This window comes from Streptomyces sp. NPDC051364 (genome assembly GCF_040682115.1).
In the GTDB taxonomy this organism is placed as follows: Bacteria; Actinomycetota; Actinomycetes; order Streptomycetales; family Streptomycetaceae; genus Streptomyces.
The window spans coordinates 213,721-271,391 of record NZ_JBFBAH010000010.1 but is presented as its reverse complement, the minus strand read 5'-3'; the positions used below and the strand labels follow the sequence as shown (position 1 = coordinate 271,391).

33 protein-coding genes (2 of these 33 only partly in view) are annotated in these 57,671 nt (G+C 71.0%); 26 read left to right on the top strand and 7 right to left on the bottom strand.

Going from position 1 to position 57,671, the window contains the following annotated elements:
- Positions 1–284, top strand: partial view of a VOC family protein gene (locus AB0M76_RS22955; protein ID WP_365954643.1) — the final stretch only. Its footprint begins 493 nt before the window's first position; the window shows 284 of its 777 coding nt (coding positions 494–777); the start codon falls outside the window, past its left edge; it ends in the stop codon at positions 282–284.
- Positions 285–417: 133 nt separating this feature from the next.
- The gene (locus AB0M76_RS22950) at positions 418–879 is read left to right on the top strand and encodes a nuclear transport factor 2 family protein (protein ID WP_365954642.1); all 462 of its coding nucleotides are present in this window, start codon (positions 418–420) and stop codon (positions 877–879) included.
- Positions 880–1,010: 131 nt separating this feature from the next.
- On the opposite strand, the gene AB0M76_RS22945 is transcribed toward AB0M76_RS22950, so the two are convergent.
- Positions 1,011–1,343, bottom strand: a complete 333-nt coding sequence (locus tag AB0M76_RS22945; protein WP_365954641.1) for a hypothetical protein — start codon at positions 1,341–1,343, stop codon at positions 1,011–1,013.
- Positions 1,344–1,398: 55 nt separating this feature from the next.
- Positions 1,399–2,319 (bottom strand): acetylglutamate kinase, encoded by a 921-nt coding sequence (gene argB, locus AB0M76_RS22940; protein WP_365954640.1) that lies wholly within the window; start codon positions 2,317–2,319, stop codon positions 1,399–1,401.
- A gap of 431 nt (positions 2,320–2,750) precedes the next feature.
- Between argB and AB0M76_RS22935 the strand changes: the two genes are divergently transcribed.
- The gene (locus AB0M76_RS22935; RefSeq protein WP_053788244.1) at positions 2,751–2,972 is read left to right on the top strand and encodes an MbtH family protein; all 222 of its coding nucleotides are present in this window, start codon (positions 2,751–2,753) and stop codon (positions 2,970–2,972) included.
- A gap of 86 nt (positions 2,973–3,058) precedes the next feature.
- On the opposite strand, the gene AB0M76_RS22930 is transcribed toward AB0M76_RS22935, so the two are convergent.
- On the bottom strand, positions 3,059–4,414 hold the full coding sequence (locus AB0M76_RS22930) for a lysine N(6)-hydroxylase/L-ornithine N(5)-oxygenase family protein (RefSeq protein WP_266674298.1): 1,356 nt from the start codon (positions 4,412–4,414) through the stop codon (positions 3,059–3,061).
- Between the two features lie 316 nt (positions 4,415–4,730).
- Between AB0M76_RS22930 and AB0M76_RS22925 the strand changes: the two genes are divergently transcribed.
- Positions 4,731–5,375, top strand: coding sequence for an FMN-binding negative transcriptional regulator (locus AB0M76_RS22925; RefSeq protein WP_365954639.1), 645 nt, complete (start codon positions 4,731–4,733; stop codon positions 5,373–5,375).
- A gap of 27 nt (positions 5,376–5,402) precedes the next feature.
- Here AB0M76_RS22925 and AB0M76_RS22920 read toward each other — a convergent pair whose 3' ends face one another.
- On the bottom strand, positions 5,403–6,098 hold the full coding sequence (locus AB0M76_RS22920) for an LmbU family transcriptional regulator (RefSeq protein ID WP_365954669.1): 696 nt from the start codon (positions 6,096–6,098) through the stop codon (positions 5,403–5,405).
- Positions 6,099–6,446: 348 nt separating this feature from the next.
- Here AB0M76_RS22920 and AB0M76_RS22915 point away from each other — a divergent pair, with 348 nt between their 5' ends.
- From AB0M76_RS22915 to AB0M76_RS22900, 4 genes are all read left to right on the top strand, one after another.
- Entirely contained in the window at positions 6,447–7,619 is a 1,173-nt protein-coding gene (locus AB0M76_RS22915; protein WP_365954638.1) for a serine hydrolase domain-containing protein, read from the top strand.
- Between the two features lie 226 nt (positions 7,620–7,845).
- On the top strand, positions 7,846–8,874 hold the full coding sequence (gene argC / locus AB0M76_RS22910; RefSeq protein WP_365954637.1) for an N-acetyl-gamma-glutamyl-phosphate reductase: 1,029 nt from the start codon (positions 7,846–7,848) through the stop codon (positions 8,872–8,874).
- 22 nt (positions 8,875–8,896) lie between these two features.
- Entirely contained in the window at positions 8,897–10,048 is a 1,152-nt protein-coding gene (argJ, locus tag AB0M76_RS22905) for a bifunctional glutamate N-acetyltransferase/amino-acid acetyltransferase ArgJ (protein WP_365954636.1), read from the top strand.
- A gap of 70 nt (positions 10,049–10,118) precedes the next feature.
- Positions 10,119–11,348 (top strand): acetylornithine transaminase, encoded by a 1,230-nt coding sequence (locus AB0M76_RS22900; protein ID WP_365954635.1) that lies wholly within the window; start codon positions 10,119–10,121, stop codon positions 11,346–11,348.
- A 16-nt stretch (positions 11,349–11,364) separates the two neighbouring features.
- Here the strand turns inward: AB0M76_RS22900 and AB0M76_RS22895 are convergent, their stop codons facing one another.
- Together AB0M76_RS22895 and AB0M76_RS22890 are read right to left on the bottom strand one after the other, a co-directional pair.
- Entirely contained in the window at positions 11,365–12,390 is a 1,026-nt protein-coding gene (locus tag AB0M76_RS22895) for an AfsR/SARP family transcriptional regulator (protein ID WP_365954634.1), read from the bottom strand.
- Positions 12,391–12,468: 78 nt separating this feature from the next.
- Positions 12,469–13,218, bottom strand: a complete 750-nt coding sequence (locus AB0M76_RS22890; RefSeq protein WP_365954633.1) for an alpha/beta fold hydrolase — start codon at positions 13,216–13,218, stop codon at positions 12,469–12,471.
- A gap of 716 nt (positions 13,219–13,934) precedes the next feature.
- Here AB0M76_RS22890 and AB0M76_RS22885 point away from each other — a divergent pair.
- From AB0M76_RS22885 to AB0M76_RS22830, 12 genes are all read left to right on the top strand, one after another.
- The gene (locus tag AB0M76_RS22885; RefSeq protein ID WP_365954632.1) at positions 13,935–14,150 is read left to right on the top strand and encodes an MbtH family protein; all 216 of its coding nucleotides are present in this window, start codon (positions 13,935–13,937) and stop codon (positions 14,148–14,150) included.
- Positions 14,151–14,352: 202 nt separating this feature from the next.
- On the top strand, positions 14,353–14,991 hold the full coding sequence (locus tag AB0M76_RS22880; protein WP_365954631.1) for an LmbU family transcriptional regulator: 639 nt from the start codon (positions 14,353–14,355) through the stop codon (positions 14,989–14,991).
- A 92-nt stretch (positions 14,992–15,083) separates the two neighbouring features.
- On the top strand, positions 15,084–16,667 hold the full coding sequence (locus AB0M76_RS22875) for an amino acid adenylation domain-containing protein (RefSeq protein WP_365954630.1): 1,584 nt from the start codon (positions 15,084–15,086) through the stop codon (positions 16,665–16,667).
- Between the two features lie 34 nt (positions 16,668–16,701).
- A complete protein-coding gene (locus AB0M76_RS22870) occupies positions 16,702–16,932 on the top strand; it encodes an acyl carrier protein (RefSeq protein ID WP_365954629.1) in 231 nt (76 codons plus the stop codon).
- A gap of 233 nt (positions 16,933–17,165) precedes the next feature.
- Complete coding sequence (locus AB0M76_RS22865) at positions 17,166–18,353, top strand: NAD(P)/FAD-dependent oxidoreductase (RefSeq protein WP_365954628.1); 1,188 nt, start codon at positions 17,166–17,168, stop codon at positions 18,351–18,353.
- Positions 18,354–18,393: 40 nt separating this feature from the next.
- Positions 18,394–26,151 carry an amino acid adenylation domain-containing protein gene (locus tag AB0M76_RS22860; protein WP_365954627.1) on the top strand — a complete coding sequence of 2,586 codons (7,758 nt, stop codon included), beginning with the start codon at positions 18,394–18,396 and terminating at the stop codon, positions 26,149–26,151.
- Between the two features lie 10 nt (positions 26,152–26,161).
- Positions 26,162–33,943: an amino acid adenylation domain-containing protein gene (locus tag AB0M76_RS22855; RefSeq protein WP_365954626.1), complete on the top strand. Its 7,782-nt coding sequence runs from the start codon at positions 26,162–26,164 to the stop codon at positions 33,941–33,943.
- Positions 33,943–37,839: an amino acid adenylation domain-containing protein gene (locus AB0M76_RS22850; protein WP_365954625.1), complete on the top strand. Its 3,897-nt coding sequence runs from the start codon at positions 33,943–33,945 to the stop codon at positions 37,837–37,839. Before AB0M76_RS22855 ends, AB0M76_RS22850 begins: the two co-directional genes overlap by 1 nt.
- An 81-nt stretch (positions 37,840–37,920) precedes the next feature.
- On the top strand, positions 37,921–38,640 hold the full coding sequence (locus tag AB0M76_RS22845; RefSeq protein ID WP_365954624.1) for an alpha/beta fold hydrolase: 720 nt from the start codon (positions 37,921–37,923) through the stop codon (positions 38,638–38,640).
- A 112-nt stretch (positions 38,641–38,752) separates the two neighbouring features.
- Entirely contained in the window at positions 38,753–39,706 is a 954-nt protein-coding gene (locus tag AB0M76_RS22840; protein ID WP_365954622.1) for an ATP-binding cassette domain-containing protein, read from the top strand.
- Positions 39,703–40,464, top strand: coding sequence for an ABC transporter permease (locus AB0M76_RS22835; protein WP_365954621.1), 762 nt, complete (start codon positions 39,703–39,705; stop codon positions 40,462–40,464). The genes AB0M76_RS22840 and AB0M76_RS22835 overlap by 4 nt, the downstream gene beginning before the upstream one ends.
- A gap of 260 nt (positions 40,465–40,724) precedes the next feature.
- On the top strand, positions 40,725–44,543 hold the full coding sequence (locus AB0M76_RS22830; protein ID WP_365954620.1) for an amino acid adenylation domain-containing protein: 3,819 nt from the start codon (positions 40,725–40,727) through the stop codon (positions 44,541–44,543).
- Between the two features lie 68 nt (positions 44,544–44,611).
- Here the strand turns inward: AB0M76_RS22830 and AB0M76_RS22825 are convergent, their stop codons facing one another.
- Complete coding sequence (locus AB0M76_RS22825) at positions 44,612–46,126, bottom strand: FAD-dependent monooxygenase (protein WP_365954619.1); 1,515 nt, start codon at positions 46,124–46,126, stop codon at positions 44,612–44,614.
- A gap of 391 nt (positions 46,127–46,517) precedes the next feature.
- Between AB0M76_RS22825 and AB0M76_RS22820 the strand changes: the two genes are divergently transcribed.
- The 6 genes in view from AB0M76_RS22820 to AB0M76_RS22795 are tightly spaced (at most 52 nt apart) and all read left to right on the top strand, a layout consistent with a single transcriptional unit that may run on beyond the window.
- The gene (locus AB0M76_RS22820) at positions 46,518–46,754 is read left to right on the top strand and encodes a phosphopantetheine-binding protein (protein ID WP_266674336.1); all 237 of its coding nucleotides are present in this window, start codon (positions 46,518–46,520) and stop codon (positions 46,752–46,754) included.
- Positions 46,751–48,001 (top strand): cytochrome P450, encoded by a 1,251-nt coding sequence (locus AB0M76_RS22815; protein WP_266674338.1) that lies wholly within the window; start codon positions 46,751–46,753, stop codon positions 47,999–48,001. Before AB0M76_RS22820 ends, AB0M76_RS22815 begins: the two co-directional genes overlap by 4 nt.
- Positions 47,998–48,735, top strand: coding sequence for an alpha/beta fold hydrolase (locus AB0M76_RS22810; RefSeq protein ID WP_365954618.1), 738 nt, complete (start codon positions 47,998–48,000; stop codon positions 48,733–48,735). Before AB0M76_RS22815 ends, AB0M76_RS22810 begins: the two co-directional genes overlap by 4 nt.
- A 52-nt stretch (positions 48,736–48,787) precedes the next feature.
- Positions 48,788–51,931 carry a type I polyketide synthase gene (locus tag AB0M76_RS22805; RefSeq protein WP_365954617.1) on the top strand — a complete coding sequence of 1,048 codons (3,144 nt, stop codon included), beginning with the start codon at positions 48,788–48,790 and terminating at the stop codon, positions 51,929–51,931.
- Positions 51,932–51,972: 41 nt separating this feature from the next.
- The gene (locus AB0M76_RS22800; protein ID WP_365954616.1) at positions 51,973–57,510 is read left to right on the top strand and encodes an SDR family NAD(P)-dependent oxidoreductase; all 5,538 of its coding nucleotides are present in this window, start codon (positions 51,973–51,975) and stop codon (positions 57,508–57,510) included.
- A gap of 9 nt (positions 57,511–57,519) precedes the next feature.
- Positions 57,520–57,671 carry the 5' portion of a type I polyketide synthase gene (locus AB0M76_RS22795; protein WP_365954615.1) on the top strand. It continues 6,412 nt past the right edge of the window, so the window shows 152 of its 6,564 coding nt (coding positions 1–152); its start codon is at positions 57,520–57,522; its stop codon lies beyond the right edge, outside the window.

Below are 57,671 nucleotides of genomic sequence, written 5' to 3'. Positions count from 1 at the left end.
CGGAACTCAGCACCTGGACCGTCGCGATGGAGGCCGGCCGGAGCGGCCCCGAGCACTCCGTCAGCCGCGAGCAGGTCTGGACGGTGACCGCCGGCGTCCTCGAGGTCACCTGCGGAGGCCGCACCGAGAAGATCGCCGCCGGCCAGACCCTCGTCCTGCCGCCGGAAGCGCTCCGTCAGGTCCACGCCCCGCAGGCGGCCGAGGCCCACGTCGCCATGCGCGCAGACGGCGTGGTCTCCGTGCCCGGCACCGAGGGCACCCGCGTGCTGCCCTGGGCCCTGTGACAGCCCGCCGCCGGACCGGCCCCTCGTCGCACATCCGCAGCCGGCGGGAGTGCTTGAGGAGTATTTGAAGGATGCTCGATCCGCGCCTCAAAGACTGTCCGTACCGAGTACGGATTCCCTGGAGGCTTGGATCATGACCGTCGAGATGGTGTCCACTGCCGAACGTACGCTCCAGGGGCAGGAGTTCGCCGCCCTGTACGCGGAGGCGCAGCAGTTCTACGCCCTCCAGATGCAGATCCTGGACGCGCACGACACCGAGCGATGGGCGGGCACCTTCACCGAGGACGCCGTCCTCGAACTGCCTTCCCTGACCGAGCCGGTGCCTGCCCGCACCGGGCTCGCCCGCTACGAGCGCGCCGGCGCGGCCGCGCAACGGCGGTCCGGCAGCCCCCTCAGCCACTGGGTCGGCATGCTCGACGTACAGCCCGGGGCGGACGGATCGCTGCACACCCGCTGCTCGGCCCTGGTGTGCGCCACGCCGGCCGGAGGCAGCTCCAAGGTCCTGTACGTGTGCGTCATGGAGGACGTCCTGGTCCGCAGCCGTGGCGAGTGGCGCATCGCGCACCGCCGGGTGATCCGCGACGACCTGGCCTGAGCCACTGTCGTGACACGGCGTTGAGAGGCCACCGCCGACCGGTGCTCCTGGGCATCGGCCGGCGGTGGCCCTGCTGCGCTCATGCGCGGCCGGCGGGGCCGGCGGGGCCGGCAACGGTCCCCGCCCGGATCTCAGGGCAGGCTGGTGAACGCGGCGAAGACGTCGTCGAGTTCGTGCGTGTGCACGGTGAGCGACTCCGAGGTGACCGCTGCCGCGTCGAGGATCGCGAGCACGGTCCGCAGGGTCTCGATGCCGGCGTCGGCGGGGATCTGGAGGGTGAGCGTCGCCGGGTCGCTCCAGGCCTCGCCGAGGCCCGGGCCCGATCCGGCGCCGAACGCGGCGGCGGCACGTTCGAGCGCGATCGCATCGGCGAACCGCAGGCGGACGAGTCCGTCGGGCGGACCGTGCCGGGGCGGGCCGGCGGGGGGCGGGACCACCGTGAGCTCCCGAGGTGTGCGTGTCACCGGCGGTGCCCTCCCCTTCGCTCGCGTGTCGTCGTTCGCTGTCGCTGCTGATCGCTCACCGCAGGATCTCCGCCTCGTCCGGGTCCGGCACGATCACCGTGCCGACCCCGTCGTCCGTGAACATCTGGAGGAGAACCGAGTGCGGGACCCGTCCGTCGATCACCCGGGCCGCGCCCACGCCGCCCCGCACGGCCTGCAGGCAACCGGTCATCTTGGGCACCATGCCGTCGCTCAGCTCCGGCAGGAGCTTCTCCAGCTCGCAGGCCGTGAGCCGCTGGATGACCTCGTCACTGTGCGGCCAGCCCGCGTACAGACCCGCGACGTCCGTCATCATGACGAGCGCCTCGGCGCGCAGCGCGGTCGCGAGCGCTGCCGCTGCGGTGTCGGCGTTGACGTTGTAGACCAGGCCGTCCTCGGCGCTGCGGGCGAGCGGCGAGACCACCGGGATCCGGCCGTCCGCCAGCAGGCTGTCCAGGGCGCCTGTGTCCACGCGGGTGATGTCGCCGACCCGGCCGACGTCCACCGGCTCCCCGTCGATCCACGGCACGTGCCGCACCGCGGTGAGGGTGTCCGCGTCCTCGCCGGTCATACCGACGGCGAGGGGGCCGAAGCGGTTGATCAGCCCGACCAGTTCGCGCTGCACCTGGCCGGCGAGGACCATCCGTACCACGTCCATCGCGGCCGGCGAGGTGACGCGGAGCCCGGCTCTGAACTCGCGCTCCAGGCCCCGCCGCGCGAGCTCGGCATCGATCTGTGGGCCTCCTCCGTGCACCACCACGGGCCGCAGCCCGGCGTAGCGCAGGAAGACGATGTCGCGGGCGAAGGCCGCCGTGAGCTCCTCGTTGACCATGGCGTGTCCGCCCAGCTTGATGACGACCGTCCGGCCCTGGTGGCGGGCCAGCCACGGCAGGGCGTCACCGATGGACTGGGCCTTGGCCATGGCCATGGCCGGGTGCATGCTGGCGGTGGCGGTCATTGGCACGACTCCTTCTGTGGAAGACCCCGGCGACGGGCCGGGCCCCGATGGCCGGTGGACGTGCGCTCGAGAACGGCACGAAAACACTTGGCTGTGCTGCGGGCTTTTGGGATGGTGAATACATTTCGGCCCGAGCTGTGCTTGTGCCGTAATCATCGCGCGCGGACGCGGGCCGACGGAAGCCGATTCCAGTCGACTCGCTCGAAAAGGCGACCGATTCTGCCACATGAGTGTGTCCCGCTTTCGGGACACGTCCTGTCAACAGGACAGTGGACGGCAGATATCGAGGTAATGGGTCCCGCAGGCCTCCACGGGTTCCCGAAACGTGCATGATCTGGCTTGGCGGTCTCGCCAACTCCATCCCACCGATGGATGATGATTCATTTTCTGCTCGAAAGTGAATCGTGGACGGCTTGAATTGGAGTGGATTGATGAGCAGCAACCCGTTCGACGACGCCGACGGCCGGTTCTACGTTCTGGTGAACGACGAGCAGCAGCACTCGCTGTGGCCCTCGTTCACCGAGGTTCCCGCCGGCTGGCGCATCGTGTTCGGCGAGGAGAGCCGCGACAAGTGCCTCACGTACGTGGAGGACAAGTGGACCGACCTGCGGCCGCAGAGCCTGCGGGACGCGATGGTCGCCGACGCCGCGTGAGCTGACCGGGCACGGCCCGGAACCGCCGTGGGGTGTGCCCCGGTGCTGCAGCCGCAGCACCGGGGCACACCCCACGGTGTGCCGCGTCAGGCGGCCGAGGACGCTTCCGCCACGGGATGGTTGAGGTCCAGCTCCCGCTCGGTGCGCCGCAGCACGATCGAATCGGCGATCTCGCCGCTGCGTACCGCGATGTTCGACAGCAGGGACGACGACATGCCGTGGGTGTGCTCGGTGCCGCCCTGGAGATAGACGCCGCAGGTCAGTCCCGATGCGGTGACGAGGCGGTAGTCGCGTTCCACCCGGTGCCTGCCCGCCGCGTCGCGCTGGAAGTGCTGGTCGAAGTCGCCGAGCAGGCGGGCCGGGTCCAGGCCGTCGTAGCCGGTGGCGAACACCAGCGCGTCGACGGCCAGCTCCTCCGTCCGGTCGTCGAGCAGCGAGTGCAGGACCACCCGCGCCCCGCTTCCGACGCGTTCGACCTCGGCGACCCGGGTGAGGTTGCGGAAGTGCAGCCGCTGGCTGCCGCCGCGCACCTGCTCCTCGTACGAACGCTGGTACAGGGCCCGGATGACGTCGGCGTCGACCACCGAGTAGTTGGTGTTGCGGTGATAGCGCCAGAACGCGTCCCGTGCCCGCTCGGTGCCGAAGTAGTACTCGTCGACCGCGTCGGGGTCGAACACCTGGTTGGCGAACGGGGTGTCATCGGCGACGGAGTAGCCGTACGACGGGATGACCGCGGAGACCTGTGCGTGCGGCAGCGAGTCGTAGAGGAACCGGGTGATCTCGGCCGCGCTCTGGCCGGCGCCGACCACCGCCACGCTCTTGAGGTCGCCCGAGGCCTGGGCGTTGAACTTGCCCAGGAACTCCGAGCTGTGCCACACCCGCTCGTCGGACGTCACACCCTCCGGCAGGCGCGGCACCAGGCCCGTCGAGATGGTCACGTTGCGTGCGGTGACCACGCTGGTGGTGCCGTCGCCGCTGCGCACCTCGATCTCGAGGAGGTTGGGCGTCCGTGACCCGGCCTCGGTGACGGGCCGGATCGAGGTGACCTCGGCGCCGTAGGTGACCTTGTCGCGGAGGCCGGCGGCCGCCCAGTCCAGGTACTGGTGGAATTCGTGCCGGGTCGGGAAGAAGTCCTGGTTGTTCACGAACTGCACCAGCCGGTTGGAGGCGTGCAGGTACGAGATGAAGCTGAACCGGGACATCGGATTCCTGAAGGTCGCGAGGTCCTTGAGGAATGAAATCTGCATGGTCGTCGACGGCAGCAGCATGTTCCGGTGCCAGCCGAACGAGGGCTGTCGCTCGAAGAAATGGGACTTGACCGGATGCTGCGGAGCGCTCGCCCCGTGCTCCTCCAAGGCGATCGCGAGCGACATGTTGGACGGGCCGAAGCCGATGCCGACCACGTCGTAGATCTCTTGGTTGCGCCTGCCAGTTATGCCCATAGAAATTTCTCCCGCTTGCGTCTGGAAAACTCGGCCGGTGGCCCGAGAGACCGTTCTGCAGTGTTGCTCCCGAGAGTATCTCAAGGCAACTTGAAGACGGCCTGAAGGCTGTTTTGAGGACTTCTTGAGTCGCTCGATTATCCGAAGGCTTTGTCCTGTCGACGGGACGGCGATATGGTCGGCGCGGATTATCAAGATCTTCGCGTGACGCGGCCGGTGGCCGATGGCCCTTGTATCCCGTGTCCGGAGTAATGCGATCAGTCATGCCCTGAGCCAGGGTCATGCCCTGAGCCAATTGTCGAAAGGGTGTATCCGAATGTTCGTGCCCAGCTCTTACCGCGAACCGGACAGTTCGTGGATGGTGGACCTGATCCGTGGTAATCCACTGGCGCTCGCGGTGGCCAATGGCAGCCCCGAGAACGGTCCGTTCGCCACGCACCTCCCGGTCATCTTCGACCCCGAGACGTCCGGCGACTGGTCCGGCGAGCTGCCGGGTGCCACGCTGCTCGGACATATGAACCGGGCGAACCCGCACTGGTCGGCGCTGGAGACGGGCGGCGTCCTGCTGCTGACGTTCACCGGTCCGCATTCCTACGTGTCGCCCACGGTGTACGAGAAGACGCCGGCCGCCCCGACCTGGAACTTCACCGCGGTGCACGTCCGGGGCGTGGTGGAGAAGATCGACTCGATGGACGAGACGCTGAGCGTGGTGGAGTCCACCGTGCGCGCCTTCGAGGGGCGGTTCGGCAACGGCTGGGACATGACCGAGTCGCTCGGCTACTTCCGCAAGATCGCGCCCGCCGTGGGGGCCTTCCGGTTCACGGTGACCGGGGCCGAGGGCATGTTCAAGCTCAGCCAGGAGCAGCCGGACGAGGTGCGCGACCGGGTGCGGGAGTCGTTCGGGCAGAGCGCGTGCACGTACAAGCGCGAGACCGCCGGGCTGATGAGCCAGCTGTCCTGACGCACCGAAGGCCTCGGCGCCGGGGACTCAGGCGCTGACGGCCACGGGCCGGGTCTGCTCGGCGAGGTCGTCCAGGGCGCTCGCGGCCGCGCTGTCCAGCGTGGTCATCACCCACTGCTCGAAGTCGACGCCCAGCTGCTCCGCGGCCTTGTGCCACCACTGGACACGGCTGCCGGGGACCTCCAGACGGCGGCTCGGCTCGGTGGGAGTGCGGGGCAGCTGCTCGCCCTGGCGCGCGGCGCGGATGGCGCCGCGCAGCTGCTTGGTGGTCCACTGCCCCTGCTCGGCGCGGTCGAGCCAGCGGTCCTGGTCCTCGACCGGCATGGAGGCCAGCTCGGCGTGGTGCTGGAAGCTCAGGGTGGGCCGGCGCCGGGTGAAGTCGAAGCGCCGTGAGACCCATGCGTAGTTGCGCAGGGTCTGGTACGAGAGGCCGACGGCCTGTATCCCGCGCTGATACCGGTCGGTGTAGTGGTCCTTGCCGTATCTCAGCCAGTCGCCCAGCCACCAGGAGGACGAGTCGAGGACGCCGGCGAGCTGGCGCCCGGCCCGCTCCCACTCGTCGTAGGCCATCCCGGTCGGCATCTGCAGGCCCACCTTGGTCGTCAGCACCTGGCCCCGGCGCGGCGCGGCCCCCGCAATGCGCGGCTGCCGTGCCGGGGGCTGCGGGGGAGCGGCTGCCGGGCCGCCATGCGGCCCTGTGGTTAGACCGGCCTGACGTGCCATCATGCCTCCATCAGAAGGGTGTATATAACCGGCGAGAAGTTTCGCGGGGCGGGCTGGAGCGGTACCGGAGCGGCGTTCGAACGGCCGCACGGGTGTCCTGTCGACAGGACGAAGCGCGACCGCATTTCCAATCCCGACCGGAATTAATTGCCGGCCACGGCTCTGTTTCCCGCCCGAGTCCGCGGCCGCGGGACGTCAATGAGCCTGCTTGTGCACGTAATTCGGCCGCCCGAATGTCGAAAAAGAACCAGTGGGCAGGTATTTTCATGCCGTGGTTCGATTTCGCCGAAGGACCGCACAAGTACCGCATCAGCCAAATTCGGACGACCTTCAGGACGGGGAATGAAGATGACGATACGGAAGCGACCAGGGGTCGGCGTGGTCGGTCTGGCGGCACTCGCGATCATGGCCACCGCCTTCACCGCTCCCGCCCAGGCAGCGGAGGACACGGCCCCCAAGGCGGCCGACCACCAGGCGACGCAGCGCGCGATCGACGCGGCCGTAGCCGCCGGCATCCCCGGCATCACGGTCGAAGCGCGGGATGCCAACGGCATCTGGAAGTCGGCATCCGGCGTGGGCAACATGAAGACGGGTGCACCGCGCGGCAAGAACGACCGGTTCCGCGTCGGGCACGTCACCGCCACCTTCGTGGCGACGGTCCTCCTCCAGATGGAGGCGGAGAAGAAGCTCAGCCTCGACGACACCGTGGAGCGCCATCTGCCGGGCGTGGTGACGGGCAACGGCAACGACGGCCGCGCGATCACCGTACGACAGCTCCTCAACCACACCAGCGGCCTGTCCGACTACTTCGCCGACGCCGACTACGTCTCGACGTACGTCCTGGGCGACGGCTACCTCCAGCACCGGTACGAGACCATGCCGCACAACAAGCGCGTGGAGGTGGCCCTCTCCCACGCGCCGGTGTTCCAGCCCGGCGCCCGGCACGGGTTCTCCAACACCAACGACATCCTGTCCGCGATGATCGTCGAGAAGGTCGGCGGCAAGCGGTACGAGGACGAGGTGCGCAAGCGCATCATCGAGCCCCTGGGGCTCACGGCGACGTCCACCCCCGGCAACGGCGTCAACCTGCCCCAGCCGAGCAGCCGCGCCTACTCCAAGCTCTTCTTCCAGACGCAGCCGGACAAGATCGACGACGTCACCGAGGTCAACGGGTCGCAGACCTGGGGCAACCTCGACATCATCTCCAGTGCAGCCGATCTGAACCGGTTCTACAGCGCCCTGATGCGCGGGAAGCTGCTGCCGCCGAAGCAGCTGGCGGAGATGAAGACGACCGTCGTCAACCCCGACTTCCCGCTCTCGTCCTACGGCCTCGGCCTCGAGCGGCTGACGCTGGGCTGCGGCACCACCATCTGGTACCGCGACGGAGGCACGGTGGGCTGGCTCTCCCTGGTCGCCACCACCGAGGACGCCGGCCACCAGCTCACGTTCAACTACAACAGCGACTGGCGACCGGACGACCTCCTCACCATTCTCAACGCCGAGTACTGCACCGCGCCCTAGCGCGCACACCGAGGCAGGTCACGAGGGCGCCCTCCCCGACCGAGACACCCGGCGACACCAGGACGCCGGCCCGCACGACGAGCCGTTGGCGTGGTGCGGGCCGGCACCTGTGAGCCGTGCCTTCGAGCCGCAATCAATTCCGAGGCTGTCGTATGTACGGCGAACGCGATGGGTGACAGGGCCCGGATCGCGTGAGAAGGACATGTGTGTCACATCGGGAGGGTTCATGACAGTGCGAGCAGCCGTGGCGGGGGCGAGTGGATATGCGGGGGGCGAGCTCCTACGCCTGCTCCTGGCGCACCCTGAAGTGGAGATCGGTGCTCTGACCGGGCATTCCAGTGCGGGACAGCGCCTCGGCGCGCTGCAGCCGCACCTGGCTCCGCTGGCCGGGCGTGAGGTACAGCCCACCACCGCCGACGCCCTCAAGGGGCACGACGTCGTCTTCCTCGCCCTCCCGCACGGCCAGTCCGCCGCCGTCGCGGAGCAGTTGGGTGACGAAACGCTCGTCATCGACTGCGGCGCGGACTTCCGCCTCGCGGACGCGGCCGACTGGGAAACGTTCTACGGCACGCCGCACGCGGGCACCTGGCCCTACGGCCTGCCCGAGCTGCCCGGAGCCCGCGCTGCGCTGGCAGGGACCAAGCGCATCGCGGTGCCGGGCTGCTACCCGACCGCCGTCCTGCTGGCCATGTTCCCCGCGTACGCGGCGGGACTGGCCGAACCCGAGGCGGTGGTCGTCGCGGCGTCCGGCACGTCCGGCGCCGGCAAGGCGCCCAAGGCGGACCTGCTCGGCAGCGAGGTCATGGGCTCCATGCGGCCGTACGGCGTGGGCGGCGGCCACCGGCACACGCCCGAGATGGTGCAGTACCTCAGCGCCGCGGCGGGTCGCCGGGTCGCCGTCTCCTTCACCCCGACCCTGGCCCCCATGCCGCGCGGCATCCTCGCCACCTGCTCCGCCGCGGCGCGGCCCGGGGTCGGTGCGGACGACGTACGGGCCGCGTACGAGAAGGCCCTGGCCGACGAGCCGTTCGTACGGCTGCTGCCCGAGGGGCAGTGGCCCAGCACCGCGGCCGTGTACGGATCGAACGCCGCGCAGATCCAGGTGGCCCTCGACCCGGCGGTCGGCCGGATCATCGCGATCAGCGCCATCGACAACCTCACCAAGGGCACCGCGGGCGGTGCCCTCCAGAGCATGAACGCCGCCTTCGGCCTGCCCGAGGGACTGGGGCTTTCCACGATCGGAGTCGCACCGTGAGCTGGGCGAACAAGGAGATGCAGTGAGCGTCACCGCAGCACGAGGCTTCACGGCGGCGGGCATCGCCGCAGGAATCAAGCAGAACGGCAACCGAGACCTGGCTCTCGTCGTCAACAACGGGCCGCGCTGCGCCGCGGCCGGCGTCTTCACCTCCAACCGGGTGCAGGCCGCCCCCGTCCAGTGGTCCCGGCAGATACTCGCCGACGGCGAGATCCGCGCGGTCGTGCTCAACTCCGGCGGCGCCAACGCCTGCACCGGGCCGCAGGGCTTCCAGGACACGTACGCCACCGCCGAGAAGGCCGCCGAGCGGCTCGGCCTGGACGCGGCGGACGTGGCGGTCTGCTCCACCGGGCTCATCGGCGTGCCGCTTCCCATGGACCGGATCCTGGCCGGCGTCGAGAGCGCCGCCACCCGGCTGTCCGAGTCCGGCGGCGAGGACGCGGCAGTCGCCGTCATGACCACCGACACGGTGCACAAGACGGCCGCCGTCACCCGCGGCGAGTGGACCGTCGGAGGCATGGCCAAGGGCGCCGGGATGCTCGCCCCCGGGCTCGCCACCATGCTCGTCGTGCTCACCACGGACGCCGCCCTGGACAGCGGGGTCCTGGACCGGGCGCTGCGGGACGCCACCCGTTCCACCTTCGACCGGGTCGACTCCGACGGCTGCATGTCCACCAACGACACCGTGCTGCTGCTCTCCTCCGGGGCCTGCGAAGTCACCCCGGAATACGCCGAGTTCGCCGAGGCCGTCCACACGGTCTGCGCCGACCTGGCGCGGCAGCTCATCGGGGACGCCGAGGGTGCCAGCAAGGAGATCCGCATCGAGGTCGTGGGCGCCGCGAGCGAGGACGACGCCGTCGAGGTGGGCCGCTCCGTCGCCCGCAACAACCTCCTCAAGTGCGCCATTCACGGCGAGGACCCCAACTGGGGCCGCGTCCTGTCGGCCATCGGCACCACCTCCGCCGTCTTCGAGCCCGACCGCCTCAACGTCGCCATCAACGGCGTGTGGGTCTGCAAGAACGGATCGGTGGGCGAGGACCGCACGCTGGTGGACATGACCGGCCGCGAAGTCGGGATCACCGTGGACCTCGCCGCGGGCGCGGACTCCGCCGTGATCTGGGCCAACGACCTCACCGCCGAGTACGTCCACGAGAACAGCGAGTACGCCTCATGAGCGCTTCTGCGTCTCATGAGGGCCCCCTGTACGCAGTGAACAACGACGTGAGCTTCGAGGGAGCGACGGCATGAGCAACGGCGCGGACACGGCGGACCTGACCGGGGCGGGCAACGCGGCGCTGACCCGCCGCTGGCGGGGCGTCATGATGGACAACTTCGGCACCCCCCTGCTGCCCCTGGTCCGGGGCGAGGGCACCCAGGTCTGGGACGCGGAGGGCAACGAGTACCTCGACTTCGTCGGCGGCATCGCGGTCAACTCGCTCGGCCACGCGCACCCCGCGGTCGTACGGGCCGTCTCCGAGCAGATCGCCTCACTCGGACACGTCTCGAACCTCTTCATGGCCGAACCGACCGTGCGCCTCGCCGAGCGCCTGCTGCAGCTCGCCGGGCGCCAGGGCCGGGTCTACTTCTCCAACTCCGGCGCCGAGGCCAACGAGGCGGCCTTCAAGATCGGCCGGCTCACCGGCCGCACGCACATGGTGTCGGCCGTCGGCGGCTTCCACGGCCGCACCATGGGGGCCCTGGCCCTCACCGGCCAGCCGGCCAAGCAGCGCCCCTTCCAGCCGCTGCCGGGCGACGTCAGCCACGTGCCGTTCGGGGACGTGGAGGCCTTGCGCGCCGCCGTCACCCCGCACACCGCGCTGCTGATGCTGGAACCCCTGCAGGGGGAGAACGGCGTGGTCGTGCCTCCGCCCGGCTACCTGCGGGCCGCCCGCGAGATCACCGCAGCGACCGGCACCCTCCTCGTCCTGGACGAGATCCAGACCGGCATCGGGCGCACGGGCCGCTGGTTCGCGGCCGAGGCCGAAGGCGTCGAGGCGGACGTCGTCACCCTCGCCAAGGGCCTGGGCGGCGGTCTGCCCATCGGCGCGACGCTCGCTTTCGGCGCGGCCGCGGAGCTGCTCACGCCCGGCGCGCACGGCTCCACCTTCAGCGGGAACCCCGTGGTGTGCGCGGGCGCCCTCGCCGTACTGGACACCATCGAGCGGACGGGCATCCTCGACCACGTGACCTGGACGGGGGAACGGCTGCGGCGCGGCCTGGAGACCCTGGACCACCCGCTGGTGCGCGAGGTCCGCGGCGCCGGCCTGCTGCTGGGCGTCGTGCTCAACGGAACGTTCGCGGCGCAGGTGCAGCAGGCGGCCCAGGACAAGGGCCTCCTGGTGAACGCGGTGATGCCGGACGTCATCCGGCTCGCCCCGCCGCTGAACGTGTCGGACCGTGAGGTGGACACGTTCCTCGACAGCTTCCGGGCGGCCCTCTCCGAAACCCTCGGCTCGGTGCTGACGGCGGCCTGACCCCGCCCCGCGGGTCCTAGGCGAGCCCCGCGCCGGCGGTCACCCGCTGCGCGGTGCTCGCCGTCAGCTCGTTGAAGCGGCACAGCAGTTGGTTCTGCTCCTGTTGGAGCCGCTCGATGCGGCGGTGCAGGCGGGCTATCTCCTCGCAGAGGGGGAGCACCGCGTCGTCGGCCGTCGCGTCCATCACCGCGGGCGCCGGCTCGGCCCGAGACGCCCCGGCCCGAGGCGGGCCGGCCGGGCGGGTGCCCGCCGCCGCGGCGAGGGCGGGGTCGTGGTGGAGGATCGCCTCCATCAGACCGCGCAGAGCGGGGCCCGGCTCGACACCGAGTTCGTGCACCAGGCGGTTGCGCGCCCGTTCGTACACGCGGAGCGCTTCCGCCTGTCGGCCGCAGCGGTACAAGGCGACCATCAGCAGGTCGTAGAACCTCTCCCGCATGGGGTGATCGGTCGTGAGCTCCACCAGCTCGCCGGTGATCTCGCCGTGGCGCCCGGTGCTCAGATAGGCGTCGTACATCATCTCCAGAGCGGTCAGCCGGTGTTCCTCGAGCTGGGCCGCCTTGCCCGCGCAGATGTCGCCGAGCACGCTGCCCTCCAGCGCCGGGCCGCGCCACAGCGACAGCGCCTGGCGCAGCAGCTCACCGGCCTGCCCCGGGTCGCCGGGCAGGATCCGCCGGGCCTCGTCGGCCAGGTGCTGGAAGCGCGCGGCGTCCGTTTCGACGGGCGCGAGCTGCAGGGTGTAGCCGCGCGAGGTGGTCACGATCCACGGGTGCCGTGCGTGCTGTGCGTGTTGTTCGGCGCTCTGGCTCTCCGGCCCGGACAGCAGCCGGCGCAGCCGGGCCACATGGAGCTGGAGCGCGTTCGCCGCGTTGGCTGGCGGGTGCTCGCCCCACAGCTCGTCGATGAGCCGCTGCACGGAGACGTTGTGCCCGGCCTTCACCACCAGTGCGCCCAGCAGTGCACGCTGCTTGGCACCTGTGGGAACGATCCGCAGACCGGTCCGTTCGTCCTGGACTTCCACGAGACCGAGCAGGCGGAACTCCATCTCATCCCCTCACACACGCTGGCATCTCAGTCAGTTGCAGGAGTCGGGCGGCCACGCGTCGGCGGTTCACCAAAGGGTTCAGGAGGAGCGCATCGCGCCCGCCGCGGCGAGCGCAGTGGTCGCGTCCCGTTCGATCTGCCGCAGCAGCGGCCCGGGATCGTCCTGGAAGTAGAAGTGACCGCCGTCGAAGACGCGCAGGCCCAGAAAGTGCTCGGTGTGCTCTTCCCAGCCGGTCATCCGCGCCGGTGAGGCGGAGTGGTCCTCGCCGCCCGCGTAGGCGGACAGCGCCACGGGCAGCGGACCGGCGCCGGGAGCGGGGCGCCAGGTCTCCACCAGGCGCAGGTCGGCCCGGATGACCGGTTCGAACAGGGCCCACAGGTCGGGGTCGTCGAAGACCGCGTCGGGTGTGCCGCCGAGCAGCTTCAGACGGGTCCGCAGCTCGGCGTCGGGCAGCTGGTGGTACCGGTTCTTCGGTCCCGCCGGCTGTGGTGCGGTCCGTGCGGAGACACCGATCCACACCGGCAGCGGCAGGCCCCGGTCGACGGCCCGCCGGGTGATCTCGTACGTGAGGAGGGCGCCCATGCTGTGCCCGAACAGGGCGTAGGGACCGCCCGTCAGCCCGGGCTCGATGATGCGCAGCAGGTGGTCGGCGAGGCGGCCGGCGTCCGCGATCTGCGGCTGGTCGAGGAGGAGGCCGTGGCCCGGGGCGTCGAGCAGCGTCACGTCCCACGTGTCCGGCAGTTCGGTGGGCCAGTGGCGGTACAGCAGGTGCGAGCCCCCCGCGTGGTGCAGGACGAACAGGCGCAAGTCAGGTCGTGTGCCGTCCATCTCTCTCCCTCCGATCGGCCGCGCGTCCTCGGACCATAGAGCGCTGGAAGACCGACAGGGCGCGGGCACCAGCCGGACTCTGCCGCCGGTGCGGCGGCTCTCGAGCGATCCTCAGGCGGCGCGGCGCGGACGCGGGGCGGCAGACACCGGGGAGAGAGCGTGCGCCTGTCGGGGAGTGGCCTGAAATGCTGCGCGTGACTGCGGCGAGGTCCGTGCGGATCTCGAGTGGTTCGCCACCGTGAGCGGCGAAGACCGCCCCGAAGGTACTCGGAGACCTCCGTCGCCCGGCCGCTCGAGCGGACCTTGACCGGGTCTCAAAAGGGCCGTGGATACAGTGGCGGCAAGTCGGCTACCGGCAACGCGGGCAGCCAAGCCCGTACGACGACCGCGGCCCGACCCAGACGGCCGAGGTCCCGCGCCCCCGCTCGAACCGGAGCGGACAGCGGACGGGCCGATCGGCTGCCGTACGTCCTCATCCCAGGAACGTGAGGCAGCCGGTCTCCCCGGAATCCAGTGCGGTGCAGAGGACGACCGGGAGGTCGGCCGGCCTGCCGCCCTGGTACCGCTGACGGCCGAGTCCTTACGGTGACGCGGCAGAACACCGGGGTCGCCACCGATCCGGGGTGTCCTGCCGACCGGACAGGGCCGATCGGTGAACCCGCGCCCGTGCCATCTCCAACTCCGAGTCACCCCATGACAGTTAAGGACGGTGCCAGTTGAGCACGAACCCCTTCGACGACGAGAACGGCCGCTTCCAGGTTGTCGTCAACGACGAGGAGCAGCACTCCCTGTGGCCCGCGTTCGCCGAGGTGCCCGCGGGCTGGCGGGTGGTCTTCGGTGAGGCGGCCAGGTCCGAGTGCCTGCAGTACGTCGAGCAGAACTGGACCGACCTGCGCCCCAAGAGCCTGCGCGAGGCCATGGCGGCGGGCTGAGCGCCGCTCGGATGCTCGTAGGCCGGCCGCAGTGGAACGACGGTGACCGCCACCCGGGTGCTCGCTCGAGCGACCGGTGTACGCCCAGGCAAACACTCTGAGTGGGGAGATGAAGGTTGTGAGCGGCGCTGTGAGGACCGCCAGCAGATACAAGGCGGGGCCGGTGGGCAACAGCGGTGAGCCCGCGCAACGCGATGCGGTCATGTCGTTCGTGGGGTCGCAGGCCACGGTGCAGAAGTCGGGGATGGTCTTCCCGCAGAACCTGTCGGAGCGGTCCTGGGAGCAGATCGGGACCAACCTGCGCGAGCTTGTGAACTCCTCCGCCTGGTGGCTCGCCGACTGGATGAGCTACGGGGAGGCCACCTACGGGTGGCGGCGGTACAAGGAGGCGATCGAGCGCACGGGGCTCGACTACCAGACCTTGCGCAACTACGCCTGGGTGGGCCGCCGGTTCGAGCACCACCGCAGGCGGGACAGCCTCAGCTTCGCCCACCACGCCGAGGTGGCCCGCCTGTCGCCGCCGGAGCAGGACTACTGGCTGCGCAAGGCCGAACAGCAGAAGTGGTCGCGCAACGAACTCCGCAGGTCGGTCCGTGCCAGCCTGGCCGTGCAGAGCAGCACGACCGAGGTCCCCGCGGGCAGCGGCGACGAGAAGCAAGAGGTGCCCCGGCTGGCCGACTCGGCGGCCGCCGAAAAGCGCCGGCAGAAGGTCACCACGCTCACCATAGAGCTGTCCGCAGGCCAGCTGGAGTACTACTCGAAGACGGCTGCCGCGCACGGTCTGCCCGTTGACAAGTGGGTGGCCCAGGTGCTCGAAACCGCCGATCGCCGGACCGCCTAGAGGCGCATCGCCCCCCGTGCCGGCCGCCCCCCGTTCCCGGGGGTGCGCCGGCGGCTCGTCCGACCGGACACCTCTCACATCGGAGTCAGTTGATGATCCTTCAGGGAAAGCGGGTCGCCCTGCCCTCGGCGCCCGTCGTCCACAAGCAGTTCGAGGCGAACGTGGCGGCGGCGCCCGACGCCGTCGCCGTCTTCTGGGCCGGCCAGGAGCTGACGTACGCAGAGCTGGACGTGAAGGCGAATCGTTTCGCCCACTTCCTCGCCGAGCGCGGACACGGCCGGGGTGTGAAGGTCGGCGTCTGTCTCGACTACTCGATCGACATGCTCGTTGCCATCCTCGGCACCCTGAAGGCGGGCGCGGCCTACGTGCCGTTCGACCCGGCCTACCCTGCGGCCCGGCTCCAGCTGCTGCTGGGCCAGGTGCCCGACCTCGCCCTGATCGTCGCCTCCCCGGCCACGGCCGACATGGTCGGGTCGGCGGACGTCGACGTCATCGACCTCGAGCAGCTCGCCGACGGCCTGGCGGCTCTCCCGGCGACCGCTCCCGACGTCACCGTCACCGGCGACGACATCTGCTACGCGGTCTTCACGTCCGGCTCGACCGGTACGCCCAAGCTGACCGCGGTGCGGCACGAGGGCTGGTTCAACCTGATGAACTGGCTGAAGCTCGAGTACGGCCTGCACAGCGGGTCGAACCACCTGGTCGTCAGCGCGTTCGGGTTCGACCTCTCCCAGCGCAGCCTGATGACACCGCTGTTCGTCGGCGCCACCCAGAACCTGATGGCGACCCGGAACTTCGACGCCATGATGGCCTACCGCCTGCTCCGCGAGCGCGACATCCGCGTGGTGCACTGCGCCTCCAGCACGCTGTACCTGCTGGTGGACTGGGAGACCGCGCGCGGCGGCGACGTCCTCGCCAAGCTCGACTACGTCCTCTTCGGCGGCGAGGCCCTGAAGGTCCAGCGGCTCACGGACTGGGCGCGGCGCGAGGGCAACACGTGCACCCTCCTGCACCAGTACGGCGTCGCCGAGTGCACGGACGTCGCGACCTCGTACGACCTGGCCGACTACCGGCCCGGCGAGCACGACGTCCCGCCGGTCGGCAAGCCGGCCTACAACACCGACATCCACCTCGTCGACGAGGACCTGCGCGGTGTCGCGCCGGGGGAGCAGGGCGAGATCTGCATCTCCGGTGCCAGCGTCGGCGCGGGCTACCTCAACAACGGTCCCGAGAACGCCAAGTTCACGACGATCGAGGTCGACGGGGAGCCGCTCCGGGTCTACCGCACGGGCGACCGCGGCCACGTGAACGGGGCCGGCGAGCTCGTCGTCCTCGGCCGGATCGACGCCCAGGTGAAGGTGCGCGGCATGCGCATCGACCCCACCGACATCGAGCGCGCGCTCGCCCGGCTGGCCGGGGTCCGCGAGGCCGCCGTGGCCATCACGTACACCGACGCCGGCGAGGCCGAGCTGATCGCGTTCATCGTCCCGGCGGGGGACGACCCCGCCGAGGACCTCCTGCGCACCGGCCTCCTGGAGACGCTGCCGCGGAACATGGTGCCGGCCACATTCGTGAACGTCCCGCTGCTTCCGCTCAGCCCGCACGGGAAAGTCGACCGCGTCGCGCTGGTCGATGCATACCGGAAGCAGTTCGCCGACAGCGGCATTGCCGCATAGTCGACGGATTTTGATGACAACCGAGAGGGCTGTGATGATTGCCGACAGCGTGCGCGCCATTTGGTGCCGGGAACTCCAGCAGGACGAGATATCGGTCGACGATGATTTCTTCGCCCTGGGCGGCCAGTCCTTGATCATGGTCAGGATTCAGGGTGCTTTCATGGACGAGTTGGGCGTCGAGGTCCCGATGGACCAGATGTTCCTCAACTCGACGGTGGCGTCGATCTCTGCGTACATCGAATCCCTGGGAGCGCCGGCCCGGTAGCTTCAGGCGTGGTTGATGCCCTGTCGTGTCTCGCCGGCGAGACACGACACGGCATCGGCGTGTATTCCTCGCGCTGGTTCTATTTATCCCGCTAGTTCGAATCGGCTAGCATCGCATTCATGCTCGGCGGCGGTTATTCGGTCCGCTGCGCCGATAGCGCGCTCAATCACAACTGATTTCCGGTTGCTGCCGCGTTGGGTCAAAAACTACCTGGTAAGAGAGGTGGAGGCGCCATGTACGACGTGATTGTCATCGGTGCCCGTTGTGCGGGCTCGCCGACGGCCATGCTATTTGCGCATCAGGGTTATCGAGTGCTGCTCCTGGAGAAAGCGCGATTCCCTCAGGACACGCTGTCCTCGCACTACCTGCACATGCAGGGCGTGGCGCTGCTCAACCGGTGGGGACTGCTCGACAAGCTGCGCGACGCGGGCTGCCGGCCGATCACCAAGCAGGTCTACGAGGGCCCCGGTGTCCGCATCGAGGGCTTCTCCCTGCCGATGGACGGCCTGACGGCCACGTACGCGCCGCGGCGCTTCGTGCTCGACCCGATCCTCGCGGAGGGCGCCGTCGAGGCCGGCGTCGACTTCCAGGAGGGCTGCGCCGTCAACGACCTGCTGTTCGAGGACGGCCGGGTCGTCGGCGTGCGGTACACCACGCCCGGCGGCGCCGAGGCGACGGAACGGGCCCGCCTGGTCGTCGGCGCGGACGGCATGCGCTCGCTGGTCGCGCGCAAGGTCGGCGCGGAGAACGTCATCGAGCACCCGCGGCTGACCTGCACCTACTACAGCTACTGGGCCGGGGTCCCCTCGGACTTCGAGCTGTACGAGCAGCCGGGCCGCTGGATCGGCGTGCTGCCGACCAACAACGACCTCACGCTGCTCATGGCCTACTTCCCCCAGGCTGACTTCGGCGCGGTCCGCAAGGCGGTCGAACCCGCCTACCTCGATGCCTTCCGTACGACGGCGCCCGAGCTGTGGGAGCGCATGCAGTCGGGCGAGCGCGTGGAGCAGCTGTACGGCACGGGCCACCAGGACAACTACTTCCGCAAGGCCTACGGGCCCGGGTGGGCGCTGGTCGGCGACGCGGTGAACCACAAGGACTCCATCACCGCCCGCGGCATCACCGAAGCCTTCGTCCAGGCCCGGAACCTCACCGATTTCATCGGGGACGGCCTGCACGACGACGCCAGGCTCAAGTCGGCGCTGAGGCGCTACGAGAACGAGCTGAGCAACGAAGCCCTCAACCACTACCAGGGCGCGCTCAACGTGGCCGAGCTCAAGCCCGAGGGCCGGGTCGACATGCTGCGGAAGCTGGTCGGCCACCAGGAGCACATCGACCGGTACTTCTCGACGCTGTCGGGGGCGTGCTCCATCGACGACTTCTACAACGACGAACTTTTGACCCTGCTCGACCAGAGCTGAGTGACGACTTGCTCCCTGGTTCCGCCGATTTGGAGAAACAATGATCCCGTTGTCGTTCGCGCAGCGTCGGCTGTGGTTCGTGGACCGGTTCGAAGGCCCTTCGCCGACCTACAACGGCGCTTTCGCCCTGCGGCTGACCGGTGAGCTGAACGTGGGTGCGCTGGAGACGGCGCTCCGCGATGTCATCGACCGGCACGAAGTCCTCCGCACGGTGATCGTCGAGGGCGACGACGGCATCCCGCACCAGGAGGTGCTCGCGTCCGGCCACAAGCCCTTCGAACTGCCGGTCATCGAGGCCGCGGAGGAGAAGCGGGCGGCGGCGGTCGACGCGGCTGCCGTCGAGACCTTCGACCTGGCCACCGACGTGCCGATCCGCGCCACGCTGGTGCGGACCGGCACGCTCGACCACACCCTGGTCCTCGTGGTGCACCACATCGCCCTGGACGGGGAGTCCCTCGGGCCGCTGCTCCGCGATCTCACCACGGCGTACTCGGCCCGCAAGGAGGGCGACGCCCCCGTGTGGGAGCCGCTCCCGGTGCAGTACGCGGACTACACGCTGTGGCAGCAGGACATGCTCGGCGACGAGTCCGACCCGGACAGCCTGGCGGCCAGGCAGCTGGAGTACTGGCGCGAGGCCCTGGCCGACATGGCGCAGCCCCTGGCCCTGCCGACGGACCGCCCGCGCCCCAAGATCACGAGCCCCCGCGGCGACCTGGTCAAGTTCCCGATCGAGGCCGACCTGCTCCGCGCCGTGGAGAAGGTGGCCGCGGAACAGGACACCACGGTCTCCATGGTCATGCAGTCGGCGCTGGCGGTGCTCCTGCACCACCTCGGCTGCGGTGACGACGTACCCCTCGGCGCGCCGATCGCCGGCCGCACCGACGAGGAGCTGCGGGACCTCGTCGGATTCTTCGTCAACACCTGGGTGCTGCGCGTCGACCTCTCCGGGAACCCGACCTTCCTCCAGCTGCTCCAGCGGGTGCGGGACCGGGCCCTTGCCGCGTACGACAACCAGGACATGCCGTTCGAGCGCCTGGTCGAGCAGCTCAACCCGGACCGGTCCACCGCCTACCACCCGTTCTTCCAGGTGATGCTCGCCTGGCAGGAGCCCTTGGGGGACCTGGAGTTCGCCGGCCTCGGTGTCGAGTCCGAGACGCTCGAGACCGGAACGGCCAAGTTCGACCTGTTCTTCAACATGATCCCGGACGGCGCCGGCGGGGCCGGAGTCCGTCTGGAGTACGTCACCGACCTGTTCGACCGGGCGACGGTCGAGCGCCTCGCGGACCGGTTCGTGCGCGTGCTGGGCGAGCTCGTGGCCGACTCGGAGCGCGCCATCGGCGGCATCGACGTGCTCGACGCGGCCGAGCGGGACCTTCTGCTCGTCCGGTTCAACGACAACGCCACGGCGGCGTCCGAGCTGACGGTCCCCGAGCTGTTCGAGAGCCAGGCGGCCAGGACGCCGGACGCCCCGGCGATCCTGTGCGACGGCCGGACGCTGACCTACCGGGAGCTCGACGACCGGGCGAACGCCGTCGCGTGGGAGCTGGTCCGGCGCGGTGCCGGTCCGGAGGACCTGGTGGTCCTGGCGCTGCCGCGCACCGAAGACCTCGTCGTCGGCCTGCTCGGCATCCTCAAGTCCGGTGCCGGCTACGTGCCGATGGACCCGCAGTACCTCGCCGGACGCGCGGAGACCGTGCTGTCCGAGGCGCGCCCGCGTTTCGTGGTCACCGACACGGCGACGGCGCAGGACCTGCCGCAGAACGACATGTCGAGCATCAACCTCGACCTCCGCGCCGCATGGGACGCGCCCCAGGGGCCGCTGGACAACACCGGCCGCATCTCGCCGCTCGGCCCGGACAACCTGGCGTACGTGATGTACACCTCCGGCTCCACGGGCAAGCCGAAGGGCGCGGCGATCACCCACCGCAGCGTCGTCAACGGCGTGCAGGAGCTGGTGCGCGTCATCGACGCGCCGACCGGCTGGAAGATGCTCGCCGGCACCTCGGTGAACTTCGACGTCTCGGTCTTCGAGCTGCTGACCACCCTGTCCACCGGCGGCACCGCCGAGGTCGTGCCGAACGCGCTGGCGCTCGCCGAGCGGGACAGCTGGGACGGCCACGTCATCAGCGGTGTCCCCTCGGTGCTCGGCGAACTCGTGGGGCACCTGGACAAGGCAACCGACGTGCGCACGGTCGTGTTCGCGGGCGACGTGCTCCCGGCCCGACTGGTGCGCCAGGTCCGCGAGGCCCTGCCCGGCGTACGGATCGTGAACTCCTACGGGCAGAGCGAGAGCTTCTACGCCACCACCTTCTCCCTCGCGGCGGCCGAGGAGTGGGCGGAGAGCGACGTCGCGCCCATCGGCACCCCGCTCGGGAACATGCGTGCCTACGTGCTGGGCCCGGGCCTCGCCCCGGTGCCGCAGGGCGTGATCGGTGAGCTGTACGTGGTCGGCACCTGCCTCGGCCGCGGCTACCACGACCGCCCGGGCCTGACCGCCGAGCGCTTCGTGGCGAACCCGTTCGCCGCCGGCGAGCGGATGTACCGCACGGGCGACCTGGCCCGCTGGAACGCACGCGGTGAGCTGGAGTGCGTCGGCCGCGGTGACGGCCAGGTGAAGGTGCGCGGCTTCCGCATCGAGACCGCCGAGGTGGAAGCCGCGATCACGCAGCACCCCGGTATCAGCGAGGCCGTGGTGATCAGCCGCGAGGTGGGCTCGGACGGGCGGCGGCTCGTCGCCTACGTGGTGCACACCGGCGAGGGGGCCGTCGGTGACGACGGCGCCGGCGGTATCGGCGACGTGGACGTCCAGGCCGGAGCCTCGTCCGCCGAGCTGCGCAAGTTCGTCGCGGCACGGCTGCCCGACTACATGGTGCCGTCCGCCTTCGTGGCCGTCAGCCGGCTGCCGCTCGGCCCGACCGGCAAGCTGGACCGCTCGGCGCTGCCCGAGCCGGAGTTCCTGGGCGAGGCCTACCGCGAGCCGCGCACCGAGGCCGAGAAGATCATCACCGCCGCGTACGCGGACGTGCTCGGCGTGGACCGGGTCGGCATCGACGACGACTTCTTCGCCGTGGGCGGCGACAGCCTGCGCTCGATCCAGGTCGTGGCCCGCGCACGGGCCCGGGGCCTGAACCTGACCACGCGGGAGATCTTCGAGTGCCGCACCGCGGAGCGGCTGGCCGAGGTGGCCTCCGACCGCAAGGACCAGGTGCCGGTGCTCGCGGAGCTCGAAGGCGGCGGCGTCGGCGAACTGGCGCTGCAACCGGTGGCGCAGCACGTGTTCGAGCACGGCGGAGGGATCAACCGTTTCGCCATGTCGATCGTGCTCGAGCTGCCCACGGGCATCGACGAGAGCGGCCTGGCCGCGACGCTGGACGCCGTCCTCGACCGGCACGACCTCCTGCGCGCGCAGCTGGTGCGCGGCGGCGAGCCCTCCCTCGTCATACGTCCGCAGGGAACCGTACGGGCGGCGGAGCTGATCCGCCGCGTGCACGTCGCCGGCGGGTGGGACGACCCCGCCGCGCTGGAGGCGGCGAAGGCGGAGGTGGACGCCGCGGCCGGCCGGCTCGACCCGGAAGCCGGGACCATGGCCGACTTCGTCTGGTTCGCCGCGGACTCGGGTGCGGGCAGGCTGCTCGTGGTGCTGCACCACCTGGTGGTGGACGGCGTCTCCTGGCGCATCCTCATGTCGGACTTCGCCGAGGCGTGGCAGCAGGTCAAGACCGGCAAGGCGGCCGAGCTGCCCGGGGTCGGCACGTCGGCCCGCCGCTGGGCGGCGGCGCTGGAGTCCGAGGCCCTCTCCCCGGAGCGGGAAGAGGAACTGGACTACTGGCGCGACATGCTCGAGTCGCCGAACCTCCCGCTGGGCGAGCGGGCGTTCGACCCGGCCGTGGACATCATGTCCACCCTCGACACCGTGCGCGTGCAGCTGCCCGCCGAGGTCACCGAGGCGGTGCTGACCAAGCTTCCCGCCGCGTTCAAGGGCACCGGCACCGACGTGCTGCTCGCCGCGCTCGCCCTCGCGGTGAACCGCTGGCGCGGTGACGACCGTTCGACCCTGGTCCGCCTGGAAGGACACGGCCGCGAGGAGGACGTCGTCCCCGGCGCGGACCTCTCCCGGACCGTCGGATGGTTCACCAGCATGTACCCGGCCCGGGTCGACGTGCAGGGCGTGGACCTGGCCGACGTGCTCGCGGGAGGCTCCGCCGCCGGCAAGGCGGTCAAGCTGGTCAAGGAGCAGCTGCGCGGTGTCCCGGACAAGGGACTGGGCTACGGTCTCCTGCGCTGGCTGAACCCGGAGACCGCCCCGCAGCTCGAGGACTACGCGGCGCCGCAGATCGGCTTCAACTACCTCGGCCGGATCTCCGATGCCGACGTGCCCGAGCACCTGCGCGCCGACGGCTGGGTGCCGGCGGACTGGTCCGCCCAGCTGATCCCGATGCCCGACCCGGACCTGCCCGCGCTGTCCGCGCTGGAGGTCAACTCGGTCGTCACGGACACCGCCGACGGCGCCCGGCTCCAGGCCGTCTTCATGTTCCCCACCGGGGTGCTGTCCCGCGAGCGGACCGCCGAACTGGCCGAGCTGTGGGTCGAGGTGCTGCACGGCATGGCCGCGCACGCCGCACGCCCGCAGACCGGCGGGCTCACGCCCTCGGACGCCCCGCTGGTCTCGGTGAAGCAGGACGAGATCGACGACTGGGAGGAGCGCTACGGCAAGCTGGTCCAGGTGTGGCCGCAGGCCCCGGGCCAGTCCGGCATCCAGTTCCAGGCCGCGCTCGCCGACGGGAACTTCGACGTCTACCACATGCAGTTCCTGCTGCACCTGACCGGGCACGTGGACCCGGAGCGCATGCGGGCGGCCGGGCAGGCGCTCCTCCAGCGGTACCCGAACCTGCGCTCCGCGTTCGTGGCCGGAGCCGACGGCGATCCGGTCCAGGTCGTGGCGGAGCACGTCTCCATCCCCTGGCGGCACATCGACCTGACCGGTCTCGACGAGGCCGGGCAGGAAGCGGCGGTCGACAAGGCCCTCGCCGACGACCGGGCCGACCAGCTCGACCCCACCCGGCCGCCGCTGATCCGCCTGGCCCTGCTCACCTGCGGGCCGCAGAAGGCGAAGCTCGTCATCACGGCGCACCACACCCTGTTTGACGGGTGGTCGTCGCCGCTGGTGATCAAGGACCTGGTCCGGCTGTACGGCGGCACCGAGGAGCTCGCCCCGGTCCGCAGCTACGGCGACTACCTGGGCTGGCTGTCCAAGCAGGACCGGGACGCATCGGCCGCCCGGTGGAAGGACGAGCTCGCCGAATTCGACCAGCCGACCCTCCTGGCCGCGGACCTCCCCGAGAAGGGTGAGGCCTCCCGCCTCGGCCGCGTCGAGGTCCCGCTGTCCATCGACAAGGGCCGGGAACTCGCCCGGCGCGCCGCGGAACTCGGCGTCACGCTGAACACGCTGCTCCAGGGCGCGTGGGCGGTCCTGCTCTCGAAGCTGACCGGCCGGAACGACGTCGTGTTCGGCGCGGCCGTCAACGGCCGCCCGGCGGACCTGGTCGGTTCGGACGAGATGGTCGGCCTGTTCATCAACACCCTGCCGACCAGGGTGCGCTGCCGGCCGGACCAGACCGTCGGCGAGGTCATCGCCGACCTGCAGGACCGGCAGATCTCACTGCTCGACCACCACTACTACGGCCTGGCCGACATCCAGCGCGGTGTCGGACTGCCCGCCCTGTTCGACACGATCGTCGTGTTCGAGAACTACCCGATCGACCGCGAGGGCATCGTCGAGGCGAACGACTCGGCAGGCTTCACGATCGACGCGATCCGGCCGTTCGCCGGCTCGCACTACCCGCTCACCCTCAACTCCTCCGACCCGTACCTGCGGCTCTCCCTCGACTACCAGACCAACCTCTTCGAGCGCGACGCGGCCGAGGAGATCGCCGCCCGGCTCGTCCGGGTGCTGGAGCAGGTGCTCGAGGACCCGAAGAAGCCGGTCGGCGCCATGGAGGTGCTGTCGGCACAGGAGCGGGACCGGCTCGTCAAGGGGATCAATGACACGGCACATCCGGTGGCGGCGGACACTCTGCCGGGCGCGTTCGAGGCTCAGGTGGAGCGCACCCCTGACGGTGTGGCGCTGATCGGCGAGCAGGAGACCCTGACCTACGGCGAGTTCAACCGGCGCGCGAACCGGCTGGCCCACTGGCTGGTCGAGCAGGGTGCCGGCGCCGAGCAGCTGGTCGCCGTGAAGATCCCCCGCTCGGTGGACCTGATGGTGGCGATCTACGCGGTGGTGAAGGCCGGTGCGGCCTACCTGCCGATCGACACCGAGCTGCCCGAGGACCGGGTGGGGCGCGTGCTGGACAGCGCGAAGCCGCTGCTGGTGCTGGGTGCAGACCTTCCGGACGTCTCCGGGTACCCCGAGACGAACCCGGAGCGCGCACTGTCGCCGGACAATGCCGCGTACGTCATCTACACCTCCGGCTCCACCGGCCGTCCCAAGGGCGTGCAGGTGGCCCACCGGGCGATCCTGAACCGGCTCAAGTGGGGTCTGGCGCACTTCGACGTCGGCGTCGAGGACCGGGTGCTGCTGAGCACGACGGCCAGTTTCGACGTCTCGGTGCCGGAGATCTTCGCGCCGCTCCAGGTCGGCGCCGCGGTCGTGATCGCGCGTCCCGACGGGCGCCGGGACCCGGCCTACCTCGCCGACCTGATCCAGCGGGAGCGGGTCACCGGAGCGGACTTCGTGCCCTCCCTGCTGGAGGCGTTCGTCAACGAGCCCTCGGCCAAGGAGTGCACCAGCCTGCGCTGGATCGAGGTCGCCGGCGAGGCGTTCCCGCCCGCGCTGGCCAACCGGGTCGTCGAGGTGCTGCCGGGCTGCGGTGTGCACAACCTCTACGGGCCCACCGAGGCGTCCGTCGAGGTCACGGCGTACCAGCACGTGCCGGGCACCGACCGGGTGCCGATCGGCGCACCGGTGTGGAACACCCAGGTGTACGTGCTGGACGAGGCGCTGCGCCCGGTCGCGCCGGGGGTCACCGGCGAGCTGTACCTGGCCGGTACCGGGCTCGCCCGGGGCTACCTGGGACAGCCGGAGCTGACCGCGAACCGGTTCGTCGCCTGCCCCTTCGGCGAGCCGGGAACCCGGATGTACCGCACCGGCGACGTCGTGCGGTGGAACCAGGACGACCAGGTCGAGTACATCGGCCGGTCCGACTTCCAGGTCAAGCTCCGCGGCTTCCGCATCGAGCTCGGCGAGATCGAGACGGCGCTGGCCAAGCACCCGGACGTCGACGGCGCGGTGGCCCTGGTCCGCGAGGACCGCCCCGGTGACCAGCGGCTCGTCGCGTACGTGGTGACCGGCAAGGCGCAGGCCCAGCTGGACCTCACGGCCCTGACGGACCTGGCCCGGGAGAACCTGCCGGAGTACATGGTCCCCTCGGCGATCGTGCCGCTCGCGGCCTTCCCCACCACCCCGAGCGGGAAGCTCGACCGCAAGGCGCTCCCCGCACCGGACCACACGGAAGCCGCCGTGACCGGACGAGGGCCTCGCAACCACAACGAGGAAGTCCTCTGCCGGCTGTTCGCCGAACTGCTGGGTCTGCAGGAGGTCGGCATCGACGCCGACTTCTTCGACCACGGCGGGCACTCGCTGCTCGCCACCCGGCTGACCGGCCGCATCCGCAACGAGCTCAAGGTCGACGTGAAGGTCACCACCGTGTTCCGCAGTCCGACCGTCGCCGAGCTGGCGGCCCGGCTCGAGAAGACGGGCACGTCGAACCGCCCCCAGCTTCGCCCGATGAACGTGTAGGAGTACGTCGATGATCCCGTTGTCCTTCGCACAGCGTCGGCTGTGGTTCCTCCACCGTCTGGAAGGCCCGTCCGCGACCTACAACATCCCGTTCGTGCTGCGCCTGGACGGGCCGCTGGACACGGCGGCCCTGGCCGCGGCGGTGACGGACGTCGTCACCAGGCACGAGAGCCTGCGCACCCTGATCGCCGAGAACGCGGACGGCACCCCGGAGCAGCGGATCGTGCCCGCGCAGGAGGCCGCCCTCCAGTTCCGGGTGGTCGACGTGGCCGCGGACGCGGCGGAGGCCGCGGCCGCCGAGGCCGCGTGCGAAGGCTTCGACCTCGACACGGAACTCCCGCTGCGGACCACCGTGCTGCGGATCTCCCCGCAGGAGCACGTGGTGGTGTTCGTGATCCACCACATCGCCGCGGACGGGGCGTCGATGGCGCCCTTCATGCGGGACCTGCTGTCGGCGTACTCCGCCCGGCAGCAGGGCGGCGCGCCGCAGTGGACTCCTCTTCCGATCCAGTACAAGGACTACACGCTGTGGCAGCGCGAGGTCCTCGGCGACGAGGAGGACCCGGACAGCGTCGCCGCGGCGCAGCTGGACTACTGGCGCACCGAACTGGCCGGGGTCCCGCAGCCGGTCCAGCTCCCGCTGGACCGGCCGCGGCCGACGGCGGCCGACCACCGCGGCGGCCACGTCGACTTCGAGCTGGAACCGGAACTCCTCGCCGGAGTCGGCAAGCTCGCCGGGGCGCACGGCGCCACCGCGCCCATGGTCGCCCAGGCCGTGCTCGCGGTGCTCCTGCACCACCTCGGTGCCGGAAACGACCTGACCATCGGCAGCCCGATCGAGGGGCGCGCCGACGAGCAGCTCGACGACCTGATCGGCTTCTTCGCCAACACCTGGGTGCTGCGCGTCGACCTGTCGCAGAACCCCTCGTTCGGCGACCTGCTGGACCAGGTCCGCGAACGGGCCCTCGCCGCGTACGACAACCAGGACGTTCCGTTCGAGCGCCTGGTGGAGCTGCTGAGCCCGGACCGCACCACCGCGTACCAGCCGCTGTTCCAGGTCATGCTGGCCTGGCAGTTCGAGTGGTCGCAGATCGAGACCCCGGGTCTGCGCATCACCCCCGTCCCGGCCGGCACCGGCACCGCGAAGTTCGAGCTGTTCTTCAACATCGTCCCGGCCCCGGCCGGGGGCGCGTACGGGCGGCTGGAGTACGCGACCGAGCTGTTCGACCACGCCACGGCCGAGAGCCTCGTCGACCGCTACGTGCGCGTGCTGCGCCAGGTGGTCGCCGACTCCGGGACGCGGCTCGGCGGGGTGGACGTGCTCACCGACGCCGAACGCAGCTGGCTGACCAAGCTGAACGAGACGACGGAACCGGTGCGCGGCACGACGGTGCCGGAGCTCGTCGCCGCTCAGGCGGCGCAGACGCCGGACGCGACCGCGGTGGTGTCCGGACCGACCACGTTGTCGTACCGGGACCTGGACATCCGTGCCAACCGGCTGGCTGCGGTGCTGCGGGACCGCGGCGTCGGGCCGGACGTCCTGGTCGCCGTGGCCCTGCCGCGGTCCGCGGACCTGGTGGTCGCGCTCCTCGCCGTGCTCAAGGCCGGCGGTGCCTACCTGCCGATCGACCCCAACTACCCGGCCGCGCGGGTCGACCTCCTGCTCGACACGGCCGGCCCCGCACTGGTGCTGACCGATTATCAGACGGCGCCGACCGTGTCCAAGTGCCGGCAGCCGGTACTCCACCTCAACGACCTGAGCCTCGAGGGCCGGGCCGTCGAGGCCCCGGACGTCCGTATCGGGCCGGACAACCTGGCCTACGTGATGTTCACGTCGGGGTCGACCGGGACGCCCAAGGGCGTCGCCATCACCCATGGCAGCGTGGTCAACGGTGTCCAGGACCTGCGCCGGACCGTGCAGGTCGAGGCGGGCTCCCGGATGCTCGCCGCGACCTCGGTGAACTTCGACGTCTCCGTGTTCGAGATCTTCACCGCGCTGACCGCCGGTGCGAGCGTCGAGGTCGTCCGCGACGTGCTCGAACTCGCCGAGCGCGGCAGCTGGTCCGGCACCACCATCAGCGCCGTGCCCGCGGTGTTCTCCGCGCTGCTCGACCAGATCACCGATGCCCCGGACAGCCTCGAACTCGAGGTGGACACGGTCATCTTCGCCGGCGAAGCCCTGTCGGCCGACCTGGTCCGCAAGGTGCGCCGCGCCCTGCCCGACGTCCGTGTCGTCAACGCCTACGGACAGACGGAAAGCTTCTACGCCGCCACGCACACGCTCCCGCAGCAGTCGGACGGGACCGGTGCGGTACCCGTCGGACAGCCCCTGGCCAACATGCGCACCTACGTGCTGGGGCCGGAGCTCACCCCGGTCGCGCCCGGCGTGATCGGCGAACTGTACGTCGGCGGTCCGATCGCCCGCGGCTACCACGGCAACGGCGCCGTCACCGCGGAGCGGTTCGTCGCATGCCCCTTCGGCCCCGCCGGCGCGCGCATGTACCGCACCGGTGACCTGGCCCGGTGGGACGAGAACGGCCGGCTGAAGTACGCGGGCCGCGCCGACAGCCAGGTGAAGGTCAACGGCATCCGTGTCGAGCCGACCGAGATCGAGACGGCCCTCGCCCAGCACCCCGCGATCGGCCAGGCCGTCGTCACGGTCTGCAGGGACCACACCGGCACCGCGCGGCTCGTCGGCTACGTGGCGCCGGCGGGCGCCGCCGACGGCGAAGCCGCCCCGGCCGCCGGTGTCTCCGCGGCGGACCTGCAGCGGTTCGTGGCCAAGAGGCTGCCGGACTACATGGTGCCCGCGCTGATCGTGGTGCTGGACCGGCTGCCGCTGAACGCGAACGGAAAGCTGGACCGGGCCGCGCTGCCCGAGCCGGAGTTCGCCCGCACCGAGTACCGGGCGCCGCGCAGCGAGGCCGAGCGGGTCCTGGCCGAGGTGTACGCGGACGTGCTCGGCACCGAGCAGGTGGGCGTCGACGACGACTTCTTCACCAGCGGCGGCGACAGCATCCGCTCGATCCAGGTCGTGGCGCGCGCCAAGACGCGCGGCGTCGTGGTCAGCACGCGGGAGATCTTCGAGCAGCGCACGGTCGCCCGGCTCGCGGAACTGGTCGAGGGCCGGGAGGAAGAGGAGCGGGTCGTCCTGGCCGAGCTGCCGGGCGGCGGCGTGGGCTGGGCTCCGCTGCCCCCGACGGGCGCGCACGTGCTCGGCCTGGGCGGCGGAACCGGCCGGTTCTGCATGTCCGCGCTGCTCACCCTGCCCGCGGACATCGACCGCGAAGGTCTGGTCGCCACGCTCCAGGCCGTACTGGACCGGCACGACGTGCTGCGCTCCCGCCTCGACCGGGCGGAGCCCGGCCTGCGCATGGAGCCCGTCGGCAGCGCGGACGCCGGCGCGCTGGTGCACGAGGTCCGCTACGCCGACGCCGACGTACAGGCCGAGCTGGACGCTGCCGCGGACCGGCTCGACCCGGACGCGGGCGTCATGGCCCGGTTCGTGTGGCTCACCTCCGACACGGAGGCGGACCGCCTGCTGATCGTGCTGCACCATCTGGTCGTCGACGGCGTGTCCTGGCGCATCCTGGTGCCGGACCTGGCCGCCGCGTGGAAGCGGATCCGCGAGGGCCTCGCCCCGGAAGCGGCCCCGGAGAGCACCTCGCTGCGCCGGTGGATGCACGCCCTGGCCGACGAGGCGGCCACCCCGGAGCGGGTGGCGGAACTGCCCGTGTGGCAGGAGATGCTCAGCGGCGAGGAGCCCGTGCTCGGCGCCCGGGACGTGGACCCGGCGCGCGATGTCACGGCCACCGCGGACACCGTACGCATCCAGGTGCCGGCCGACGTCACCGCGACCCTGCTCGACACGGTGCCCGCGGTGTTCCGCGGCGGCGTCGACGACGGGCTGCTGACCGGCCTGGCGCTGGCGCTGGCGCAGTGGCGCCGGACGCGCGGCGTGTCCGGGGACTCGACGCTGGTCCGGCTCGAAGGCCACGGCCGCGAGGACCACCTCGTGCCCGGTGCCGACCTGTCCGGCACGATCGGCTGGTTCACTGCGATGTACCCGGTGAAGCTGGACCTCGCGGGCATCGACCTCGCGGACGCGTTCGCCGGCGGCCCCGCCGCCGGCCGGGCGGTCAAGGCCGTCAAGGAACAGCTGCGCGCCGTGCCGGACAACGGCATGGGCTACGGCCTGCTGCGCCACCTGAACACGGAGACCGCCGCCGCGCTCGCCGGACGGCGGGAGCCGCGGATCGGCTTCAACTACCTGGGCCGGGCGTCCAGCGCGGACATCCCCGAGGAGCTGCGGGGCCTCGGCTGGGCACCGGACACCACGCACCAGGACCTGATCGCCGCGCCCGACGCGGACATGCCGGTGCTGTCGGCGCTGGAGATCAACGCCGTGGCCGCCGGTGACGAGCTGACCGCCTACTTCGGCTTCCCGACCGGCGTGCTCACCCGCGACGAGGTCACCGAGCTGGCCGGCCTGTGGGTCCAGGCGCTGACCGCCCTCGCGCGGCACGCCGCCACCCCCGAGGCCGGCGGCCTGACCCCGAGCGACGCGCCCCTGGTCGAGGTGGGCCAGCGGGAGATCGACACCTGGGAGGGCCGGTTCGGCAAGCTCTGCCGGATCTGGCCGACGACCCCGGTGCAGTCCGGGATGCTGTTCCACACGATGCTGTCCGGCGCCGAGTTCGACGCCTACCACATGCAGCTGGTGTTCCACCTGTCCGGCGACGTCGACCCGGAGCGGATGCACCGGGCTGCGCAGGCCCTGCTGGCGCGCCACCCCAGCCTCCGCGCGGCGTTCGTCAACCGGGCGGACGGCGACGTGGTGCAGGTGGTGCCGGAGACGGTGTCGCTGCCGTGGCAGCACCTCGACCTGACCGCCCTCGACGAGGCGGAACGGACCGAGCAGTTCGAGGCGTTCCTCGCCGGCGACCGGGGCGCCCACTTCGACGTGACCACCCCGCCGCTGATCCGCGTGGCGCTCGTCGTCCTCGAGCCCGGCCGCGCCGAGCTCGTGATGACCGCCCACCACGTGCTCATCGACGGCTGGTCCATGCCCCTGCTCATGCGGGACCTGCTGCTGCTCTACGCGTCCCACGGCGACCCGGCCGGTCTGCCCGCGACCCGCGACTTCGGCGATTTCCTGTCCTGGCGCGCCCGTCAGGACCAGGCGGAGACCGCCCGGGTGTGGGCGGCCGAGCTGGAAGGCGTCGAGGAGCCGACCCTGCTCGCTCCCGGCTCCGAAGGCGAAGGCGGGGGCGAGGGCGTCGGCCAGGTCGACATCACGCTCCCCGAGGACGAGGCCCGCGCCCTGGGCCGGCGCGCCACCGAGCTGGGCGTCACCGTCAACACCCTGGTCCAGGGTGCCTGGGGGCTGCTGCTCGGCCAGCTCACCGGCCGCCGGGACGTGGTGCTCGGCGCCACCGTCTCCGGGCGCCCGCCCGAGGTGACGGACGTCGACTCGATCGTCGGGATGTTCATCAACACCCTTCCCGTACGCGTCGAGTACGGGCCCGGCGACACCCTCGCCGAGGTCCTCACCCGGCTGCAGAGCCGACAGGCCCGGCTCCTGGACCACCACTACCACGGGCTCACGGAGATCCAGCAGTCCGTCGGCCTGAAGTCCCTCTTCGACACGCTGGTCGTCTTCGAGTCGTACCCGGTCGACGAGGAAGCCATCGGCGCTGCCTCCGACGCCGCGGACGGGATCGCCTTCACGGGCCTGCGCGCGGCCACGGGCACCAACTACCCGCTGACCCTGATGGCGGCGCTCGACCCGCACCTCCACTTCATCCTCCAGTACACGCAGGGCGTCTTCGAGCAGGACGCCGTGGAGGTGCTGGCGGCCCGCCTCGTGCGGATCCTGCGGCAGCTGGCGGCCGGCCCCGACCTGAAGGTCGCCGAGGTCGACATCCTGGATCCGGCCGAACGCGACCGGCTGCTCACCGAGTTCAACGACACGGCCGTCCCGACTCCGGACGTCACGGTGAACGAGCTCGTCGAGGCACAGGCGGCGCGGACCCCGGACGAGGTCGCCGTGGTCGCCGAGGGCGAGTCGCTCACGTACCGCGAGGTGGACGCCCGGGCCAACCGCCTGGCGCGCGAACTGGCCGGACGCGGGGTGGGCCCGGAGTCGGTGGTCGCGGTGTCGCTGCCGCGGTCGGCCGACCTGGTGGTCGCACTGCTCGCGGTCCTGAAGGCGGGCGGCGCGTACCTGCCGGTCGACCCCAAGTACCCCAGCCACCGCCTCGAGGCCATCCTCGGGGAGGCGCGACCGCGCCTGGTCCTGACGGACTCCACGACGGTCGCGGTGCTGCCGGAGCACGACGCCCCGGACGTCTTCCTCGACACGCTCGACCTGTCCGGGGACGACACGGGCCTCGAACTGCCGCGCCATGCGGACCAGCTGGCGTACGTCATGTACACCTCCGGCTCCACGGGCAAGCCCAAGGGCGTCGCCATCACGCACGCCAACGTGGTCAACGGCGTGCTGCGGCTCGCCTCCCGCGTGGGCATGGAGCCCGGCAAGCGGCTCCTCGCGGGCACGTCGGTCAACTTCGACGTCTCGGCGTTCGAGATCTTCACGACCCTCGCCTGCGGCGGCGTCGTCGAAGTGGTCCGGGACGTCCTGGTCCTGGGCGAGCGGGTCGGGGGCTGGAGCGGCAGCGTCATCTCCACCGTGCCGTCCGCCTTCGCCGAACTCGTCGACGAGATCTCCGGCCGCACCAGCGTGGAGACGGTCGTCTTCGCCGGCGAGGCCCTGCCCGCGTCGCTCGTCGAGAAGACGCGCAAGGCCTTCCCGGGCGTACGGGTCGTCAACGCCTACGGGCAGAGCGAGTCGTTCTACGCCACCACCTTCGCCGTCGACGGCGACATGCAGGCCGGGGCGGGCAGCACGCCCGTCGGCACCCCGCTCGGCAACATGCGGGCCTACGTCCTCGGCCCCGGCCTGACCCCGCTGCCGCCCGGCGCGGTCGGCGAGCTGTACGTCGGCGGAAGCGTGGGCCGCGGTTACCACGGCCGCGCCGAACTGACCGCAGAGCGCTTCGTCGCCGACCCGTTCGGCCCGTCCGGCTCGCGCATGTACCGCACCGGTGACCTGGCGCGCTGGAACGCCGACGGCCGGCTGGAGTACGCGGGCCGCGGAGACGCGCAGGTCAAGGTGCGCGGCTTCCGCGTCGAGCCCGGCGAGGTCGAGGCCGCGGTCACCGCGCACCCCGGGGTCGCGCAGGCCGTCGTCATCGCCTGCGAGGGTCGCGCCGGCAGCTCCGGCAAGCAGCTGGTCGCGTACGTCGTGCCCGTCGTCACCGGGGACGGCACGACGACCGGCGACGGCTCGGGCCTGTCGACGAAGGAGCTGCACGGCTTCGTCTCGGAGCGGCTGCCGGACTTCATGGTGCCGGCCGCCTTCATGCTCCTCGACCGGCTGCCGCTCGCCCCGAACGGCAAGCTGGACCGGGCCGCGCTGCCCGAACCGGAGTACAACGGCGCCGCCTACAGGGCGCCTCGAACCTCCCGCGAGGAGACCCTGGCCAAGCTGTTCGCCGAGGTGCTCGGTGTGGACCGGGTCGGCATCGACGACGGCTTCTTCGAGCTCGGCGGGCACTCGCTGCTCGCGACTCGGCTGATCAGCCGCGCCCGCGCCGAGATGGGGATCGAGATACCGATCCGGAAGATCTTCGACCTGCCGTCGGTGGCCGCGCTCGCCGCCTGGTCGGAGGAGTCGGCCGCTCCCCGTCGCCCCAGCTTGCGCCAGATGATCGTTAAGGATGTGAAGTAATGATTCCGCTGTCATTCGCACAACGTCGTATGTGGCTCCTGCACCAGCTGGAGCGGGGGGCGGCGACCTACAACATCTCGGCGGCGTTCCGGCTGACCGGAGCCCTGGACCAGGACGCCCTCGTCGCAGCGATCCGCGACGTGGTCGACCGGCACGAGATCCTGCGCACCACGTACGCGACGGACGACGACGGCGAGCCCTACTCGCGGATCCTGACGGTGGCGGAGGCCTCGCCCCAGGTGCAGGTGGCCGACGTGGCGCCCGAGGACATGCGCCGCGCGATCGACGAGGCCGTCTCGCACGGGTTCGACCTGGAGGGCGAACTCCCCTTCCGGGCGCACCTGCTGCGCTGTTCCCCCCAGGAGCGCGTCCTCGTCATGGTCGTCCACCACATCGCCTCGGACGGCAGCTCGAGCGCGCCGATGATGCGGGACCTGATCGCTGCCTACGCCGCCCGCCAGGACGGCCAGGCGCCGCAGTGGGAGCCGCTGCCCGTGCAGTACAAGGAGTACGCGCAGTGGCAGCGCGAGGTGCTCGGCGAGGTGTCCGACCCGGAGAGCCTCGCCGCGCAGCAGGTCGAGTACTGGCGCAAGCAGCTGGACGGCGTGCCGCAGCCGCTGAACCTGCCCACGGACCGCCCGCGGCCCGCGGAGGCGAACTCGCACGGCGAGACGATCGGCCTCTCCGTGGCGGCGGAGGTGGCGGCCGGGCTGCAGAAGCTGGCCGACGAGCGCGGTGCGTCCATGTCGATGGTCCTGCAGGGCGCGCTGGCGGTGCTGCTGCGCAAGCTCGGCGGCGGGGACGATCTGACGATCGGCTCCCCGATCGCCGGGCGGACCGACGAGGCGCTGGCCGATCTGATCGGGTTCTTCGTCAACACCCAGGTGCTGCGGGCGGACCTCTCCGGCAACCCGACCTTCACCGAGCTGCTCGCCCAGGTGCGGGAAAAGGCGCTGACGGCCTACGAGTACCAGGACGTCCCGTTCGACCTGCTCGTCGAGGCCATCAACCCCGAGCGCTCCGCGTCCTACCAGCCGCTGTTCCAGGTGATGTTCGCCTGGCAGAGCTACCAGAAGCCGGACCTCGGGATCCCCGGGCTCGACGTGAAGTTCGAGCAGGCCATCCCGTCGACCGCCATGGTCGACCTGTTCTTCAGCCTGACCGCGGACGAGTCGGGCGCGCTGCGGGGCGACCTCCAGTACGCGACCCAGCTGTTCGACCGCGCGTCGGCCGAGGTGATCGCCGCCCGGCTCGTCCGGGTGCTGGAGCAGCTGGCCGCCGATCCGAGCGTGCGCGTCGGCGACGTCGACGTGCTGAGCGCGGCCGAGCGGGTGCGGCTGGTGCGGGACGTGAACCCCGCCGGCAACGACATCCCCGAGGCCACCCTGGTCGAGCTGTTCGAACGCCAGGCGGCGCAGCGGGCGGACGAGGTCGCGGTCTCCCACGAGGGTGACACGCTCACCTACGGCGAGGTCAACGCCCGGGCCAACCGGCTCGCGCGGCACCTCGTCGCCCAGGGCGTCGGCCCCGAGTCCCTGGTCGGAGTCTGCCTGGAGCGCTCGGCCGAGCTGGTCGTCGCGCTGCTCGCGGTGCTCAAGGCGGGCGGTGCCTATCTGCCGATCGACCCCGACTCCCCGGCCGACCGCATCGCGTACATGGTCCAGGACGCCCAGCCGGTCCTGCTGGTCACGACCAGTTCGAACGCTGCCGCGCAGGGGCTGGACCAGGACCTCCCGCTGGTCCATCTCGACCGGGCCGGGGCCTTCGCCGAGGAGACGGCCGCCGACCTCACCGACGCCGAGCGCCGCACGGCCCTGCGCCCCGAGCACCCGGCGTACGTGATCTACACCTCCGGGTCGACCGGCCGCCCCAAGGGCGTGCTGATCCCGCACAGCAACGTGGTCGGGCTCTTCAGCGCCGCCGAGGACTTCGCCTTCGGCGCGGACGACGTGTGGACCCTCTTCCACTCCTACGCCTTCGACTTCTCGGTGTGGGAGCTGTGGGGGCCGCTGCTGCACGGCGGACGCCTGGTCGTGGTCCCCTACGACGTCTCCCGCTCCCCGGGCGACTTCCTCCAGCTGCTCGCCCGCGAGCGGGTCACCGTCCTCAACCAGACGCCCTCGGCCTTCTACCAGCTCGTCCAGGCCGACGCGGATGCCCCCGGCCAGGACCTGGCGCTGCGGTACGTGGTGTTCGGCGGCGAGGCCCTCGACCTGAACCGCCTTGCGGACTGGTACCAGCGCCACGCCGGCGATGCGCCGGTGCTGGTGAACATGTACGGCATCACCGAGACCACGGTGCACGTCACCCGCATCGACCTCGACGAGAACTCCGCCGCCCGCTTCCGCGCCAGCGTGATCGGCCCGGCCATCCCGGGCCTGCGCGCCTACGTCCTGGACGCGAACCTCCTGCCGGCGCCCACCGGCGTGACCGGGGAGCTGTACGTGGCGGGCTACGGCCTGGCCCGCGGGTACCACGGCCGGCCGGACCTGACCGCGGGACGGTTCGTCGCGTGCCCCTTCGGCGTGCCGGGCGAGCGGATGTACCGCTCCGGCGACCTGGTCCGCTGGAGCCGGAACGGTCAGCTGGAGTACGTGGGCCGGGCCGACACCCAGGTGAAGATCCGGGGCTTCCGGATCGAGCTGGGCGAGATCGAGAACGTGCTGGCCGGGCATCCGGGTGTGGCGCAGGCGGTGATCGTGGTGCGCGAGAACCACGAGGACGACAAGCGCATCGTGGGCTATGTGGTGCCCGAGTCCGACGACGCGTCGACCGGTGCGCTGTTCGCCGAGCTGTCCGAGTACATGCGCGAGCGCCTCCCGGACTACATGGTGCCCTCGGTGGTGATTCCGCTTTCGGAGATCCCGCTGACCTCGAACGGCAAGCTCGACCGGCGGGCACTGCCCTCGGAGGACACGAACACCGTGGTCAGCCGGGAGCCGCGCAACGCCTTCGAGCAGAAGCTGTGCGCCCTCTACAGCGAGCTGCTCGGCCTGGAGAAGGTCGGCATCGACGACGGCTTCTTCGCGCTCGGCGGGCACTCGCTGCTGGCCACCCGGCTCAGCGTCCGCATCCGCAACGAGTTCGACATAGACATTCCCATCAGGACGGTCATCAAGTACCCGACGGTGGCCGAGCTGGCCGCGCTGATGCTCGCCGGCGGTGTTCCCGCGGACGACGCCGACTCGTTCGGGGTCGTGCTGCCCCTGAACACCGATCCCGGTACGGGCAAGGCGCCGGTGTGGTTCTTCCACGGCGGCGGTGGGCTGGGCTGGGCGTACTACAGCTTCGTGCTGCACCTGCAGGACCGGCCGGCCTATGCCCTGCAGTCCCGCGGCTCCGACGGCGTGGACACGCCGGCGGGCTCCGTGCAGGAGATGATCGACGACTACGTCGCCCAGATGCTGGAGATCCAGTCGGACGGGCCCTTCAACCTGGTCGGCTGGTCCTACGGCGGCACCATCGTGCAGGCCGTCGCGGACGCGCTCGACCGGCTCGGGCACGAGGTCTCCCTCGTGGCCATCCTGGACGCCCAGCCGGGTGGACACGGGTTCACGGAGGTACACGCCGGCAAGGAGTCCTCGGACTACCGGGCGGAGCTCGAGGACGACTTCAGCCAGTACATCCGGATGGGCAACCGGCAGGGCTTCCTCGACACCATGTCGAAGGTCATGGCCAACAACACGAACCGCATGATGGATTTCGAATCGCCGGTCTACCGCGGCGACGTGCTGTATTTCAACGCGACGCTCGAGGAGAAGTCGTACGCGCACCTGTGGCGCCCGTACGTCGGCGGTTCCCTCGAGGTGCACGAAATGCACGCCACGCACCACGAAATGCACATGCCCGCACCCGTGGCCGAATTCTTCGAGGTCGTCAGCAGCAAGCTGGCGTAGCGACCGGACATCCATGTCCCGGAACTGTTCGAAAAACGATCGTATGGATGATTGGGGTTGGTCGGGGTGACAGAGCCCGGCATGTCCGCGGAACGCGGGGACCAGGCCACGCTGCTGTGCGTGCCGTTCGCGGGAGCAGGTGCTTCGTTCTTCCACCCGTGGCGGGAGCCGGCCGCCGACCGGTGGCGCATCACCTCGGTCGAGCTGCCGGGCCGTGAGCGGAAGATCCTGGAGGAGCCGTACCGGAACGTCGTCGAGGCGGCCAAGGGCTCGATCGACGACATCGTCGCGGACCTCGGTGAAGGGGCCCGGGTCGTGCTGTTCGGGCACAGCCTGGGCGCGGTGCTCGCGTACGAGCTGGTGCACCTGCTGACCGCGCGCGGCGTGCAGGTCGAGCGGCTGATCGTCAGTGGTTCGCCCGGGCCGTGGACCCAGCGCGAGCGGCGGGCCACCGGGCTCCCGGACGAGGAGTTCCTCGCCAGGGTCGAGGAGTTCGCGGGGTTCCGGCACGAGGCCCTCGACCACCCGGAGATGCGCGAACTGATTCTCCCGGTGCTGCAGGCCGACTGCGAGATGCACGAGAACTACGTCCCGAGCACCGACGAACTCGTGTCGGTCCCGATCTGCTCGCTGCGGGGCGCCTCCGACGGACTGGTCACCGCGGAAGAGGCCCGGCAATGGCAGGCGTCGACCACGGCCGAATTCAGCTATGTGGAGTTTCCGGGCGATCACATGTATCTGGTCGATCTCGGCCGTGAGGTGCTGGACGTGATCGAGGCGCAGTCCGCCCGCGCTCGTTAGGGCGGGGCGGTTTGCGGACGGAATGAGCGGTCCTCTGGCCCGGGCGATCTTGTCGAACGCCGTGTCAGGGATGTGACAGGTGCGTGACAGGCCCGGAGAGGAAAGTGGAGGAATGAGAAGTTCAGCGATTGCAGTTTCAGGGCTGCGCAAGGCATATGGCGACAAGGTCGTCCTCGACGGCATCGATTTCGATGTCGCCGCAGGATCGATCTTCTCCCTGCTCGGCCCGAACGGGGCCGGCAAGACGACGACGGTCAACGTCCTCACGACGCTGATGGCGGCCGACGCCGGCACGGTGCGCGTCGCCGGGCACGACGTGGCGACCGCGACCAAGCAGGCGCGCGCGGCCATCGGCGTGACCGGTCAGTTCGCCGCGGTGGACGATCTGCTGTCCGGCCGCGAGAACCTGCAGCTGATGACGGACCTGAAGCGGGTGCGGGGCGGTGACCAGGTGGTCACGCAGCTGCTGGAGCGCTTCGACCTGGTGGAGTCGGCGGACAAGCTGTCGTCGACCTACTCCGGCGGTATGCGCCGCAAGCTGGACCTGGCGATGACGCTGGTCGGCAACCCGGAGATCATCTTCCTCGACGAGCCGACGACGGGTCTCGACCCGCGCAGCCGGCGCACGATGTGGGGGATCGTCCGCGAGCTCGTGGCCGAGGGCACCACCATCTTCCTCACCACCCAGTACCTCGAGGAAGCCGACCAGCTCGCCGACCAGATCGCGGTGCTGAACGGGGGCCGCCTGGTCGCCCAGGGCACCCCCGAGGAGCTCAAGCGCCAGATCCCGGGCACCCACATCAGGTTCCGGTTCGCCGACCTCTACGAACTCGACGCGGCGGCGCGCCTCCTGACCGGGTCCGTGCGGGACGACGAGGAGCTGACCCTGCGGGTGGCCAGCGACGGTGAGACGAGGTCGCTGCGGGTCCTGCTGGACCAGCTCGACGCGCACTCGCTCGACGCCCAGGAGTTCTCGGTGCAGCGACCGGACCTCGACGACGTCTTCCTCGCCCTGACCGACCCCACGCGTACCGAGCACCTGAGCAAGGAGGCGATCGCACAGTGAGCACTGTCTCGACGCCGTTCGCCGATTCGTCGATCATGTTGCGCCGCAACCTGAAGCACAACGTGCGCAACCCCATCACGATGTTCAACGCGGTCCTGTTCCCCATCGTGATCATGCTGATGTTCGTCAAGGTGTTCGGCGGCGCGTTCAGCGTCGGCGACCACTACATCGACTACGTGACGCCGGGTCTGCTCGTCATGGCCATCAGCTACGGCCTGGGGGCCACCGCGACGGCCGTGAACTCCGACATGACCAAGGGCATCATCAACCGGTTCAAGGTCATGGACGTCTCCCGCGGCGCCATGCTGACCGGGCACGTCGTCATCACCGCCGTGCGCGCCCTGGTGGGCTGCGCGGCCATCATCGGCGTGGCCTTCCTGATGGGGTTCGACCCCAAGGCGAGCGCCGTCGACTGGCTCGGCGTGATCGGCATCATCGTGCTGCTCAGCATCGCGGCCGGCTGGCTCACGGTCGCCATGGGGCTGGCCGCCAAGACCGCGGAGTCGGCCGGCCTGGGCGCCGTGCCGCTGATCATGCTGCCGTTCCTGAGCAGCGCTTTCGTGCCCGCGGACACGATGGGCGCCGGTGTGCGGCAGTTCGCCGAGTACCAGCCCTTCACCCCGATCATCGAGACGCTGCGCGGGCTGCTCGCGGGCAACCCGTCGAGCGGCGACGCGATCGCGGCCGTCGCCTGGTGCGTCGGGATCGCCGTCCTCGGCTACGTGTGGGCGATCTCCACGTTCAAGAAGAGAGCGTGACCCCGACCAGCTCAGAAGCTGGTCCGGCGTCCCCTCCCGAGCCGCCTCGGCCGACCGCGCGTCGCCGAGGCGGCTCCATGTTTCGCACCATGCGGGCACCTTCCGCTCCCCACCCGGCTGATCGACTGCGCCTTCGCCGAGCCGGGGAGCGATAGACCCCGCACGTTCTTCGACCTGCCACAGGTGGCTGCGTGGGCGGAGGAATCGGCTGCTCCGCGTCCCCTGAGGCCTGGGCCAGTCGATCCTCAAGGAGTGAAGCAATGGTTCCGCTGTCATTCGCACAACGCCGCTACTGGTACATGCACCAACTGGAGGGCGGGGAGACCTGGAACATGCCCTCGGCCCTGCGGCTGACCGGCCCCCTGGACCAGGGCGCCCTCGCCGCGGCGATCAGTGACGTGGTCGACCGGCACGAGATCCTGCGCACCACGTACGTGACCGACGACGAAGGCGAGCCCCACCAGCGGATCCTGCCGATGGCGCAGGCGTCGGAGCAGACGCGGCTGTCGGTGGTCGAGGTGGCGCCCGAAGGCGTGCCCGGCGCGATCGACGAGGCCGTCGCGCACGGGTTCGACCTGGCAGCCGAAATCCCCTTCCGGGCAGCCCTGTTGCGCTGCTCGCCCGAGGAGCACGTGCTGGTCCTGGTCGTCCACCACATCGCGACGGACGGCAGCTCGGGCGCCCCGCTGGCACGGGACCTGGCCGCCGCCTACACCGCCCGCCGGGACGGCGGGGCGCCGCAGTGGGAGCCGCTGCCCGTGCAGTACCAGCACTACACGATGTGGCAGCGCGAGGTGCTCGGCGACCTGGCCGACCCGGACGGGCTCGGCGCGGCGCAGATCGAATACTGGCGCGACGAACTGGACGGGGTGCCGCAGCCGCTGGACCTGCCGCTGGACCGCCCGCGGTCCGTCGAAGCGACGACGCACGGCGACACGGTCGGCTTCGGCGTGGAGCCGGAGGTGGCGGCCGGGCTGGAGAAGCTGGCCGCCGAGCGCGGAACGACCATGTCGATGGTCATGCACGCCGCGCTGGCGGTGCTGCTGAGCAAGCTCGGCGGCGGGGACGACATACCGGTCGGCACCCCGATCGCCGGGCGGACCGACGAGGCGCTGGCCGATCTGATCGGGTGCTTCGTCAACAACCTGGTCCTGCGCGTGGACCTCTCCGGGAACCCGTCGTTCACCGACGTGCTCGCGCAGGTGCGGAACAAGGCGCTGGCGGCCTACGAGCACCAGGACGTGCCGTTCGACGTGCTGGTCGAGGCGATCAACCCCGACCGCTCCACGGCGTACCGGCCGCTGTTCCAGGTGATGTGCGGCTGGCAGAACTTCGAGAAGCCGGTCCTCGAGTTCCCCGGGCTCGAGGTGGAGTTCGTGCAGGCCCTCACCTCGAAAGCCATGGTCGACCTGTTCTTCAGCATGGCCCTGGACGAGTCGGGCGCGCTGCGGGGCGACATCCAGTACGTGACCCAGCTGTTCGACCGGGACACGGTCGAGGCCATGGCCGCCCGCTTCGCGCGCATTCTGGAGCAGCTGGTCGCCGACCCGGGCATGTGCGTCGGGGACGTCGACGTGCTGATCGCGGGGGAGCGGGAGCGGCTGCTGGTGGAGGCCAACGACACCGCCGGGCCGACCCTGGAGCAGGGCCTGGTGGACGCCGTGCGAAGACGAGCCGAAGAGAGACCCCAGGCGCTCGCCGTCATCGGCGAGAACGAGTCGCTCACCTACCGGGAGCTGGACACGCGGTCCAACAGGCTGGCGCACTGGCTGGCCCACCGCGGCGTGCGGGCCGAATCGCTGGTCGCCGTCTGCCTGCCCCGGACCGTGAATCTGATGGTGGCGCTGCTGGCGGTGCTGAAGGCCGGCGGAGCCTACGTTCCCCTCGACCCGGACCACCCTCGCTCCCGGATCGACTTCATCCTCGAGCAGGTCGACCCGGTACTCGTGCTCGATGCCGAGACGCTGGCCGGCGCGGACTGCTCGCAGTATCCGGATGCGGCACCCGAGGTGTTCGTCCGTCCGGAGAACACCCAGTACGTGATCTACACGTCGGGCTCGACGGGCACCCCGAAGGGGGTCGCGGTCCCGCGCGGCGCGCTCGCGAACTTCATCGCCTCGACGCAGCGGCGGTTCCCGCTGTTGCCGGCGGACCGGATGCTGTTCAGCACGACGGTCTCGTTCGACATGGCGAACACCGAGCTGTACCTCGCGTTCGTATCCGGCGCGACCATGGTCATGGCGACGAAGGACACCGTCACCGATCCGTCGGCCGTGATGGCGCTGATACGCCGCCACGGGGTCACCGTGGTGCAGGCCACGCCCGCGTTCTGGCAGATGCTGCTGACGCACGAGCCGAACGCCGCGCAGGGCCTGCGGATCATCACCGGCGCGGAGGCCGTGCCGGCCCGGCTGGCCGAGACGCTGGCGGAGCAGGCCGCCGAAGTGGGCAACTGGTACGGCCCGACCGAGACGACGACGTGGTCGACCATGGCGCCCGTGAAGGCGGGGGCGGGTGCGCCGCCGATCGGGACGCCGATCGGGAACACCCAGGTGTACGTGCTCGACTCGTGGCTGCGACCGGTTCCGCGCGGGGTGCAGGGCGATCTGTACATCGCCGGTGACGGGGTGGCCCGCGGGTACCAGGGCCGGCCGGAGCTGACCGCGGAGCGGTTCGTGGCCTGTCCGTTCGGCCCCGCCGGTGCGCGGATGTACCGCACCGGGGACCTGGTGCGGTGGGACAGGGACGGCCGGCTGGAGTACATCGCGCGAACCGACCACCAGGTGAAGGTCCGGGGTTTCCGGATCGAGCTGGGCGAGGTCGAGAACGTGCTGGCCGGGCACCCCGGTGTGGCGCAGGCGGTGGTCGTCGTACGCGAGGACCGCGAGGGCGACAAGCGCATCGTGGGATACGTGGTCCCGGCGGCCGATGCCGGTGTCCAGGCCGACGAGTCGGCCGGTCCGCTGCTCGCCGAGCTCTCCGCGTACCTGCGCGGGCGTCTGCCGGACTACATGGTGCCTTCCGCGGTGATCCCGCTGCCGGAGATTCCGCTGACCCCGAACGGGAAGCTCGACCGGCGCGCGCTGCCCTCGGAGCACACGGCCACCGTGGCCGGCCAGGAGCCGCGCGACGCCCACGAAGAGAAGCTGTGCGCCCTCTTCGGCGAGCTGCTCGGCCGGGAGAAGGTCGGCATCCACGACAACTTCTTCACGCACGGCGGGCACTCGCTGCTGGCCACCCGGCTCAGTGTCCGCATCCGCAAGGAGTTCGACGTCGAGATCCCCATCAGGACGATCATCAAGTTCCCCACGGTGGCCGAGCTGGCCTCGCTGGTGCTCATCGGCAGTCCCATGGACAACGACGACCCGTTCGCGGTCGTGCTGCCGCTGAACAGCGATCCCGGCACGGGCAAGGAGCCCATGTGGTTCTTCCACGGGGGAGGCGGGCTGGGCTGGGCGTACTTCAGCTTCGCGCCGCACGTGCAGGACCGGAAGGCGTACGCCCTGCAGTCCCGCGGCTCCGACGGCGTGGACTCGCCGGCGGGATCCGTGGCGGAGATGGTCGACGACTACGTCGCCGAGATGCTGAAGATCCAGCCGGAGGGGCCCTTCCACCTGGTCGGCTGGTCCTACGGCGGCACCGTCGTACAGGCCGTCGCGGATGCGCTGGACCGGCTCGGGCACGAGATCTCGCTCGTGGCCATCCTGGACTCCCAGCCCGGGGGGCACGGGTGGACGGAGATCCACGCCAACAAGACCCTGGCGGAGTACCGGGCGGAGCTCGAGGACTTCTTCGGCCAGTACATCGGCACCGACAACCGGCAGGAGTTCCTGGACACCATGTCCAAGGTGCTGGCCAACAACTCGAACCTCATGATGGATTTCGAGTCGCCGGTCTACCGGGGTGACGTGCTGTTCTTCAGCGCGACGCTGCAGGACGAGCAGTACGCGCACCTGTGGCGGCCGTACGTCACCGGTTCCATCGAGGTGCACGACGTACACGCCACACACCACGAGATGAACATGCCCGCATCCGTGGCAGAGGTCTTCGAGGTCATCAACCGCAAGCTGGCGGGGTGACCGGCGCGGAATGACCGACGGCGGCCGTCAGGACCCGAAGGGGTCCCGGCGGCCGCCGTCGTGGTGTCTCAACCCTGCAGGGCCGGACCGAACCAGGTGGTGAGGGCGGTCCGGAGCGCGGAGGTGTCGGGCGCGCCGCCGTCGCAGGCCCAGGCGACGTGGCCGTCGGGGCGGATCAGGAGCGCGGCGGGAGCCGGTACCTGGTCGATGGCCGGGACGGCCCACTGGTCGTCCTCGCTGCGCGCCTCGACGAGGTCGACGCGATCGGCCCAGCCCTTGGCGACCGCCGCCACCTCGGCGCTGCCGCTCAGGTCGAGCAGTACGGGGCGGCCGGCGTGCAGCAGGTCGTAGACGCCGATGGTGCCTTCGGGCGTCTTGAGGTCGGCGTCGGGGACCCGGCGGCCCGCCAGCGGGTGGTCGACGTCGACCGGGTACCGGATGTCCAGTGCGGTGAGCATGAGACGCAGGTGCCGGTTGACGTCGTCGAACACCATCAGCGAGCCGAACACCTCGCGCAGCGCGTCCGTCTGTGCGCCGGGGCGGGCCAGGGCCGACTGCGCCCGGGTGTTGTGCAGAACGCGCTCCCCGACGGGGTGGCGCTCGGCGTGGTAGCTGTCCAGCAGGCTCTCGGGCGCCCGGCCGCGCACCACCGAGGCGAGCTTCCAGCCGAGGTTGACCGCGTCCTGCACGCCCATGTTCAGCCCCTGCCCGCCGGCCGGGAAGTGGATGTGCGCCGCGTCGCCCGCGAGCAGCACCCGGCCCTGCCGGTACTCGGCGGCCTGCCGCGCGGCGTCGTTGAACCGGGAGACCCACCGCGGGCTGTGCATGCCGAAGTCGGTGCCCGCAACCCTGATCAGGGACTCCCGGAGCTGCTCGAACGTCGGGGCCTCGTCGCGGTCCGCGACGCGGTCGTACTCGGAGGTGATCACCCGGTACCAGCCCGGCTCGAAGGCGATCGCCGAGTAGTCGCCGCCTGCACAGCGCCGCACCCAGACGTAGTCCTCGGGCAGATCGGGGAGTTCGACGTCGCCGATCAGCGCGGTCATCGTCGCCTCCGTGCCGGGGAAGTCGATGCCCGCCAGCTTGCGCACCGTGCTGCGCCCGCCGTCGCAGCCCACGAGGTAGCGGGCGCGCAGCGTCGCCGGTGCCGCGTCCGCCGTGCCCAGTTCGACCGTCACGCCGTCCTGGTCCTGGTGGATCCCGCTCACCTCGGACGAGCGGCGGACCTGCACGCCGAGCTCGGCGGCCCACTCCTCCAGCAGCCGCTCGATGTCGGACTGCAGGATCATCAGCGGGTAGGGGTGCCTCGACTCCGACTCGTCGAAGTCCAGATAAAGGCCGGAGAAGTGGCCCACCGGCTGGAGTTCGCCGACCGCGAGAAAGCGGTCCAGGATTCCGCGCTGGTCCAGCACCTCCAGGGTGCGGGAGTGGATCCCGCCGGCTCGCGATTCGCCCGTGCGCTCCTCGAGCCGCTCGACCACCACCACGTCGACGCCCGCCAGCCGCAGCTCGCAGGCGAGCATCAGGCCCGTCGGCCCGGCGCCCGCGATCACCACGTCCGTGTCGAAGCCGGTGTTTCCCACGTCGTTGCCCCCTCTGTTCCAGTGCGCCTCTAACGTCGTTAAATCACGTCCACGTTCACTGAACGCGGATCAGCCGGTCAAGGAACGCCGGTGCCGGGGCGACACGAGCCGCCGGCGAACTTGTCCTGTCCCGCCGGCGGGACAGGGGCGTCGTGTGCAGGCTCGCCGGTCCACGCTCAACCCCAGCGGCCGGCGAGCACCGGAGACCACCAACACGGTGTGAGCGGTCGCGTATTCACGCGACACTCGATTCGGCCATTCAAAGAATTTGTCTCGCCGGCGGGACAGCGCAAAAGGCCCCAGTGGTCGTGATGGCGGTGTCGGTCCGCAGACCGGGCCGAAAATGACGCGGGCGGGCACTCCCGGTCGGCGGAGGAAGGAAAGAGTGGCAATGGAATCGACGCTGGCGCAGGAAATCGCCGAGCTGTGGAGGGAACTCCTCGACTGCCCCGAGGTCGGGGTGGAAGACGACTTCTTCACGCTCGGCGGCAATTCGCTGACCGGAATCAAGATCATCGACCAGGTGTCGCAGAACTACGGCGTCCAGCTGTCCGTGCGCGACTTCTACCTGGCACAGACCCCGGCCCGGGTCGCCGAGCTGATCGAGCAGGGGAGGGCGGCGGCGTGAGGTTGACGCCTGGTCCCGGGCGCGACATCGACCTCGCCGGCGTCGACCTCTTCGACCTGGACCTCTACACGTCGGGCGATCCGCACCCGATCTGGGACGTGATGCGGGCCGAGGCGCCCCTGCACCACCAGGTCCTGCCGGACGGCCGCGAGTTCTGGTCGGTGACCCGCTACGAGGACGTCCGCCGCGTGCTCAGCGACCACCGGGAGTTCACCTCCGAGCGCGGCACCGTGCCCACCCACCTCGGGACGGACGACGTCGCGGCCGGCGTGCTGATGACGTCCACCGACCCGCCGCGGCACACCGAGGTCCGCCGGCCGCTCGGCTCCAAGCTCACGGCGCGCGCGGTGAAGTCCTGGGAGGACTCCATCCGGCGCACGGTCGTGGGATTCCTCGAGCCTGCGCTCGACGGCGAGACCTTCGACCTGGCCGAGAAGGCGCTGCTCCTCCCTGCGATGGTCACGGGCCCGCTCCTGGGCATCCCGGAGAAGGACTGGGCCGAGCTTGTCCAGCTGACCGCGATGGTGACGGCTCCCTCGGACCCGCACTTCCAGATGGGCAGCGAGGCCGCGACCCTGGCCATCTCCCACCACGAGCTCGTCACCTACGTCAAGGAGTGGGTCAAGACCCGCCGGGCGACCGGCGAGGAGGGCGAAAGCCTGCTCCACCACCTCATGAGCGTCGCTCCGGGAGGCACGCCGCTCTCCGACGAGGAGATCGCCCTCGACGGCTACAGCATCCTCCTGGGCGCCAACGTGACGACGCCGCACACCGTCTCGGGCACCGTGCAGGCGCTCATCGAGCGGCCCGTGCAGTACGACAAGGCGGCGTCCGACCTCTCGCTGGTCCCGAACCTGGTCGAGGAAGGGCTGCGCTGGACCTCGGCCGCGTGCAACTTCATGCGGTACGCGGTGGACGACGTCGAGATCGGCGGGGGCGTGATCCCGGCCGGCGGCGCGGTCGTGGCGTGGATCGGCTCGGCCAACCGGGACGAGTCCCTGTTCCCCGACCCGCACACGTTCGACATCACGCGCGAAGGTGCGAAGCGCCAGGCCGCGTTCGGGTTCGGGACGCACTTCTGCATCGGGGCGCCGCTGGCCCGGATGACGCTGCGCATCTTCTTCGAGGAGCTGCTCCAGCGCTTCGAATCGATCGAGCTCGCCGGCGAACCGCAGCACCTGCGGTCGTACTTCATCGCCGGGATGACCCACCTCCCCATCGTCGGCAAGAAACGGCAGACGCCATGACCACCGGCTCCACCACCGCCGCCTCGCCGTGGTTCGTCCGGCCGCCGTCCGCCGGCCACCCCGCCCGGATCTTCTGCTTCCCCTTCTCCGGGTCCGGGGCTTCGGCGTTCAGCGCCTGGCCGGCCGCGATCGACGACGTCGAGATCTGCCCGGTGCAGTTCCCCGGCCGCGAGAACCGGCTGGGCCACCCGCACTACGGCACCTACGAGAACCTGGCCGCGAGCCTGGTCGAACCGCTGGAGCCGCTGCTCGACCGCCCGTACGCGTTCTTCGCGCACTGCGCGGGTGCGATGCCGGCGTACGAAACCGTCCTCCGGCTCGCCGAACTCGGCCTGCCCGGCCCGGACTGCCTCGTCGTGTCGGGCCAGCCGGCCCCGCACGACGCCTCGCGCGACCGGATGCTCACCATGTCCGAGCCCGAGCTGCGCGCCGAGCTGGAGTCGTTCGTCCGCAGCCGCGGGATCGAGCCGCGGCCGGACATGATCGACATGGGCATGTTCGTGCTGCTCCGCGACCACGCAGCCGCGGGCGCGTACCGGCGGCCGGAGCCGGTCAAGGTGGACTGCCCCATCGTCGTCCTGCACTGGCAGGACGACCCCGACGTGAGCCTCGACGAGCTCCAGGGGTGGCGTCAGTACTCGGATTCGGTCGAATTCCGGGTCGTCGACGGCGGCCACTACGACTTCATGGACGCGCCGGACGAGCTGCAGAAGTTGTTGACCTGTTGGCGGTGAAAGCAGTGCAGCCCGTAAGAGCCGTATGCCGAGGGAACCGGAAGGAATTCGTATGAGTGGCGCAGCCGCCGATATTGCCGTCATCGGGATGTCGTGCCGCTTTCCCGGTGTGAACGACCTGGGTGAGTTCTGGCGCTTGCTGCTCGACGGGGAGTCGACCGTCGGAAAGTTCCCCGAGCGCCGGGCGGCCGACTCGAACCACATGTCCCACCCGGACGCCGACACCCTGAACTCGGGCTCGTTTCTCGACTCCATCGACGGGTTCGACGCGGAGTTCTTCGCAGCGGGCGGCGCGGAAGCGGCCGCCATGGACCCCGTGCAGCGGCTGGGGCTGGAGCTCGCCTGGGAGGCCGTCGAAGACGCCCGGATCCCGGCGGCCGCGCTCGCGGGCCGCGAGATCGACGTCGTGGTCGGCAGCGGGCCCTCCGGGTACGAGCTGCTGCGCAAGCGGTCCGGCAGCGACCAGGACGACCACTACGCCGCGCTCGGCTCGAGCGGTGCGCTGATCGCGAACCGGATCTCGAGCCTGTTCGACGTCCGCGGCATGAGTTTCAGCGCGGACTCGGGCCAGTCCTCCTCACTCGTGTCGCTGGCGCTGACGTGCGACCGGATACGCAGCGGCGCGGTCGACATGGCGATCGCGGGCGGCGTGCACCTGATCGTCGATCCGGAAGCGGGACTCGGCCTGGCGAATCTGGGCGCCCTGTCGCCCGACGGCCGCTGCTTCACCTTCGACGAACGGGCCAGCGGTTTCGCCCGGGGAGAGGGCGGGGCGTTCGTCCTGCTGAAGCGGCTCGACCTCGCCGTCGCCGACGGTGACCACATCTACGCGGTGGTGCGCGGCTGGGGCGTCGGCAGCGGTGGAGCGTCCACCCGGATGCCGGATCCCAGCCCCAGCGGTCAGGCCGCGGCCGTGCTGTCCGCCCTCGGACGCGCGGGTGTCCCCTTCGACGGTGTCGACTACGTCGAGGCCCACGGCACCGGTACACGCATGGGCGATCCGGCCGAGATATCCGGCCTGCGCGAGGTGATCCGGGAATCCGGCCGCAGCCGCCCGCTGGCGATCGGCTCGGTGAAGACGAACGTCGGGCACCTGGAGCCGGCCGCCGGAATCGTCGGCTTCGTGAAGGCAGCGCTCTGCATCGACCGCGCCCACCTGGTGCCGAGCCTGAACTTCCGCTCTCCGAACCCCGCCATCGCGGACTTCCACGAGGACTTCGAGGTCCTGCGCGCCGCGCGGCCCTGGCCGGGCGAGCCCGGCCGGCCGCGCCGGGCAGGCGTATCGGCGTTCGGCATGGGCGGTACCAACGCGCACGTGATCCTCGAACAGGCCCCCGAGGCGCGGACGGAACCCCGCGCCACGGACGAGGACCCGACCTCCGCGGGCACATCCGGGGTGCTGCCCTGGGTGCTGTCGGCGCGGTCGGAGGCGGCACTGCGCGAGCAGGCGGCGCGGCTGCGGGAGCTCGTGGCCGCGGACGCATCGCTGTCGGCGGCCGATGTGGGGCACTCGCTGGTGTCGACGCGCTCGGTGTTCGACCACCGGGCGGTGGTACTGAGCGCTGACCGCGAGGAGGCGCTGTCCGGCCTCGACCTGATCGCGGCGGGCGAGGACTCGGCGCGGGCGGTTCGCGGAGTGGCCACGGGGTCGCCGGGCCCCGTCGTCTTCGTGTTCCCCGGCCAGGGGTCGCAGTGGCTGGGCATGGGCAAGCAGCTGTACGCGGAGTCGGAGGTCTTCGCCCGCTCGATCGACGCGTGCGCGCAGGCCCTGGCCCCGTACGTGGACTGGTCCCTGGTGGACGTGCTGACCGGAGCGGAGACGGCCGCCTCGCTGGAGCGGGTGGACGTGGTCCAGCCGGCCCTGTTCGCGATGATGGTGTCGCTGGCGCAGGTGTGGCGCTCCCTCGGCGTGGTCCCCGACGCCGTCGTGGGCCACTCGCAGGGCGAGATCGCCGCGGCGTGCGTGTCGGGCGCCCTGTCGCTCGAGGACGCGGCCCGGATCGTCGCCCTGCGCAGCCGGGCACTGATCGAACTGGCCGGCCTGGGCGGCGGGATGAGCGCGGTGGCCGCGCCCTCCGCATGGGTCCACGACCGGCTGGAGCAGTGGTCGGGGAGGCTCTCCGTGGCCGCCGTCAACGGGCCGGCCTCGGTGGTGATCGCCGGAGACGGCGCGGCACTGGACGAGTTCGCCGCGATGGCGTCCGGCGAGGACGTCCGGGTGCGCCGGGTCAAGGTGGACTACGCCTCGCACTCCCACCACGTCGAAGCCATCCGCGACCGTCTGCTCGAGGACACCGCGGGTCTTTCGCCGCGGGAGTCGGCGGTGAAGTTCCATTCCACGGTCACCGGCGGACTGCTCGACACCCGCGTGCTCGACGCCTCGTACTGGTACGACAACCTGCGCTCGATGGTGCGCTTCGGCGAGGTCGTCGAAGGCCTGATGCAGGACCACGGCGGTGTGTTCGTGGAGGTCAGCCCACACCCCGTGCTCCAGGTGGCGATGGAGGAGGCCGCCGACGCGCTGGCGACCCCGCCGGTCGTGGTGAGCACCCTGCACAAGCGCGACGGGAGCGCGGGCCAGGTCCTGGCGTCGCTGGCCGCACTGCACGTACGCGGTGTGCCGGTGAACTGGAAGGCGGTGTTCACCGCGGACCGGCCGCGCCGGATCGGCCTGCCGACCTACGCGTTCCAGCGGCAGCGGTACTGGCTGACGGCGCCCGACGGCACCGAAGCCACGAACAGCCCCGCCGCGCAGGCGAGCGGACCGGACGCGAGCACCAGGGCGGCGTACCTGGGGTCGGAATCATCGGTCCTGACCCTCGTCTGCGCCGAAACGGCGGCGCTGCTGAGTGCGAAGGACGCGGATCGGACGTTCGCCTATCTCGAGGCGAGGTCGACCGAGACCTTCAAGGTGCTGGGCTTCGACTCCTCGACGGCCGTGGCGCTCCGCAACCGGCTCACCGCGGTGGCCGGAGTGCGGCTCCCGGCCACCGTCGCGTTCACCTACCCCACTCCGCAGAAGCTCGCCCACCACGTCTTCTCCCTCCTCGAGCCGCAGGCGGCCGAGGCCCCGGAAACGGTGGACGCTGCGCATCCGGACAGCCCGGGCGTGGAAAGCCCGAGTCTGGAGAGCCCGAGTCTGGAAAGTCGTAGTGATGACGATTTGTACGAAATGATCGAACGCGGCTACGTGTAGCCACACCTGTTCTTCTGAGTCACTGGTTGGGGGAGGCCCTGGTGGAGGATGTCGACAAGCTCCGGTCCTACTTGCGACGCGCCGTCGGCGATGCGCAGGACCTGCGCGAGCGGGTGCGCGAGCTGGAGGAGTCCGCTCGCGAGCCCATCGCGGTCGTGGGTGTGGGGTGTCGCTTCCCGGGTGGGGTGACGTCCCCCGAAGGGCTGTGGGGAGTCGTGTCCGACGGTGTGGACGCGATCACCGAGTTCCCGCTGGACCGCGGATGGGACGTGGAGGCGCTGTACTCCCCGGATCCCGAGGCGCCCGGGACGACGAACACGCGCTCGGGCGGATTCCTGCACGACCTCGCGGAGTTCGACGCGCCGTTCTTCGGCATCAGCCCGCGCGAGGCGCTCGCGATGGACCCGCAGCAGCGGCTGATGCTGGAGACGTCGTGGGAAGCGCTGGAACGGGCGGGCATCGACCCGGCCGCGCTGCGCGGCTCGGCGACCGGCGTGTTCACCGGCATCTACACCACCGACTACGGCCCGCGGATGGGCGGCGCGGCAGCCGGCGAGGTCGAGGGCTTCCAGCTCACCGGCACGCTCCCCAGCGTCGCCTCGGGCCGGGTGGCGTACGTACTCGGCCTTGAGGGCCCGGCGTTGTCCACCGACACCGCGTGCTCGTCCTCGCTCGTCGCCGTCCACCAGGCCGTCCGCTCCCTGCGGTCCGGGGAGTGCACCCTGGCGCTGGCCGGCGGCGTGTCGGCCATGCCGACCCCGGGACTGCTCGTGGAGATGGGCCGCCAGCGCGGCCTGTCGGACGACGCGCGGTGCAAGGCGTTCGCGGACGCGGCCGACGGCACCGGCTTCTCCGAGGGCGCGGGCATGCTCGTCCTCGAGCGGCTCTCGGACGCACAGCGCAACGGGCGTCGCATCCTCGCCGTGATCCGCGGCTCGGCGACCAACCAGGACGGGGCCTCCAACGGCCTCACCGCGCCGAACGAACTGGCCCAGCGCCGGGTCATCCGGGCAGCCCTGGCCGATGCCGGGCTGCAGGCGAGCGACGTGGACGCGGTGGAGGCGCACGGGACCGGCACGAGGCTCGGCGACCCCATGGAGGCGGAAGCGCTGCTCGCCACCTACGGGCAGGACCGCGACCAGGACAGCCCGCTGTGGCTGGGCTCGCTGAAGTCCAACATCGGCCACACGCAGGCGGCCGCCGGCGTCGGCGCCATCATCAAGATGACCATGGCGCTGCGCCACGGAGTGCTGCCCAAGACGCTCCACGTGGACCGTCCGTCGACGCACGTGGACTGGACGTCCGGCGCGGTCGAGCTGCTGACCGAGGCCCGGGAGTGGACCAGCGCACCGGGGCGCCCCCGGCGGGCCGGCATCTCCGCCTTCGGCATCAGCGGCACCAACGCCCACCTGATCCTCGAGCAGGCACCCGAGACCCTCGAGCAGGCCCCCGGGGAGACCACGGCCCGACCGGCCCCCGCCGCGGTGCCGTGGGTGCTGTCGGCGCGGTCGGCGGAGGCGCTGCGCGAGCAGGCGCTGCGGCTGCGCGACAGCGTCGCCGCGGACGCGGACCTCCCGCTCGCGGGCGTGGGACGTTCGCTGGTGACGACGCGATCCCTGTTCGAGCACCGCCAGGTCGTCATCGGCGCCGACCGGGACGAGCTGCTCGCCGCCCTGACCGCCGCTGCCGCGGGCGACGAGAGCGGCGCCGCCGGTGTGGTTGCCGGAGTCGCGAAGCCGGTGGGCAAGACGGTGTTCGTGTTCCCGGGCCAGGGGTCGCAGTGGGTCGAGATGGGGCGCGAGCTGTGGGAGTCCTCCCCGGTGTTCGCGCGCCGCATGCAGGAGTGCGCGGACGCGCTGTCGCCGCACGTCGACTGGTCCCTCCACGACGTGCTCGGCGACGGCGACGCGCTGGAACGCGTGGACGTCGTACAGCCCGTGCTCTGGGCCGTGATGGTGTCGCTGGCCGAGGTGTGGCGCTCGTACGGGGTGCAGCCCGCGGCCGTCGTGGGCCACTCCCAGGGGGAGATCGCCGCCGCGTGCGTCGCCGGCGCCCTGTCGATCGAGGACGCCGCGAAGGTGGTGGCGCTCCGCTCGAAGGCGATCCTGGCCCTGTCGGGGCGCGGCGGCATGGTGTCGGTCGCGCTTCCGGTGCAGGACGTGCGCGCACGTCTGACGGACGGGCTGTCGGTCGCGGCGGTCAACGGGCCGTCGTCCGTCGTGGTGTCGGGCGACGTGGCCGAGCTCGATGCACTGCTGGCCGCCTGCGAGGCGGACGAGGTGCGGGCCCGCCGGGTTCCGGTGGACTACGCCTCGCACTCCCGGCACGTGGAGGCCATCGACGGCGAACTGCGCCGGGTGCTGGCGGGGCTCCGGCCGCGTACGGCCGAGGTGCCGTTCTTCTCGACCGTGACGGCCGACTGGCTGGACACGACCTGCATGGACGCCGAGTACTGGTACACCAACCTGCGGCAGACGGTCCGCTTCGAGGAGGCGACCCGGGCTCTGGCCGAGCAGGGCTTCCGCTTCTTCGTCGAGGCGTCCGCCCACCCCGTCCTGACGATCGGCGTGGAACAGACCCTGGACAGCGCGGGCGTCGAGGCAGCCGTCGTGGGCACGCTGCGCCGCGGCGAGGGCAGCCTCGCGCGCTTCCACCGGTCGGCGGCCGAGGCCTTCGTGGCCGGCGCCGAGGTGCCCTGGGAGAAGGCGTTCCAGGGCTGGGACGGCCCGTGGGTCGAGCTGCCCACGTACGCCTTCCAGCGGCAGCGCTACTGGCTGAACGCACCCGCCGAGACCACGACCACCGGGAGCACGTCGGACCACCCGCTGCTCGACGCCGTGATCGATCTGCCCGATGACGGGGAGAACGGCGCAGTGGTGGGCAGCGGGCGGCTGTCCCTGGAGCGCCAGCCGTGGCTCGCCGACCACGTGGTCCACGGCGCCGTCCTGGTGCCGGCAACCGCGCTGCTGGAGATGGCGGTCTGGGCCGCGCACAAGGCAGGGGGCGACGTCGTCGACGAACTCACCCTGGAAACGCCGCTGGTGCTCTCCCGGACGGCCGAGCGCGAGATCCGCGTCGTGGTCGACGGCAAGAGCGTGATCAGCGTGCACTCCCGGGGCGAGGGCGACACCGGGTGGACGCGCAACGCCGTCGGCGTCGTCGGGTCCGACACCGGACGCACCCCCGCGCAGGAAAGCCTCGTCGCGTGGCCTCCCGCAGGCGCGGTCGCCGTGCCCTTCGAGGAGGAGTACGCCCGCCTGTCCGCCCTCGGGTTCGGCTACGGGCCCCTGTTCCGCGGCCTGCAGAAGGTCTGGCGCCAGGGCGACGCCCTGTTCGCGGAGGTGGAGCTGCCCGCCGCCGACGGCGCGGACCGCAGCCGGTACCGGATCCACCCGGCGCTGCTCCACGCCGCGCTGCTCCCGGTCGGCCTGGGGCAGTTCGTCGACAACTCCCGGCCCGAGGGCTGGCTGCCGTTCCGCTGCACCGGCATCCGCGTGAACTCCGCCGAGCCGGCCGTACTGCGCGTCCGTCTCGCACCCGCGGGGGAGAACACGCTGTCCGTGACCCTCGCGGACCAGGACGGAGCCCCCGTCGGCGGCGTCGCATCGCTGACCCTGCGGCCCGCGGACGTCCAGAAGCTGACCGCGCTGAGCTTCGACCACCAGGACGCGCTGTTCCAGGTGGACTGGGCCTCCCTCACGGTCCCCTCCGGTCACGCCACGGGCCGGTACGCGGTGCTGGGCGCAGCCGCCGGGGCCCTGGAAGAGGGTGCAGAGGTCTTCGCCGACCTCGGGGAACTCGCCGCCTCCGGCGGCGGGATACCCCCGATCGTCATCGCCGGCATCGACCGGACGGGCACGGACGGCGCTGACACACCCGCCGCAGTCGAGCGCAACCTCCACCGTGTGCTGCGGTGGACGCAGGACTGGCTCGCCGACGACCGGTTCGCCGACTCCCGCCTGGTCGTCGTGACGCAGGACGCGATCCACGACGAGCAGGTGCCCCGCCCCGACTCCGCGGCGACCGCGGTCTGGGGATTCGTACGGACCGCGCAGACCGAGAACCCGGGCCGGTTCACGCTCGTGGACACGGACGGCCGGCCCGCCTCGTGGGCCTGCGTCCCCGCAGCGGCCGGAACCGGAGAACTCCAGCTCAAGATCCGAGCCGGCGAGGTGACCACGCCGGAACTGGCCCGCGCCCACGGTGTGTCCGCCGGTGCCGGAGCCCTCGGCGGGGAGGCGGACGTTCCCGCTCTCGGGTCCGGGACGGTGCTGATCACGGGCGGCACCAGCGGTCTGGGCGCGATGCTGGCCCGGCACCTCGTGGAGCGCCACGGCGTGCGTCGGCTGGTGCTGACCAGCAGGCGGGGCCTGGCGGCCCCGGCGGCGGCAGGTCTGCTGGAGGAGCTGACCGGGGCGGGAGCGCAGGTCGAGGTCGTGGCCTGCGATGTCGCGAGCCGTGACTCCGTAGCGGAGCTCATCGCCGGGATGCCGTCCGAGCACCCGCTGACCGCGGTGATCCACTGCGCGGGCGTGCTGGCCGACGGGGTCGTCGAGACGCTGACCGAGGAGCGTGTGAACACGGTCCTCGCGCCCAAGGTGAACGGTGCCTGGCACCTGCACGAGCTGACCCGTCATCTGGACCTGTCCGCGTTCGTGCTGTTCTCCTCGATCGCGAGCGTGCTCGGGACGGCAGGACAGGCCAACTACGCGGCGGCCAACGCGTTCCTCAACGGCCTCGCGGAGACCCGTCGGGCCGAGGGCCTGCCGGCCACCTCGCTGTGCTGGGGCTTCTGGGCCGAACGCAGCGAGATGGTCGCCGGCATCGGCGACACGGACGTCGTACGCCTCCAGCGGCAGGGTGTGCTGCCGATGGCTTCGCAGGAGGGCCTCGCGCTCTTCGACGCGGCGATCTCGCTGGACGAGCCGGTCCTGGTGCCGGCGCGGCTGAACCTCGCGGCACCGGGCGCGGCTTCACCGCTCCTGCGCGCCCTGAACGGGACGCCTGCCGGACCGGGCGGCCCGGGGAGCCGGGAGTCCACCGACAGCGCACTCGCGCAGCAGCTGGCGTCGCTCGCGCCGGCCGACGCGGAGGCGGTGCTGCTCGATGCCGTCCGGGCGCAGACCGCGATCGTCCTCGGCCACCCGGACGCCCGGCGGATCACTCCCGCTGCGACGTTCAGGAAACTGGGGATCGACTCGCTCACCGCGCTGGAGCTGCGGAACAAGCTGTCGGCGGTGACCGGCCTGAAGCTGCCGTCCACGCTGGTGTTCGACCACCCGAACCCCACCGCCCTCGCGCAGTTCCTGAACGCGCGTATCACCCCCGACTCCGGCGCTGCCCCGCAATCTCCGGCCGATCACCTGGCCAAGGAGATCAACGGACTGGGCGCCCGGCTGGAGGAGGCGTTCCTCGAGCTCGCGGACGAGGACAAGAACACCATTTCCACTCTGCTCGGCGAGCTGCAGGGCCGAGTCCGTTCGCTGGTGAGCGCCGGAGCACCGGTCGGCATCGTCGACCAGATCAGTTCGGCCTCGGCGGGAGACCTTCTCGCGCTACTGGACAAAGAGCTCGGCTAGGGGAGAGCGATGACAAACGACAACAACGCCGAAGTTCTCGAGTACCTCAAGCGGACGTCGATCGAGCTGATCGAAACCCGCAAGCGCCTGAAGGAGCTGACCGAGGCCGCCGCCGAGCCCATCGCCGTGGTGGGCGTCGCCTGCCGCTTCCCGGGTGGGGC

Excerpts from the sequence above, each read along its gene's own strand:
- AB0M76_RS22880 (WP_365954631.1), top strand. The coding sequence starts at position 14,353 with ATGTCGTTCGTGGGGTCGCAGGCCACGGTGCAGAAGTCGGGGATGGTC.
- AB0M76_RS22845 (WP_365954624.1), top strand. The coding sequence starts at position 37,921 with ATGTCCGCGGAACGCGGGGACCAGGCCACGCTGCTGTGCGTGCCGTTC.
- AB0M76_RS22890 (WP_365954633.1), bottom strand. The coding sequence starts at position 13,218 with ATGGACGGCACACGACCTGACTTGCGCCTGTTCGTCCTGCACCACGCG.
- AB0M76_RS22830 (WP_365954620.1), top strand. The coding sequence starts at position 40,725 with ATGGTTCCGCTGTCATTCGCACAACGCCGCTACTGGTACATGCACCAA.
- argB (WP_365954640.1), bottom strand. The coding sequence starts at position 2,319 with ATGACCGCCACCGCCAGCATGCACCCGGCCATGGCCATGGCCAAGGCC.
- AB0M76_RS22935 (WP_053788244.1), top strand. The coding sequence starts at position 2,751 with ATGAGCAGCAACCCGTTCGACGACGCCGACGGCCGGTTCTACGTTCTG.
- AB0M76_RS22855 (WP_365954626.1), top strand. The coding sequence starts at position 26,162 with ATGATCCCGTTGTCCTTCGCACAGCGTCGGCTGTGGTTCCTCCACCGT.
- AB0M76_RS22950 (WP_365954642.1), top strand. The coding sequence starts at position 418 with ATGACCGTCGAGATGGTGTCCACTGCCGAACGTACGCTCCAGGGGCAG.
- AB0M76_RS22840 (WP_365954622.1), top strand. The coding sequence starts at position 38,753 with ATGAGAAGTTCAGCGATTGCAGTTTCAGGGCTGCGCAAGGCATATGGC.
- AB0M76_RS22860 (WP_365954627.1), top strand. The coding sequence starts at position 18,394 with ATGATCCCGTTGTCGTTCGCGCAGCGTCGGCTGTGGTTCGTGGACCGG.
- AB0M76_RS22920 (WP_365954669.1), bottom strand. The coding sequence starts at position 6,098 with ATGGCACGTCAGGCCGGTCTAACCACAGGGCCGCATGGCGGCCCGGCA.
- AB0M76_RS22820 (WP_266674336.1), top strand. The coding sequence starts at position 46,518 with ATGGAATCGACGCTGGCGCAGGAAATCGCCGAGCTGTGGAGGGAACTC.
- AB0M76_RS22865 (WP_365954628.1), top strand. The coding sequence starts at position 17,166 with ATGTACGACGTGATTGTCATCGGTGCCCGTTGTGCGGGCTCGCCGACG.
- AB0M76_RS22850 (WP_365954625.1), top strand. The coding sequence starts at position 33,943 with ATGATTCCGCTGTCATTCGCACAACGTCGTATGTGGCTCCTGCACCAG.
- AB0M76_RS22895 (WP_365954634.1), bottom strand. The coding sequence starts at position 12,390 with ATGGAGTTCCGCCTGCTCGGTCTCGTGGAAGTCCAGGACGAACGGACC.
- AB0M76_RS22915 (WP_365954638.1), top strand. The coding sequence starts at position 6,447 with ATGACGATACGGAAGCGACCAGGGGTCGGCGTGGTCGGTCTGGCGGCA.
- AB0M76_RS22925 (WP_365954639.1), top strand. The coding sequence starts at position 4,731 with ATGTTCGTGCCCAGCTCTTACCGCGAACCGGACAGTTCGTGGATGGTG.
- AB0M76_RS22930 (WP_266674298.1), bottom strand. The coding sequence starts at position 4,414 with ATGGGCATAACTGGCAGGCGCAACCAAGAGATCTACGACGTGGTCGGC.
- AB0M76_RS22870 (WP_365954629.1), top strand. The coding sequence starts at position 16,702 with ATGATTGCCGACAGCGTGCGCGCCATTTGGTGCCGGGAACTCCAGCAG.
- AB0M76_RS22900 (WP_365954635.1), top strand. The coding sequence starts at position 10,119 with ATGAGCAACGGCGCGGACACGGCGGACCTGACCGGGGCGGGCAACGCG.
- AB0M76_RS22810 (WP_365954618.1), top strand. The coding sequence starts at position 47,998 with ATGACCACCGGCTCCACCACCGCCGCCTCGCCGTGGTTCGTCCGGCCG.
- argC (WP_365954637.1), top strand. The coding sequence starts at position 7,846 with ATGACAGTGCGAGCAGCCGTGGCGGGGGCGAGTGGATATGCGGGGGGC.
- AB0M76_RS22875 (WP_365954630.1), top strand. The coding sequence starts at position 15,084 with ATGATCCTTCAGGGAAAGCGGGTCGCCCTGCCCTCGGCGCCCGTCGTC.
- AB0M76_RS22805 (WP_365954617.1), top strand. The coding sequence starts at position 48,788 with ATGAGTGGCGCAGCCGCCGATATTGCCGTCATCGGGATGTCGTGCCGC.